This window comes from Moorena sp. SIO4E2, from assembly GCF_010671945.1.
GTDB classification, from domain to species: Bacteria; Cyanobacteriota; Cyanobacteriia; order Cyanobacteriales; family Coleofasciculaceae; genus Moorena; species Moorena producens.
This window is the reverse complement of record NZ_JAAHIE010000002.1, coordinates 1-50,173: the sequence shown is the minus strand read 5'-3', so window position 1 is coordinate 50,173 and position 50,173 is coordinate 1. Positions and strand designations below refer to the sequence as shown.

The following is a 50,173-nucleotide window of genomic DNA, read 5'->3' as shown; positions in this document are numbered from 1 at the left end:
GCATGTCCCAACAAATCTTGCACTTGCCGTAACTCAGCACCAGAACGCAGAGCTAAGGTACCTGCCGTATGTCTCAAGCTATGGGCTGATATAGTTCTTCCTGGTGTTTGCTTAAGGTTAGTTTGCTCTAAATAGCTATCTACAACTAGCCGAATCCCCCGCCGGGAAATCCGCTTGCCACCCGCCCTGTTTCCAACAGCTATAAATAAAGGACTGGATGGTTTGACCACTTCCCCATTTTCTGCCCTTGCTTCGAGATAAGCCATTAGCAAGTCAGCAAGATCTGGTGTTAATGGCACTATTCTAATATTACGCTTCCCTTCGACCCGAATTCCCAGATTACCCCCCTGCTTAACTACATCAGAGACATTTGCTCGATGTAACTCAATGCTACGGGGACCTTCCAATATCATGATTGCCAGCAGAAGTTTATCCCGCTTTGCCTTAAGGCTACCATCATTCACTATCGCTCCTAACAACTTCTCAACTTCAGGCTTTTCCAAATAGGTAATCCTTGCCGCCGGGTCCAGCTTTTCCCGTGGCGGTTTCACCCCAAGAGCTGGATTGATCGTAATCAGTCCTTTTTCCACAGCAGCTTGATAAAAACGCTTGACAACTGATAACTTTAGTGATACCGTTGCTGGCTTAAATTTTTTAGTTTCTACCATCCAGCGGCGGTAACGCTTAATGTCGTCTTTAGTAACTGCGGCTGGATGAAGATTTATGCGATCGCACCAGTTCACAAATTGCTGAACCTGGCGGCGGTAGGTATTAACAGTATCAGCCGCAGCATCTCCTGCTGCCACATCGATATCCAGGAAATCAGCAAAAGCCTCCAGTAGGTTTGCTGTAGTAATGGTCAGGTGGTCAGCTTGAGGGGTGATGTGGTTTGGGGTATGAGTATCCACGGTGCCATTAATGTGAAGTTGCTCGCGCATTTAGTACTATTATAGCCTATTTAATACTGATAAGCACTGTTACCGGAATTATTTAACCAATTAAAGGCAATTCATCAATCGCTTTTTAGTCGCGGTTGTGCAAAGAAATGCCCAAGATCACAAAAAGGACAACAAGCATGCTCGATCGCGCAACGTGACCTATGGTCAATCATGCTGTGTTGTCCGTGAAAGGTTGAAGGTTTAAGGTTATCCAGTTGTTCGCCTTTGGCCCTGGGTTTAGGGTAGGTGATCTGGTTGTTCTTGCCCAGGTTTCCGGTTAAAAGGGCGCTTATACCAAGCTCGATCGCTTCTCCAGAAAATCCAGTAGAATACGCTGATGAGCAGGACCAAGGGGTCGCACTTGACCAGCCTTGGCAGAATAAGACTCCCCCTGGCGAATCTGCTCAGGAGTCAACAACCCCATATCCCAGCCTTCCCCTAAGACCAATTGTGAGACTTCCACGGTCAGGGGTACTGCAAAAACATGACGTAACACATGGGGTTCAGGATAATGGCCAAACAAAGATGCTGAGGGTAGTGCATAGCTAATTTCTTCCAGCAATTCCCGCCTGAGAGCTTCGATTGGGGTTTCTCCGGGTTCTATGTGCCCCCCAAATAAACCCCACAAACCGGGGTAAAGAATACCAGGAATATTGTCCCGTAGCTGCATCAGAAACTGACCTTGCCGATAGAGAATAGCGATCGCTACTTGAACTTGCTTACTGCTCATCTGTGGGTCTTGGAAGTAAGGGGGACTTGGGTTGATAGACTTGCCGTTGTAGCTGCTCAAGCTCTTGAATAAAGAATTCACCCAAATCTTGTCCAGCAATGGGAATGCTTTGAAATTGAGCCTTACCGTGGATCAAGACTTGATCACCGATATTGGGCAAAGTTCCCTGAGAGACTACCCAAATGGTACTAGTTGCATCTTTGAGTTCATAAGCATTCGCATCTAAAAGTGGTGCTTGATTAGTAACTTTACCCCGAAGGTAGACTGTATCGATAGTATTCTGATTTTGTGGTATTTCACCGATTTTTGTGACCTTTACACCAGGGTAGCTAATATTAAGCTGATGAATGCCATTATGGGCTAAGGGACTACAGCCAACAGTCCCGGCTCCTACAAGTAAAACCCAAAACGGTAAAAGAGTTGACCAATACTTAGTTGGCATATTGAAATCCTATGATGTTTTCAGTTGTCAGTTGCCAATGAACTCTGTTTGGAGGAGTGAAAAAGGAAGTAGGTTGAAACTTGAATGTTCGTTCCCCAGCCTAAGGTAAGTCGCTCCATGCATCTACAATGTTCTAACCCAAGTAGGCAGCATCTGTACACCCGTCTACACTGTTTAACCCAATTGACCAATGACGAACATACTCGATGGTAAGACCATAGCTAAAAAAATTCAGACCCAGCTGCAAGAACAGACACAGAAGCTGATGTTGAAACATGGACGACCTCCTGGATTAGCAGTGTTGATGGTAGGTGACAACCCTGCTAGCGCTGCCTATGTTCGTAATAAGGAACGTGCCTGTGCTAAGGTGGGCATTGCTTCATTTGGTCGTCATTTTCCCAGTAACACCTCCCAAACAGAACTCGAGGAAACCATTAACTCGCTCAATCAAGATCAGCGTGTAGATGGAATTCTGCTCCAGCTGCCCTTACCCGACCACCTAGATGCTGTTTCATTACTGCACCAAATCCATCCGGATAAAGATGCTGATGGATTACACCCTGTTAATCTAGGTCGTCTGCTGCGGGGAGACCCTGGTTTACGTAGCTGTACACCAGCAGGGATAATGCGCCTGTTGCAAGAGTACCAGATTAATTTGTCTGGTCAAAAGACAGTAGTGGTAGGACGTAGTATTTTAGTAGGTAAACCCCTAGCACTGATGCTACTAGAAGCCAACGCTACAGTAACAATTGCTCATTCGCGCACCCAAGATCTGGGGGAGCTGACACGTCGCGCTGATATTTTGGTAGCAGCTGTGGGACGACCTCAACTGATTACCAGTGACATGGTAAAACCAGGTGCTGTCGTAATTGATGTTGGTATCAATCGCGTTAGTGATCAACAAGAAAAATCTCGTCTTCTGGGAGATGTCCACTTTGACTCTGTTCAGGAAATAGCCCGATATATTACCCCTGTCCCTGGTGGCGTCGGACCGATGACAGTGGCTATGCTACTAAATAATACGATCCTTAGTTATACAAAGAGGTATTCTTGAACAGTTTTGCTCTCGTGAAGATTGACAACAATCAATCAAACCGTTGTTTATGATTAAAATAATTTCATGTCACAGCAGGCCTGGTCAACAAAAGAACTAATTAAGAAGACTGAAAGCTATAAAATATAAAACTATTATAAATCTGTGTTGTAAGTTTTACGAACATATTAAATGTTGGGTTTGAGAGGGTTAGACTCTAGTTTAGCGCTACTGATAAATTTCATAAATTTCAAAACTCGACAATCCTAATTAGCATCAGTAAAGAGTTTTGTTCATCAAACGAGAAGTAGGAGAATTAGACAAGGTAGTTTCAAGAAGACCCCCAGCCCCGTAAAATTGTTAGAGGAATCAGATAATCAAGGAATCAAGGCATGGTAGCGACGGAGGGGCGACCTACCCCCAAGAGGGAATCCCCAAGTTTAGACTTACTAACTTACTTAAAAGAGCGAAAGGCTCTAATTGAGTCAGCTTTAGACCAGGCTCTGCCCCGAATGGAGCCGGACAAAATTTACGAGGCAATGCGCTATTCTCTGTTGGCTGGAGGTAAACGCTTGCGCCCGATTCTGTGCCTAGCTACCTGTGAGCTGATGGGTGGCACGGTGGAGATGGCAATGCCAACCTCCTGCGCTCTGGAAATGATCCATACCATGTCATTGATTCATGATGACCTACCAGCAATGGACAATGACGATTACCGTCGGGGTAAACTAACTAACCACAAAGTATTTGGTGAGGACATTGCCATCCTCGCAGGTGATGGTTTATTAGCTTATGCATTTGAATATGCGGCGGCTCAAACTAAAAATGTACCAGCTCCCCAAGTTTTGCAGGTAGTTGCTTGGTTGGCTAAAGCAGTCGGAGCATCGGGATTGGTTGGGGGTCAAGTGCTTGATCTCGAATCAGAAGGTAAGTCGGATATTAAAGAAGAAACCCTCTCCTTTATCCATACTCATAAAACTGGTGCTTTGCTAGAAGCCTGTGTAGTTTGTGGTGGAATATTGGCAGGGGCAACGGCAGCTAACTTACAAAGGCTATCCAAATATGCCCAAAATATTGGTTTAGCATTTCAAATTGTCGATGACATCCTAGATATAACTGCTACCCAGGAGGAACTAGGTAAAACAGCAGGTAAGGATATTAAAGCACAAAAGGCTACTTATCCTAGCCTATGGGGGCTAGAGGCATCAAAAGCCAAAGCCCAGGAGCTGGTGAATGAGGCAAAAGCTCAAATTGAATCCTTTGGGGAAAAGGCTCAACCCCTGATTGCGATCGCTGACTTTATTGTGAATCGCACTCATTAAGGTACTTGGTATTGGGGTAAGGCCAACGAAAGTTAAAGGATGAAGTCTTTAATCCTAGCCTACAGGAACACCAAAAACAAATATACTTCATCCTTAATTATACCCTAGAAGGGACGCTATCGGGGGAACATACTTCATAACTTCATACTTGATCCTTCATCCTTAATCGTTTCCCCAATGCTGAGTTACCGATGACCAATGACCAATTTAAAGTAAATAATTATGCAGGACTTTAGCGACATCCTAAACAACCAGGTGTTGCTGGTTGCGCTCATCGCTTGTCTGGTGGCTCAACTATTTAAATTTTTGGTTGATCTAACCAAAAATCGCAAACTTAATCTTCGGATACTGGTGACTGCTGGTGGAATGCCTAGTTCTCACTCAGCATTCGTCACTGCCTTAGCATTTGGTGTAGGACAAACGGTGGGATGGGCTTCTCCAGAATTTGCGATCGCTTTAGTGTTTGCCATCATAGTCATGTATGATGCTGCTGGTGTCAGGCAAGCTGCCGGTAAGCAAGCTCGAATTCTCAACCAAATTATCGATCAGTTTTTTAGCGAAGACAAAGAGTTGAAAGAAGACCGCCTTAAGGAATTATTAGGTCATACACCCTTTCAGGTGCTTGTTGGTTTGGTGTTAGGTATCGCTATTTCTTGTATAGCAGCAACGGCTTATTAATCATGTTAATTAGTAATTTTAATTAGTAATTTGCCATTAACTAGTTCAAGCGGAACTAGTTAAAAGCGAACCACCTTACGTTTTAGTAGGGTAACTCGGCGACTATCAACAACCATTGCCCAAAACCCCCCTGCGCTCAGTCGCCTTAAGATTGAGTTAGCTTGGGTTTCACTAGTTGTGTGTACTGTCAGTAAGTAAGGTCGCTGAGCATAAGAAACCAAGCCAACATTGACGCCCAGTAGTTGCTCTAGTCGGGATGCCACTTCTGGTTGATTGAAGTAGTCCACCAGAACTGCATAACCATCACCCAATCCCTGAGGAGTATAACCTTGTATAGTAGCAGTCTGTATAGTATTAGGCTGGCTTGACGGTGGAGATTGAACTACAAAAGCTGAGTATCCAACTACCTGATCCAGATAGCGTGCCCAATCTTTAGCATCGTTAATCCCTCTGAAACCCCCAACGCGAGTTACTATGTCTTCCAAATATTGACAAAAATTAGTTTTTGCAGTGTTGGGTAAAATTCGTTGAATTTGTTCGTGATTTTTCCTAGTTCGGCTAAGCACTAACAAAATGTACTCACCGTTTTGTGGTGGTTGGCATTGAGGAGTTATTGGTTGAGCATAAACCGAATCAAAGACACCAGCTAAAGCAGCCAGTGCTATCGATAAAATTTGTAAAATAAACTGTATTGTTTCCCTGGTCATAGATGATTAGAAAGTAGACCCATAGCCACTGTCTTGGAAGCAAAAAACTAACCATCAAACTGATGCCAGAGACGCTAGAGGGTCAGGTATACTATCTGATGGTGCCTGAAATTCACCAGTTTTGACAAATTCTAGGCGCAGCTTTAACCAGGTGATGAACTTAGGATTAGTAGAAATTATCGCCGTTGCTGGTTGCGGACATTCCTGCTTGACCTGGGACATTTGGGAACTTTCCAAGAATGCTGGCTGGTTGACTAACCAAAAGTCTATTTCTTTTTCCTGTTCATGGTAGTGCCTGGTACGTTCCCGAAGTACTTCCTCCAATGGTTCTTCTTCAAGGAATTGTTGACTGGCTAAAACGTAGTAGTAAGTTTGCATAGTTTCAGTTACTGAGGAAAGCTCAAAATTTACCTTGCATCGCTTGTTTCATTTCTCTGACCGCCCGTTCTATACCCACCAGAGATGCCCGAGCAATGATGCTATGACCAATATTGAGTTCTTCCATACCTTCGATACAAGCAACCGGGTAAACATTCCAGTAGGTAAGACCATGACCAGCATTGACTCGTAAGCCAGCAGCAATCGCTTGTTGGCATCCGGAGGCCAAAACTTTTAATTCTTTAGCCTGACTGACTTCATCAGTAGCTTCTGCATAACTCCCCGTGTGGAGCTCAATAAATTTAGCTTTTGTTTTAGCAGAAGCATCGATTTGGGCGGGATCAGCGTCTATAAATAAGCTAACGGGAATGCCAGTGTTCTGTAACTGGGCTACAACCTCAGTAAGGCGAGGCATTTGCCCTGCTACATCTAGCCCTCCCTCGGTAGTCACTTCTTCTCGTTTTTCTGGTACGAGGGTAACGTAATCGGGTTTGACATCTAGAGCGATCGCTACCATTTCATCGGTAGGTGCCATTTCCAAATTCAGATGAGTTCGCACCGTTTGTCTTAACAGAGCAATGTCCCTATTTTGAATGTGACGTCGATCCTCTCTTAGATGTGCGGTGATGCCATCCGCACCAGCAAGCTCTGCCAACACCGCTGCTGCCACTGGGTCAGGTTCTACAGTGCGCCGTGCCTGACGAATTGTGGCAATATGGTCGATATTTACGCCCAGTGTTAGCACGAATGTTTTTCTCCTGGATTTGACATCCTAGCCACGACCATAGCGCAGCTTGGTCTTGAATTCCAAGGCTTTAAAACCTTAGCTTTGAGCAACATAGCCTTTTCTAGTTTAACAGGGGGAGGGAACATCTAGAGAGATTATCTATCAAGTGTCTACAAGACAGTACCCCGTGAATTAGAAAGCCCCTCGCGAGGGGCGTGCGCAGCGAAAGGTAGTTCACCTGAAATTCTTAATCCTGGGATTAGATGTTTCTAGGTTGCAGTTGGTCTGAGGATGGTAATTTGACATTCCAGGCCAGTCCTAAGCGCTGAAGCAGCAGGATGAAGAACCAACCCAGGTCAAGTTGCCACCAATAATGTCCAAATCTTGCTGAGTTGGGAAAAGCATGGTGATTATTGTGCCACCCTTCACCAAGGGTCAAGATGGCGACGATAGGATTGTTCTTGCTCATATCAGAGGTAGTAAACAGCTCGTTTCCCCACAGGTGGCAAACTGAGTTGACACAAAAGGTGATTTGACGAACCAGAAAAATCCGAAATGCTCCGCCCCAGATTAAACCACCTAAGACTCCTGAGACAGAACCAGTCAAGACTCCACCCAGGAAACCAGGAATTAACAGGGACAGCAATACCCAAAAGACGTAGAGGTTGTCTATTCTTCGGATCAGCTTGTCCTTGATTAGGTCAGGAGCATACTTATAGGGAGGCTGCCAATCCACATTCACAATCCAAGCAATATGGGAATGCCAAAACCCTTGGATAAATCCCCAAAATCCTCCCTGGTGAAGATGGGGTGAGTGAGTGTCTCCGTCTTGGTCAGAGTAAATATGATGGCAGCGATGATGGTGAACCCAGCTAGTGACTGGTCCTTGAGCTGCCATACATCCAGCAATGGCTAAGAATGCCCTTATAAAGGGTCCAGTATGAAAGGCACGATGGCTAAAAAGCCTGTGATACCCGACGGTAATCCCGATGAAATTCAGGATGTACATCCCGAGAAAAAGACCAATATCGAGAGGCTGGACGTTCAGTTTCTCAAGGAACATAACTACTATCGCAGCGATTACTCCCACAGGGGACATGGCGATAACGATAGTAACTACAGTTTTCTGAAGTGTGCTGACTTGTGGGGCAGTAGATGAAGAGATTGACACTTGTGTTGTTTCGATAAGATACTAATACACCAAAACTAAGCATATCCGATTGCTTGTCAGTCTGGCTCTGTTTGGACTCTAGCTCCGTGCTTAGCACGAAGGCTATCAACTGGGATTTTTGGATTTTGGATGGTTGTATTTTCGGCTAAATCCTCCAATTCCAGGGATTTAAGTTACATTTGGGCTAATCCTGACGGTATTGGTCATGGGTGACCTATTGCAGCTAGCTAGGCATTGGTGTTGATTTCAATCAATTTATTCCTTGAGGATAAACCTGACTTAATTTGGATACGAGACTTTGGTACTTTAAACCTTTGAGCCAGCAACTCAATTAACTCCTGATTGGCCTTGCCATCTACAGGTGGTGACTTCAAATGCACCTTGAGTGTCCCATCGTCTGAGTCTTCTATCTTTTGATGTTTAGAATTGGGTTTAACTTGAACTCGCCTCTTCATCAATGAAAGTTTCGTCAAAATCTTCTGGCTTCTGGGTATCGGAAGTTTTAATGTAGTCACCGTTTACCAGAGTAGCATACTGATCCGGATCGGCTCTGGTAAGTGTAAAGACTTCTGTTGCGATCGCAACATAACCCTAATTCGAGCCAAACCATTGGAGTCAAACGACTGCGCCAATCGCGGTAAATTTCTTGACTCATCTTGCCCCTAAAAACTTGAGGTTCTTCAGTACCTACTATGCTAAATTTATAGTTTACCCCCCCGAAAAGCTTACTGTGTAAGGGTTATGAGGCTATTTAACCATAAATTTTTCCCATATAGCTGCCTCTTCCTCCTGCTCCGAAGTCCCTGCTCCGAACGCGCCCCGCGTGGCCTACGGCCTCAGTCCCTTTGGCAAAGTGTTAATTTAGCATAACAAGTACGGAAGAGCCAAACTTGACGCTTCATTTTTTATATTACAAATGTCATATAAAAGTAACTCAAGCAACTCATTTAGCAATCTGGTTTGGGTTTAGCTTGTTCTGTAACGGGTAGCTCAATGGGAGAGCGCCAATTTTGCCCGAAAGGGCCGAAGAATTGAGGGTTATCGTCTTCTAAACGAACCCCACCCTTGATTCACCGGAGGTTGCGGGTTCAAATCCCGCTCCGCTACACCAACAAATAAATGGGGCAGGTAGCTCAATGGTAGAGCGGATGGCAAGATCCTTACATCTTTGATTCACCCCTTGCCTGTAAAGGCTGAAGAATTGAGGGTTATCGACCATCCTTTTCTCATTCATAAGCTGTCGGGCATTTAAACGACATTGTCTTGATCCCAAGCGCGAGTGATGGAAACCCGCGTGGGGCCGACTGCATCGCTTTATTAAATCAAAAAAAAACCTGAAACTCTTTTCCGTATCTTGATGCAAAGCGCGAGTGGGACAAATCCCCCCATGAAGGCGCAGCCGTCGCTTCAGCATAGCTGCCAAAGGCCTAACAGCTTACTACATCAAAGTAGATTCAAACTCCTACTAGAAAAATGATAGGAGTAGAATAGAGGACAGCAGTAAAAACGGGGTTGTGGAGGGAAGAACGTTGGATGAGCTGAGAACTGCGTTAGAGTTAGCAACCGTTGAAGAATTACAACAAGTGACAGACATTCTATTCTGTCGTAGGTTTAATCCTTTAGATTACCTTCAGCTCCCTGACCCAATCGATATCCAAAGCCAAAACCGTGAAGCTTGGTTGGATTCCCTGGAAGACCGATTTCGCTTCTTGGCAGCAGATGGGGTAACAGTACTCAAGGGACGCACGAGTGAAGTAACCTACCGACAAGCCCTGATTCAAGTTTGTCGTTACCTCAAAATTCCTTATTCTCAACGTCTGACTACAACTGACTTGGAAGCAGAAATATTTCTTCACCTAATGGAGAAAACCTGGAAACGCTTACCAACCCAAGAGCAGCAATCCCTAACAGTACAGGTACAGAAATGCTTAGCTAAGTCAAAACTCCCTGAACCCTTACCTGTACAAATCCAGCACAATCCTATCGACTTTTTACTCAAAGGTGGTAGCGCCCTAGCATTGACCTCGATTCTAAAGCCAATAATACTGCAACAGGTGGCACGCCAGTTTGCCCTGCATTTCGCTCGCTATCAGGTGGCTAAACAAGCCCTAGTGAAGGGGGGTTTGGCAGCAGCAGCTCAGTTTCAGAACTACTTGACAGTACAAACAGCACGACAGGGAATGGCACTCAGTGCTGCTCGTTATGGGGTTACTCGGAGTGTTTTTGCCTGCCTAGGTCCGATCATGTGGAGCTATTTCTTCGTTGACTTAGGCTGGAGAGCGATCGCAACCAACTACGGTCGGATTATTCCAACAATCTTAACCTTAGCACAAATTCGCCTGACTCGTGCTGAGTGCTGGGAACCAGTTTAGATTGATAGTAGTGGTTAGTGGTTAATTGGTTCTTGGGAAAGAATAGACATCCAAACAATCACCTACAAATAGGTTGGAAGTGCGCTAAGCTGGGAACTCTTATCTTTCCCCTATTTCCAGCTTTAGGCGCAGTGGGGTTAGTTCTAGCTGTGGGAGATACTTGGCGGCAAAAGTACACCAGTATAATCTCAAAACCCCTAAACTGGGGATTGGCTATTTTGAGTATCTGGCTGCTCATTACTGCTAGCTTAGCATTTAACCCCACAGAAGCGTTCCTAGGTTTAGGGAATTTTATCCCCTTCTTCGCCGTTTTCGCTGGTTTGTCTACCCTAATCAAAACCCCAGCACAGCTGAGGCAATTAGCCTGGATTCTAGTTATTCCTTCCCTAGCAGTAACTATAATGGGTTTTGCTCAGATGGTTTTGGGTTGGACTAGCCCAAAACTATTATCACTAGTCTTTGGTTCAACCTTGGTAGCTAACGGGAATCCTCCAGGTCGGATGGATTCAGTGTTTTTGTATGCCAATATCCTAGCCGCTTATCTACAAATACCATTAATTTTAGGGATAGGGCTGTGGATTGAGAGGTTTCAAGCTAGGCGTTGGAGCTGGCATCGATTCGATTATCCGCTGTTGTTCTTGAGTGTGGTGGTGATCGGTAATGCGATCGCACTAGTTTTGACCAACTCCCGCAATGCTTGGATAATCGCTGTTTTGGCTTGCCTTGCCTTTGCCCTTTACTTAGGTTGGTACTGGCTGGTCACAGCAGTTACTGCTGCTGTTGGTAGTGTTCTGTGGGCATCATTTGGTCCAATGCTAGGGCGTCAATGGCTGCGTAGTATTGTCCCAGCATACTTTTGGATGCGATTGTCTGACCAGTTGTATCCCGACCGGCCCATCGCTACCTTGAGGACAACCCAGTGGCAATTTACTTGGTCAATGATTCAGGAACGTCCCTGGTTGGGTTGGGGGTTACGCAATTTCACTCCTCTTTACCAGTCACAAATGGAAGTCTGGCTTGGTCATCCCCATAATCTACCTCTAATGTTGACTGCTGAAACTGGCATCCCAGGCACACTGATGTTGAGTGGATTAGTTGGCTGGATTATGGTTGAAGGTATCCAACTATTAAGGGTTTGGTCAACCGTTGCGACCCCTACCACTAGACAAGATTGGCATCAAGACAACTTAATTCTGTTCAGTTATCTGGTGGCTTTTGGCAGCTGTACTCTATTCAATCTGCTGGATGTAACTCTGTTTGATTTTCGGGTTAATACCTTGGGATGGCTGTTGTTGTCAGCAATTCGTGGCGTGGCATGTCACATTTAACCTACCTGAGTTCTATATAAGGGAATTGGCTAAACCTTAGTTGAAAAGGAGTCGTCTAAGCACGAGTCAGGATAACCGCTCCCATGCTCCTTAGAATACACGAAGTTAACCTTGGTTTACCGGAATTGTCGGGTTTTGTGTGAGGATTAAAAGCTCAGCATCCTTCCAGATGTCACAATAATCGAAAGCGTTGTCTAACCAGTTAGGATAAAACTGCGGTGGCAAAAGATCGGGTCAGACAAAACATTAGGAATCCCCAAAGCTCAAACCCCACGAGCTATTACGAAATACTGGGATTGCACCCTAGTGCATCACCCATAGCTATCCGACGTGCCTATCGGCAACTCAGTAAGCGCTATCATCCTGATACAACCGACTTACCCACTGAAAGTGCCACGATTAAATTCCAAAAGCTGAACGAAGCCTATGCTACCCTGAGTAATCCAGAGCGACGAGCAATGTATGACCAAAAAATTGGTTATTCCCGCCTCAATGTTATTCAGCCACCCCCTAGTTTATTCCTAGGCCGGGGAACCCGGCCTAGGAGGCGCGCACCTAAAGCGAATTTAATTACGGGTCAAGCTCACCGGGGACGAGTTTAACTCAACTGTGACGATTACATGATGCAAGTTGTGCCACCGACCCACAGCTTCTCCTCTAACCAGCAGTGATGATTGAACGGGTGTGTAGGTCGGTTGTCGTAAAAAACTCCAATCTCTTGATCAAAAGCACTCTGATGCCGGGAACACTAATCCTAGCGAGATTACTGTTTTAACAGTTGCTCTAGTCAAGACCAGTATTCACAAGTTGTGCAACTAGCATAATGGATGCAGAAAGCGCGATTTTTGCCCCAAGAGTAAATTCCATCAAGTCCCGTCTCTCAGGTACATTTGAACCAACCTTTAGCCAGGAACATCAGGGTTCACTCATGCCTTACCCGACAGAGTTAGCTCAGATCGGGCAACAAATTGCTAAGACTATACTAAATACCTCAGAAACGCAAACTCTGTTGGCCATGCTGGCCAAGGCTATAGGAGAGAGTTTTCAGGTGGATAGCTGTTTAATTGGGGGGCTGGCTAACCCTAGCACTACACCCCAACTAGCCTGGTGGCGTGCTGATCAACACCTCGACCCAGAACACCGATACTACAAAAATCCAGTGCAACTGCTGGAACTCTTAACCACAGAGGATGACTTAGGCAGTGACTCAGTACTGGCAATTTCAGATTGGCAAAAATCCGATGCTTGGTCTAACTTAGATTTGGGTGAAGAAGTGCTATCTGCCAGGGCAATACTGAAGACCTCCACAAAGTTTCAGTCTGTAGTCAACGGGGTAATTGTTTTAGGAAAAGCCCAGCCTTACCAATGGACAAAGACAGAGCAAGAACAGTTAATTGTTGTATCCCAATGGGTATCAGTAGCAATTTCTCAAGTTCAGCTAACCCACCAAGTGAAGGCGGCTACTCGAGACCAAACTCTGCTCAACCAATTGAGTCAAGTGATGCATAGCTCTCTCAATCTCCTGGAGATTTTCCAGATAGCTACCACGGCTGTTGCTGAAGCACTTCAGGTGTCACGGGCACTACTGCTACTCTTAGATGAAACGAATCCCCTTGGTTGCACTGTACCAGGACAGCATTCACCAAAACATGATCTGACAGTCGTTTGTGAATGGTTACAGGAAACCTCTACTACTGATCTATTTTCAAAAGGCGACGCACTGTTAAATAAATCCTTCCCAGTTTCTGAGTGTTCTTGGTACCAACAGGCTCTCAAGCAAGCCCCTGAACCGATAGTCATTACCCATAGACCAGATCACCCGATTGGTAAAGCTGACCACCAGAGCATCTCACTCCTAGATCAGGTCCTATTGCCAGGGTTACTGATCTGTCCTCTGGTTGGGGCAGATAATCATGGCTTGCTATCCGTTAAGGTTTTGGGGTTCTTGGTCTTGCAAAATAGTCAACCTCGCCCTTGGCTAGAAAATCAAATCAACTTGGTCAAGTGGGTCAGTACACAAGTTAGTAGCACTATTATCCAAAATCAGACTCTCCAGCAAGTACAATCCCTTGTTGAAGAACGCACGGCTCAGTTACAACATAGTCTGAAAGTTCAGGCAGAGTTATACGAAAGAACTCGCCAGCAAATGGGTCAGTTAAAAGAATTAAATCGGCTCAAAGACGAATTTCTCAGTAGCATGAATCATGAGTTGCGGACACCTTTGACTGCCATGAGTCTAGCGATTCGGATGTTACGTCAACCCAAACTTGATCTTGAGCGTCGTGCCAAATATCTAGAAATCCTTGAGCAACAGTGTAATCAAGAAATTGAGCTAATTAACGACCTGTTGAGTCTACAGCAGCTGGAATCTGACCAGTCCCAACTGCAGCTGCAAAGAATTGACCTGATGCCGATGATTAAGCACTTGGCTAAATCCTTTGAGTACAAATGGGCGCAGAAAGGCTTAACCTTAACAATCAATAGTTCACTACCATCGCTCTTGATCAACACCGACGCTGAGAGCCTTAACCGTATCTTGCTGGAACTTTTAACCAATGCTGGCAAGTATTCTCACCCAAATACTACAGTGGTGATCGAGGTAACTGAGCAAATCCAGCAATCGGTGAAGCAGATTGTGATGAGTTTGAGCAATATTGGTCAGGGCATCTCTCCAGAAGACCTCAGACATATTTTTGATAAATTCCATCGCGGTCAGGGGATGACCCAAAGAGCAGTTCAGGGTACTGGTTTGGGTCTAGCGCTAGTAAAATGCTTAGTGCAGCATCTCAATGGCACAGTAGATGTCTCCACTGGCCCGTCTGACACTCCTCGCACCTCTCGGGTATCTTTCACAATTACTCTGCCCCAGGTTCAATCTTTTATGTAAAACTTAGTCATTAGTAAGTAAGAAGGCAAAACTAATCACTAATGACTAATAGCTCGGAAGACTAACTGGGAAGAATAGGTATTAAAGTGGATATGATCTGATTTATACTCCCGGATTGAATAGGAGTAACTATGAATAGCTGAGTATGCTCACAACTGATGCGCCCAAGCCACCACGTTGGCAACAACCTAACTATTCTCCCCTGGCTCGCCAGATCGATATTTTTACTGCGGCAGCGCAGTTTATGGTTTATTTATGGTGGGACAAGGTATCGGCTAATAATTCCCCCAAGCAAAGAAATCGTCGAGCCCAGTGGTTAGTTAGAAAGCTCTTAGACTTAGGTCCAACGTTCATCAAGATTGGGCAGGCACTATCCACACGCCCTGATTTACTTAGCTTAGAATATGTGAATGCCTTGGCGCAATTACAAGATCGGATCCCAGAATTTAGTGTAACCGATGCTATAACTCTAATTGAATCAGAACTGGGTCACGACATTCATGGTTTGTATCGGGATTTTGAGCATTTTCCTCTAGCCGCTGCGAGTTTGGGACAAGTTCATAAAGCCCGATTGCACACCGGGGAAGATGTAGTCGTTAAGGTTCAGCGTCCTGGCTTAGAAAAGCTATTTAACCTAGATTTTGAGATTATCCATCGATTGATTCGTTTTGTCAATCGATTTGTTCCGGGAACCAGAAAATATGATTTGGATTCCATCACCCATGAGTTTTTTAACCTGCTCTATCAAGAAATTGACTACATCCATGAAGGGAAGAATGCTGAGAGTTTTCGTCAAAATTTCAGCAATTATGCTCGTATTAGTGTCCCGAAAGTCTACTGGCGATATACAACTAAAAAAGTTTTGACTATGGAGTATATGCCGGGGATTAAAATTGATGACCGTCAGAGCCTGGAATCCCTAGGCATAAATCCTAAAGAAATTATTCAGCTGGGAATTTGTTGCTACCTCAAGCAGTTATTACAAGATGGCTTTTTTCAGTCTGACCCTCATCCTGGAAATATGGCAGTCTCTGCAGAGGGCAGTCTGATTTTCTATGACTTTGGCACAATGCTGGAGGTCAAGTCCATGACTAAAGACCAAATGCTCCAGACTTTTTTTGCTGTACTGCGTAAGGACACTGATCAGGTCGTTAATAGTTTAACTTACATGGGGTTAATTGAACCCATGTCAGATCTCAAGCCAGTCAAGCGATTAGTTGCTTTCCTACTGGAAAAATTTACCGAAAAGCCCATAGAATTACAAGCTTTTGAGGAAATCAGTAGCGAACTTTACTTAATGTTTGAGCAGCAACCTTTTCGCCTACCAGCACAACTGACATTTATATTAAAGTCACTAACAACTCTTGATGGGATCGCTCGTTCCCTAGATCCCCAGTATAATTTGTTAGCTGCTACAGAGCCTTTTGTTAAAAGCCTGGCTGTTTTTCAAGGGCGGGGGAATATAGTGGGGGAACTAGCTAAACAAGCTAGGGATTTTGTGAAATATAACTTACGTAAGGCTAGCGCTACCGAACTAGCAATTCGACGCTTAGAAGAGCGGCTCGAGCTGGGAGAGTTACAATTGCGGGTGCGTTCTGTAGAAAGCGATCGCACTCTCAAGCAGATCACCCTTGCTCTAAAAAGCCTAATTTATGCTTGTTTAACTGGATTTACTCTGGTAGCCGGTACTATTTTCCTATCAGGTCCTTATAGTGGATGGGCGATAGCCGCCTTTGCCTTTTCCGCATTCTGGTTTTTGATTTTGCTGCGTTCTCTGATTAACTTAGCCATTAGAGAAAGACTGGATAGGTTAGCCCAAAGGTAGGCAATCATATCTTAAATCGCCTACCTTTAATTCTTGTATGTAAGCATTCAGCCGTCAGCCGTCAGTGCTCAGCCGTCAGCGGTCAGCCGTCAGCAGACTTAACTCAGATTAAACCAATGCTTACCTCTTTTATTAAAAAGCTGTTCGCGTAGCGTGCGCGTAGCGCTTAAGCTGATAGCTGATAGCTGAGTGCTTACTCTTGTATTTTTTTCTTGCTTATATACCCCCAAGGGAATTCGAATCCCTGTCGCCTCCGTGAAAGGGAGGTGTCCTAGGCCTCTAGACGATGGGGGCTTATTGATTTCACTTTTATAATAATAGTGGATATTTTGGTTTGTGTCAAGTGTTTGATCAGGAAATTTTTTTCCACTCCCCTTACTTGATACTATTTCGCAACTGTTCTAGGCGCTGCTGAGCCTTGGCATCCAAGGAATTGACTAAAAAACGACCACGAGAGGATTTCTGTGGTCGGTATTTGCGGCGGGTTCGACGAGCTGTGAATTCAACATCGCTGAGCAACTGCTGGCAAGACATGCATTGAGCACCATACCCGACAACAGTCAATTGCTGTGCCCGATCTGAGGTAGCGACGATCAGACGTTTAGTTGGTTGAACAAGGTTGGTTCTATAGGAGGCGCAAAATTTTTCGATGTAAGTGTCTGCTGTCTCCCCGAAATCGGTGTAGTAAACGGATAAATTATTAGTTATCACCTCACGACTGTTAGGGGTATTGAGTGAGTGAGCATCAAAGACAATCTCAGTGTCATAGCCAACAAAGGCACTGTAATTGGCTAGGGTCTCAATTAACTCTTGGCGAGAACTCAGCAGACCATCACGATCACGGGTATTTTTCAGGAAAGACCAAGAGCCAATGACGTTATAGCCATCAACTAGTAAAATAGCCAGCGGTGAAGAACAAGACATTTTCCATGGGATTATACTATTTACAGTCCCTATGGACTGCTCATATTGGCCAGAATAAATTTAACATTTCTTTATATTAGTATAAATTGCACTTGAGAAAAAGGCAAAAGGATTGAGCAAAAATAACACTCAACCTTTAACTATTAAAACATATCATATTACAATAACAACAATAAGTGTTATAAATAACACTTATTGTTGTTAACAGTTAGCCGATTACAAATCCTACCACTTTCCGGAAACTTCCCGAGAATCAGTGATTAGGACTTACCAGTCTTTGCTTCAGGCGTTCCGGTTGACCTTGGTCAATGACCCGACCCTGGTCTAACAAAAATGCTCCATCACAATAATCCAACTCATCCAAACGGTGCGTAACCCAAATGGCTGTCAATCCTCTACTTTTGACTAAATTTCGCACTTGTGATACTAAATCCATCTGGGTATCTGGATCGAGTAGGGCAGTGGGTTCATCTAACAATAAAATCTCGCACTGTCTTGCGATCGCACCAGCGATCGCAATTCGCTGCTTCTGACCACCGCTGAGGGCATAGATCGGGCGTCGTTCTAGGTCTAGTAAATTGACCGCAGCTAGAGCTTCTTTTACCCGGGCTTGAACTTGAGCTAGGTCGAGCTTTTCTGCTACCAGTCCAAAGGCTACATCGGCACCTACGGTAGGCATCACTAGCTGATGATCAGGATTCTGGAAAACAAAACCTGCTGAACCCGCTAGGTAAATTTCACCGGATTGGGGGGACAATAAACCAGCCAGTAATCTAAGTAAGGTTGATTTACCACTGCCATTGGTTCCTAAGAGCATCCAAAACTCCCCCTTAGGGACTTCCAGGGAGCAAGATTGCAAAACTGTCCCCCCTTTAGGCCAGTTGAAGCCAACCTCTCTTACTTGAATTGCTGGTTGAGTCATTATATATCTTGCTGTTCCATGAATTTATTCAGCCATGGCAAAGAAGCCGGGAGTACGTCCTGAGCCTGTGGCTCCAGATTTTTGAGAAATCATTGCTGCACTGATCTGATCGCTGAGAACGCCAATTTTCTTCTCTGGCTGGTGATCGCAGCTGAGTTCTAACAACTGAGGATGCCCAGAGCGCATGGCTGTCAAAATTTCCTGGTAGGTCGCTTGCGCCTCTTCTTCTGACTTACGTTGCACAGACAGTGGCATGGGTGTATTCCTTAGAATCAAGTCAATGGTGAACATGGAGTATCAAGCCGTAGCGCGTTCTATAAATGTACTTCTTTTTCTTATCTTAGACCCCAGCCCAAACCGGGGTAAGAGCGGTATCTTGGGTGCAGTTATTACCTAATTTTTTTTTAAGGGGGTAGCAAAATTAAGAATTATGACATATTATGATAGTTATATTAGACGAACTTTACTTTTCTTTACTTAGACGCCCTTTAGTAAGGTAGCAAAGTTGGCAAGAAAGTAAATCGGCTTACCGTACTTATATATATCTGGAGATCCTTGCTATGACAGTAGCAGTAGGACGCGCCCCCAGCACCAGAGGATGGTTTGACATCCTCGACGACTGGCTCAAGCGCGACCGCTTTGTATTCGTTGGCTGGTCAGGCATTCTGTTGTTCCCCTGTGCCTACATGGCTTTGGGGGGCTGGCTAACTGGTACCACCTTTGTTACTTCTTGGTACACCCACGGCTTAGCCTCTTCCTACCTCGAAGGCTGCAACTTCCTGACCGTAGCAGTATCCTCTCCTCCCAACAGCCTGGGACACTCCCTGCTGCTGTTGTGGGGACCAGAAGCTCAAGGAGACTTGACCCGCTGGTTCCAACTAGGAGGGTTGTGGAGCTTCGTGGCATTCCACGGAGCGTTTGGTCTAATTGGCTTCATGCTGCGGCAATTTGAAATTGCTCGTCTAGTAGGCATTAGACCCTACAACGCGATCGCATTCAGTGCGCCGATTGCAGTATTTGTCAGCGTGTTCCTGATGTACCCGTTGGGACAGTCCAGCTGGTTCTTTGCACCTAGCTTCGGAGTAGCGGGTATTTTCCGTTTCATCCTGTTCCTGCAAGGCTTCCACAACTGGACACTGAATCCCTTCCATATGATGGGCGTAGCTGGAGTACTCGGTGGTGCTCTGCTGTGTGCCATTCATGGGGCAACGGTAGAAAATACCCTGTTCCAGGATGGGGACAAAGCCAACACCTTCCGGGCGTTCAACCCGACCCAAGCGGAAGAGACCTACTCAATGGTCACCGCCAACCGCTTCTGGTCTCAAATCTTCGGAATTGCTTTCTCTAACAAGCGCTGGTTACACTTCTTCATGTTGTTTGTGCCAGTAACTGGCTTGTGGATGAGTGCAGTGGGAATTGTAGGTTTAGCATTGAACCTACGAGCCTATGACTTCGTGTCCCAGGAAATCCGGGCAGCAGAAGATCCAGAGTTTGAAACCTTCTACACTAAGAACATTTTGCTGAACGAGGGTCTGCGGGCTTGGATGGCTCCAGCAGACCAACCTCACCAAAACTTTGAGTTCCCTGAGGAAGTACTGCCTCGCGGTAACGCTCTGTAAGACTCCAAGGCTGATCCCGAATTAAGGTTAGCGCTTGGATTTGCTCAAAGCCCCACCTGGAGGTGGGGCTTTGAGCAGTTCTAGAAACAGAAAACTGGAACGTTCTGAGCAATCTTCGCTGAACTTATAATTATGCTAGTTTCCAGAGGTTGCCATTTGAGGGATACTCTGTTATTGTAAGAAAAGGTAATAATCCTGGAAAGGTACAAAAAACCGCTTAGGGATTAAAGGAGGTGATGCCCATGGAAGATAGTAGTAAACTCATGGGTCATCTGGTTGGAGTTAGCCGGCTGTGCGCCGGGGCTGTTCTCTAGGAGTTAGCTGGATTCTCTACGGAGAATCTATATGACTGCTTAGGCAGGGCTACCTAAGAGTTCCTCTCGGCAGCCTGGTTTCAATCAGAAGACCCGCTAGACCGCTCTCACACCAGGTGTTATGGATTAACCAAAACACTAGCCGTGAGAGCGGATAGTCTTTTTTTGGGATTGTTGAAGGAGTGGATCTAACCATCATGGCTCAACTACTCAGCGATGCAGAAATTCAAGCCAAGGCGAGTCAGCTAGAAGACTGGAGTGTGGAAGGGAAAACCCTGCGTAGTAAAAAGACATTCAAGGGTTTTGTAGAAGCGATCGCTTTTGTGAATAAACTTGTTGAACCATCTGAAGTTGCAGGACACCATCCTGACCTAGAGATTTCTTACAATAAGGTAACGATTACTCTAACCACTCATGATAGTGGTGGCTTAACCTCAAAAGATTTTGACCTAGCGCAAGTTATTTCAGAGCTGGGTTAATATCCTTTCAATAACTCTAAATAAGTGACAATTGCTTTAGCAATAGACCCGCAGCTAGCGCAGAAGTTCATTCACAGGCATTGGCAAAAAAGTTTGTATAGCACTTTGTCGATAAAGGCTATAGTATAAGAATTGTTCCTCTAATAAATTGTTCCTGTAATAGGTTAATAGGTTTCATCGCAATAGCGCTGATTCTTATCTAAACCGCGAGAATCCCCGTACTTTACCGTATAGAGTAAGTGTAGGGATGGAGCGCGGGGCAAGGGTCGGAACAGAGCTTTCCAATGCGATGTACTAGGGATAGTAGGGAAAAACAAATTAAGAGCTAACCGCCACCTACGCGCCTGAACCTTGACAACCAACGAATATGGGGTGACCTTCAGAAAAAACTTGATAGTTTGAGTTATCTGTGGATGGGTAAAATTCCATAGGTGCGCTTTCCGTCGGCGAATTAAATTCGCCACGGGTCGCACCTGCAGTACAAAGAAAATAGAACTTTTTTGTATTGTTCCGGCGCGGAGGGGCATCCCGTGTCGTTAATAAAGCTTACCGAGTAACCTAAGCAGTAGCTGGTGTTGGTAAGAAGCCCGTGCTGTCGCGTGCTTGTCAGCGTCGGGAGTATGTCACCATCCTCCGTGATTGATCCGGGGGAGAGTTCAATAATTGTAAAGGTGTGAGGATTAAGAGAAGATGTCTAAACTACTGTTGAAGTCCCTACTGATAAGTCCTGCTGTAGTGGGTGCTGCTCTCGCCTTTGGTACCAATGAGGTACAGGCAGCCAACAAGGCCAACTCCTTAACAGTTGAGAATCAAGTTACTACGGAAGCTGCCCCACTTCAAGCTGTCCCAGTAAAGACAATGGCGATCGCGGCGGCCCCCACTGCTCCAGAAGTAAAGGATACCCCAGTTTTTTCCAGGTCGATGGGCTCCACCTTGGGTGAGGGAACATCATTAACTTTAAAGGCCGATACCCTAGTTCCTAAGGTAGACGTACCGGAGGCAGAAACAAAAATAGCCCAAGCCGTCCCCTCAGCCTCAGATAACAGCCAGCTGTTAAATCAAATTCAACGCTACGGTAAAGAAGGCAGTAACAGCCAAGATCAGGTAACTAGTGTTTCCCAACTGCGGGATGTTTCTCCTGGAGACTGGGCTTATGAAGCTCTGCGTAGTCTGGTAGAGCGCTACGGTTGTATCGCTGGTTACCCAAACCGCACCTTCCGTGGCAACCGTGCTACCACCCGTTACGAATTTGCGGCTGGCTTGAACGCTTGTTTGAACCAGATTGAGCGTTTAATTGCTGCTAGTACTGCTGACTTTATTACCCGTGAAGACTTAGAAACGCTGCAACGGCTGATTCAAGAGTTTGAGGCAGAACTGGCTACCCTCGGAGCACGGGTCGATAACCTCGAAGGTCGAGTCGCATTCCTAGAGGATCACCAATTCTCCACTACTACGAAACTGGAAGGGGAAGTCATATTCGCCCTGACCAATAACTTTGGTGATTTTGGGGAAGATGACAATAACCAAGTTGTCTTTGGTGACAGGGTTCGTTTAGTTCTCGACACCAGCTTCACTGGTCAAGACAGTTTAGTAACTCGTCTGAGTGCTGGTAACCTGAATGCCTTCACAGCGGGGGGTGAGATTACCCCAGAACTCACCCAGACCTTTAACACTGAGATTGATGGTACTGGTGACGGGAACGATATAGGAGTTGACTGGTTAGCCTATTACGGTGACATTCCTATTGGTCCGTTTGGTCAAGTATCAACTTACATTGCTGCCTTTGGTGGTCGGCATGATGATTACGTTCCTACACTCAATCCCTATTTCCAAGACTTCGATGGTGGTAGTGGCTCTCTATCCACATTTTCTCAACAAAACCCCATCTATCGGATTGGTGGTGGTGCTGGTTTAGGGGTTAGCTTCCAACTCGGTTTACTAGAGAGCGTGATTGGACCAAGTACTGTCACACTGGGTTACCTAGCTGGCAATGCGTCAGATCCTGATGAAGGTTCAGGTCTGTTCAATGGTGATTATTCTGCCTTGGGTCAGTTGAACTTCAACGTCAACGACCGCATTGGTGTGGGCTTTACTTACGTCCATGGTTTCCATAAAGAGAACAGTGCCATATTCAGCAAAGGCGCTGGAGAAGATGGTATAGTAGGTACTCGTGCTGCCAACTTAAATCAAGAAGCACTTCTTGCTAGTCGTATAGCTGATTCAGCTGACAAGGTAACCAACTCCTACGGAGCAGAATTAGCGTTTCGCCTCACCGACAAGATTTCCTTTAGTGGATTTTTCAACTACACCGATGTGATTGTGATTGGTGAAGGAGATGGTGAAATTTGGAGTTACGGCGGTGGTTTAGCCTTCCCCGATTTTGGGAAAGAAGGTAGTGTGTTAGGTTTCTTTGGTGGTGCAGTCCCCTATTCGGATTTGAATGAGATTGATACCCCCATTCACATAGAAGGCTTCTACAAGTATCAGCTATCCGATAATATCTCTATCACTCCTGGTGTGATCTGGGTGATTAATCCAGAGCAGAGTGACGGTAATGATGATGCTGTGATTGGTACCATCAGAACCACATTCACCTTCTAAAGACCCTGGCTAATTGCCCAAGGACTATTGAGAATTAGTTAGGTTTCCCTGCCCCTAGGCGGGGATTTTTGTTTGAAGGGGTGGGAGTGTCAAAAAATACTAGGATGGATGATGGATAACAACTAATAACTCAGAATTTCCAACAGTTATGCGAATTGCTCCAAATATTACCGAACTGGTTGGTCGGACACCTCTAGTACAATTAAACCGTATTCCTCAAGCAGAAGGCTGTGTCGCTAGAATTGTAGCCAAGCTAGAGGGCATGAATCCATCTTCGTCTGTTAAAGACCGGATTGGTGTTAGCATGATCAACACAGCGGAGCAGAATGAGTGGATTACCCCCGGCAAAACTATTTTGGTGGAACCGACCTCGGGAAACACAGGTATTGCTCTAGCAATGGCAGCGGCAGCCAAGGGTTACCAACTGATCCTAACCATGCCAGAGACAATGAGCATCGAGCGACGGGCTATGTTGCGAGCTTATGGTGCTCAGTTGGAACTGACACCAGGTACTGAAGGCATGGGTGGCTGTATTAGGCGAGCTCAGGAAATTGTAGAAAACACATCCAATGCCTATATGCTGCAACAGTTTCGTAATCCAGCTAACCCCAAAATTCACTATTGTACCACCGCTGAAGAAATTTGGGACGATACGGAAGGACAGGTGGATTTCCTGGTGGCTGGAGTTGGTACGGGTGGTACAATTACTGGTGTTGCTGAAGCGATCAAAAAACGCAAGCCCAGTTTTAAAGCGATCGCAGTTGAACCAGCTGGTAGTTCTGTACTTTCTGGAGGGTCTCCAGGACCTCACAAAATTCAGGGTATCGGTGCGGGTTTTATTCCAGAAGTACTCAAGGTTGAACTTCTTGACGAGGTGATTACAGTTACGGATGATGATGCGATCGCATACGGTCGTCGTTTAGCCCGTGAAGAAGGAATTCTTTCCGGCATTTCCACTGGAGCCATACTATCAGCGGCTATTGAAGTTGGCAAACGTCCAGAAAATGAGGGATGCCTGATTGTCATGATTCAACCGAGTTTTGGGGAACGGTACCTAAGCACCCCCCTCTTCCAAGAGCCAACCGCCACCACTGATTAGTGTTATGGGGCAAGGCGCTTCGGTTCAGTAGTTATCCTAAAACCTCTGGAAATCGATGGAAATATAAGGATTGAGCTTAGTTGCTACCTCAATTATACTATCGCTGCCGGTTTCAGTAGGTTTAGTGTAGCCCATGTCAGACTCGAATCACTACCAAACTTTGGATGTTCATCCCCACGCTACGACCCTAGAAATTAAACAAGCCTACCGACGGCTAGCCAAGCGCTTTCATCCAGATAGCAACAGCCCCACCGCTGATCCGGAAAAAATTATCCAAGTTAATGCTGCCTATGAGGTACTCAGTAACCCTGAGCGACGGCGTTCCTATGACCAAAAGAGGAATTACTTTCAGGATTCATTAGAGCCTCAGAATCGACAACAGCGAACAGCTCATGCCCAAAGACATTACCAGCATCATCGGCAAAAGGGAAAAAAGACTGATGCCCAGCTAGGGGAATGGTTGCAGCAAATTTATCAACCTGTAAACCACCGGATTAGTCATATCCTTGAGCCTCTAGAGGCTCAACTTGATGAACTCTCCGCTGACCCGTTTGATGATGAACTCATGGCAGAGTTTGAAGCTTATCTGGAAGAGTGTGGTGATCATCTCCATCAAGCTCAGAGACTGTTTCAGTCTCAACCTAATCCTGCCACCGTTGCCAGTGCTGCTGCTAACCTCTACTACTGTCTTAATCAGTTAGGAGATGGGATAGAAGAATTAAAGCTGTTTACCCTTAACTACGACGACTACCACCTACACACAGGTCAAGAACTGTTCAGAATAGCTTCCCATCTGCTCTGGGAAGCTAAAGACACAGTTAAAGATTTTTGCTAATGGGTAACCAATATTATTTTTTTAGCTTACCAACGACCACTAATCCAAATTAGTTTATCCTGAAAATAAGTCTAGTTTACCTAACTTGACATGGAATGCGTCATTAAGCGCCGTGCTGAGTTTTCAGCCAGCCACCGATACTGGTTACCAGAACTGAGTGAAGCTGAGAACCTTCAGCGGTTTGGTTTGGGGAGCAGATTTCCTGGACACGGACACAACTACGTTCTGTTCGTTTCCCTGACCGCTCAGTTGGATAAGTATGGCATGGTGAAAAACTTGTCTAAAGTCAAAACGGTGATCCAACGAGAGGTCACCAGCCAACTTGACTACGCTTATCTCAATGAGGTTTGGTCAGAATTTCAGCAAACCTTACCTACTACCGAAAACATAGCACGAGTAATTTGGCAACGCTTGGTTACCTATCTACCACTACTGAAGATTCAGCTATTTGAACATCCAAAACTCTGGGCTGACTATCAAGGAAACGGTATGGAAGTATATCTGACTATCAGTAACCACTTTAGCGCTGCTCACCGACTAGCTCATCCTGACCTCAGTGACGAGGAAAACTACCAGATTTACGGTAAGTGTGCTCGTCCCAACGGACATGGACATAACTATCACATAGAAGTGACAGTTAAGGGTGAAATGGATCCGCGCACTGGCATGATTGTTGATCTAGGCTCCTTGCAGCAAGTCATGGATGAGTATGTCCTGGAAGCTTTTGACCATACTTTCCTCAATAAAGACATTCCATACTTTGCCCGGGTTGTTCCTACTGCCGAAAATATTGCTATCTATATTTGTCAGTTATTGCAACAACCAATTCAAGAATTGGATGTCCAACTTCATAAGGTGAAATTGAGTGAAAGTCCCAATAACTCCTGCGAAGTCTACTGCACACCAGAGACTACCAAGTCAGCAGTAACATCATCTAGAGAAACTCTGCTGGAAAGAACTAATTAATAAAATCTTGCGAAGTTTCACCGAAAGCCTCGGGAAAATCTGGTAAGCACCGATCGCCGAATTAATTACCTACTCGCAATCTCTGTAACCCTTATATTGTAAGGATTTGAGTTTTACAAAATGTGAATGAATTTTGTGCACCTGCTTAGTATTAAATAGCTGATGAACAAAACACAGCTAACATAGCTTGCAAGCTTAACCGTCCGCTCACAAAAAGATTCGGAAAATAACAGAAGTAAGCTTCAAAGCATTGAAGCATCAGACAATCAATCTAGGTTGTTCTGTAGTAAATGTCAATTCGCGCTTGGTCAATTCGCGCTTGGGGCAAAAGCGCTGTCAGGCTTTTTCGACAGCTTTGAGAGATGCGTCCTCATCAATTGGTAAATTGATGTGCTATACACGGCTTACCGTTATGGGGCGGAAATACCGGGTTAAATGTATCTGAGCTTGATGTAGTTCAATAAAAAAGTTTAGCACAGTCCCTACCTACAATCTTTGATGGGCAGTGGCGTGCTTTCATCGCTGGCAAGCGTAGCATGCGCTACGCCCATTAGCCCTAGGCTGAATGCTGACCTAGGGATTTTTATTTGCTGAGATTAAATCATCCATAAGTTAGATTTAGTATAGCATTTGTTATGATATTGGTAAAGTTGCGGTAACCACCATTAATGCGGTTATCATGGTAGTCAAGTACCCGCACTCGTACTGTTAGGTTGAGCTGCGCTAAATCTGAAAACCGTCATATTCTCGTTAATGCCCTGTGGTATCTCACTCAAAGGATGAGATCCGACCTTGAGCAATTCAAAACAAGGGAATATATGGCAAAGGATTTTACTCGATTGCGCAAACTTAGAAAACTACAAAACTCTTGATGATCCTTAAGAGGCAATAGGAATGGAGAGCCGGTTGCCGTGTGATGACAGCGAATATAGGGAGCGTCTAGTAGAGGCAGCACGCCAAACTTTCGTTCCTACATTACCTGACAACATTCCAGATAATGTTCATGACCTTGCGTCAAACCATCGCACCGGTGAAGCTGCTCAACTTTTAGAGAAAGGGATTGAGCAGCACCAGCGATGTCAATTATCCGCAGCAAGACAGTCGTTTCAAGAAGCACTAGCAATGTATGCGCAATTGGCAAATAGACGGGGTCAAGGAAAAGCTCTGAGTGGTATGGCCCTGACTGCTTATTCCTTGGACAACTTTCAACAAGCCATAAAATATAGTAACAAAAGTCTTGCGATCGCAAAAGACATCAAAGACCAGCGTCTTGAGGGCCAGGTTTTGGGAATTTTGGGAAATGCCTACCGTCACCAAGGAAATCACCTCAAAGCCATTGACTATGGTCAAAAAAGCCTAACTATTATGCGGCAACTCCAAGACCGACTGGGAGAGGTGACTGCCTTGAACAATCTAGGATTGGCCCATAAGGCACTAGGGGATTTGCCCCGAGCAATAGCTTGCCAGCAACAGAGCCTCTATGTTGCCCAGAGTCTTGGGTTACCGCAGCTGGAAGAGCGAATTCTGAGAAATCTTAGTAACTCCTGCTACTCCATCGGTGATTATGCTCAAGCTATTGACTATTACGAGCAGCGTTTTGCGATCGCACAGCAGATGGGTGATCTTCCCCTAGAAGGACAAATTCTGGGCAAGTTGGGTAATGCTTGCTTGGCACTAGGAGATTATATTCAAGGGATTTACTATATTCAGCAGCAATTGCTCAAAGCTCAACAAATAGGTAATCGCCGTCTAGAACAACAAGCTTTAGGTCGCTTGGGAAAGGCTTATGATGCTTTAGACAATTATGGCCAAGCGGTTGAATATTATGAACAACGTTTGAGTATTGCCCAAGCCATCGGTGACCGGAAGGCAGCAAAAAAAGCCATAGCTAGTCTGAAAGCCGCTTATTACTCTCAAGGAAACTACACTAAAGCTATGGAGTACCATCAGAAAAATTTAGCACTCACTAATCCATAAGAGAAATGGTACTTCTGGTCGGGATAAGGCTCGTACTTATTAGCCATTACCAAAACACCGACACTGATCTCTATCAAAATAGCGATAAAATAGGGTTCACTTATTTATTGTCGTCTATATACTTGCGCTGGCTCGGAGGGGCGACCCAAAGTAGACAATAGCCGCTAGTGGCTTTTTTTCCCCCAAAGTTTAACCGGATTCCTGCCTCTATGGCATCCTTTTGACACTCTAAGTTATCCAAATAGCCCGCATTCCATTTGGTTATATTTCTGGCTAATTTGCCCTCTTTACTGATTGCCCAATTTAAGGTAGCTGCTTCGTCTAGGGTTAGTTGTCTAGAACCATTGGGGTCTAATTTTGGTTGACTTAACTCAGATAGCCCCCAACCCGCTCCTAGTCCACAAACCAATGACAAAACCACAGCTCCACAAATGGCTGTAATGTTTGTAAAAGGAGATGCCTTAACAATCGGAAAATCCATTGACCCTTTGGGTGGATAGGAACAGGGCTGTCTTTCTGACTTGGATTCTATGGTTACTTTTGATTGCTCTATGGCAGACGCGTTCGCCTTTGGCGCGCTCTGAAGAGCGATCGCTTTAGCAATTTCTTGGCGCTGAATATCCACGGTGGATTGCCCCACGACATCAATCATCTGCTGGATATCCTTTTCCCAACTTCGGAATAACTGCTCTAAGGATTTAGGAGTATCTGCTAACATTGTTTCCAAACTGGACGTTGCTACCAAAAATAGGAATAGCGGGTCATTAGCGTCCAATTCTGTCGCAACAACTAAATCTAAAATTTTTGCCTTAAAGCTATCGGAACGTCCTTCTAACAGCTTTTCCAATAGAGAGTAATCCGTCTTATCCCTCTCGTCAATTAAATCTGACAGACTTTCAGGTTGCTTGATGTGGGAGAGGTTTTCTTGAGAAAGATTACTTCCTACCATTTCCCTAATTCCTTGTTTGCTTACTTCTTTATAAATAGCCATAAAATTCGATAATAACAAGATTTGTAAATATTTGTTACATAGAGACGTTAAAATCCTGAAACGATAAAAATTCTCTGAAAAAAGGAACGTTACTATAAGGGGTTATATGTACATAATCAATCCGTTGCTCTGCTTAGAGAGTACTACCAAGAAAGAGAAACAGTCAAAAACTTGAACAGGTTAAATCAGTAAGCATTCAGCAGTTAGCTAACGCGCTACGCTCAGGCTGACTGCACCTCAAGTAGCGTGGCCTACGGCCAATAGCTGTTGGCGTAGCCTGCGCGTAGCGCATATGCTTACTTAAATCAAGGGATTTAGAAGAAGGAATTTATGGCTATGACCCACCTAATTGCTCAAACTCATCACACTGATCCTCAGATAATTGATGATGATTTTTTGGATTATCCCCACGTAGATCATATCTGTCTTCAATTAGAGGAAGTCACCCTAGGAGCTTATAGCCTTGATAACCAAATTGTTTTTAGCTTACGGCAAATGTCTATACCGATTAGACAGTCTCCAAGACAAGCTCAACAATTTCTTGAAGAAAATGGCTATCAAAAATTATGGGTTACTACTCCTTCCCAGAGAAACTTGACTGTTTATCCTCTCAACAGCTTACTGGCTTATTGGAAATATTTAGTTTCAGACAATCTCATCCCCCCCTACCTGGATAAAAATCAAACAGTTTCCTTAAAGCAACTCATTGAACAATTAGAGAAAGACCCAAATCAATTAATCCAACCAAGGGTAAACTTAATTAACCAAGATTCAGATTTGCTAAAAGCAACCCCGACTAGGATTACAATTGGTCAATCCCAATTAGAAATATTAAAGACAGAGGATGATCAGGAGTTTCGGGTTAGTTTATCCGCTGCCATGGATGCCATAGGCTCATCGGTTGCTTTACTGGTGGGAATTATTAACTCAAGGAGAAAACTAAAAAAATTGAAAGCCAAAGGTTTTTCGGGTAAGATACTATACTGTTATACAGAAACTCAAGGGATAATGAAAACTATGAGTTTAGGAGATTGTCTTCATATTTGGGAATACTTTGCCCTGAAAGGCAATACTAAAGCTGTCTATCTCCTATCGTCTTGCAGCAAACTGGGGATAAATTCTCTGCTGGAATTTAAGTCTTAATCAGCAGTTATAGCAAGGAAAGTATAGTTTAGGACATAGTATTTTGTTTTCAAGGTAACAGGGTTCCCCCCTAACCCCCCTTAGTAAGGGGGGAAGGGAACAGGGAACAAAATATGTCTTAACCTTTACTTCGACTGCTATATTTAAACCTAATCAAGGTATAAAATTCCTTGATTAAACTGGTTGGTAATCGGTAAGGCTTAAGTGTTAATGGGTAATGGTACGAGAGTAATCACAATTACCCATTACCCATTACCCATTACTCATTACATCGGATTAGATATCAGATTAAGTCCGGTTGAATACCCATAATAAAGAAGATTGATGGGGAGATAGTGTGCTGTAAAAATTGGTATTAAGGATAATTATCGGGACATGATATCACTTAAGACCCAACATTTAATCGTTCTCCCCACAAGGTAGTTATTTCCCTAGCAAAAATTGATTTATCTGGTGAAGAGGAAGGCTTACAAACCCCTTCTGCTCGATTTTCCATTGCTAAAACTCTCTCGGTATCCTGAGAATACAAGGGAGTCATTGCTTCTCGCTGCTCTAATAGATTTTCCAATTCAATTTTAAAAGGAGTTCTCTGACCTTGATGGAACACTCGCTGCACTGCTGATTCTACAATGGCACGAATTTCTGCTCCAGTACATTTTCGTGTCGCACTCAATAATCGACGCCATTGTTTTTCTGTTAATGGTCCATTTCCCTCCCGATAACGAGGATCAAATCGGCTAGCATGGAGTTTAAAAATCTCAAACCGCTCAATCTCTTTGGGAAAACCGACATAAAACAGTTTGTCAAATCTGCCAGCACGAGTTAATTCTGGAGGCAAAGCATCTAATCGGTTGAGAGTTCCAATCACAAATGTGGGAGTTGTTTTCTCTTGCAACCAGGTTAATAGAATTCCTAGAATTTGTTTGGTGTTATTTGTTTGGGAATCAAAAAACTTGTCCAATTCATCGAGAAACAAAACACAAGGACTCGCGGCCTCAACTCGACGCAAGAGTCGTTTTAAATGGGTTGGACTACTACCAATTACTAAATCCACTCCCATGCTAATTAAAGGAAATCCTAAGGTTTGAGCACAGACTTTGGCAGCAAAGGTTTTTCCTGTTCCTGGAGGACCAATCAATAGCCATCCCTTGGGCAATGGAATCCCATAAGCTCTGGCTTGATCAGAAAAATCTTGTTTCACCCATTCCAAGGCTTGTTTCAGTTTATCTAATCCCCCAAATTCCCCAACATCAGGTTTGAGGAACTCTAAACCAAATCCTTTGAGTCTGTGAATTTTGTAATTGATTAATTGCTTGGCTAGCTCTGATTGAGATTGGGCTTTGTTGACTGCTATATGAAATTGCTTGCGTTCGCCTTTGGCGCGCTCTTCAGAGCGATCGCTTAACAGGCAAGACACTATGGGGGCGTATTTATTTTTTTTCGCCGCCAGTTTGACTGCCATCCGAATTTCTTCCGGAGTCAATCCCCCGATAGACCGAGCTAGTCTGTCGTCTAGAGGTGTTTCTTGGTCAGCCAAACCATATTCTACTAAATGAGTTTTTAATAATGCCGTGACTTCCTTGGGTTCTGGGAAAGGAAATTCGGCAGCAGGAATAATTGAGTTTAAAATTCGAGGTAACTCATTCTCCCCCGTATCCAAAAGAATTAGAAACTTATCGCTTGAGAGACCAAAGTTGTAGAGAACATTAGACAATGAGGTTCTGATGGTTATGGTTTGCCCACTGTCAGCACTATCGAGTAAAGACGGTAAATCTTCTAAGATAAATAGAGCTTTACCAGAATAGGCTTGACAAAAATTCAACACTTCAACAACCTGTGCAAATGGCTCACGCTCTTCTAGGACATTAACCATTGAACTTTCTAAGGTATCATAATTTCCATCCCATTCAATTTTCTGAAATCCACGACTAGCTAAATTCCAGAGGTAAACCAGGAATACTCCATGGTGAGTAAGACTCTGACAAATCCACCTGAGTACATTGTGTCTTTCAATCAAGGGAATTCCTATAGATACTGCTCCATAGCATTCTAATAATGTCCCAACTTCGGGTATATTCATTTTCAAGCAAACGTTATTGATTCAAAATGAAATTATAGCAATCCTAAATAATTTGTGAACAATACTTCCATTTAAACTAGTCTTTGCTAAGAAAGTAATGAGTCCTGAGTAAGGTAAGCATTCAGCAGTCAGCAGTCAGCAGTCAGCCTTTGGGTGATAGCTAATAGCTAATACATTATAGCTGATGCATTATAGCTTATAAATTATAGCTAATACATTATAGCTTATACCTGTTCGCGTAGCGTGGCCATTGGCGTAGCGTGGCCTACGGCCAACTTGGCCTTGGCTGATGGCTGATAGCTGATAGCTGAATCCTTACTGAGTAAGACCTGTGACTGTTCACGAATTATAGAGGATTGCTATATCAGGTTGTTTATTGTTGAGGGTTAACAGTTAACAAAAAGCCTTACAAAGATAGCTCCTTTGATTTCTGTTTGAGATTAATCGGTTCCGAGAAAGGTGTTTTAGCTGGCGGTTGAAAAGCCTGTCCATTGCTTGAAGCTAGTGCTGTTAAACTGGAGTGAGCAAAGGGGTTAGGAGCACCTAGGCTTTGAGATTTTAGAGACTGCACTGATGATCGAGAGGGCTGAACTAGTCGTTGTGGCGCTTGGCTCATTAAAGGTTTTAAGGCTTGCTCAAAGTAGGATAAATCCCGTTGTGTCATCTGGGACATAAATTGTCCTTTCTGCTGTGAAAAGATGGTTCCTCGTCTGTCCTTAGCCGCAATTGTGATATCGCCATTGGGAGTTGCTCTCCAGTTATAGTTGAGTTTACCTTCAACCTGGACAGTATTTCCTTGTGATTGGGCATACTCGACCAATGTATCTGCAACTGCCTTGACACGGCTAAAGTAGTCAGCCTCAGAAGCTCCTAATTGCCGAAACTTTCCCTCAGGTTTCTGTCCCCAATCTAACTGCTTTTTTACCTGTGAAATTTCTTGATATTGCTGTTCATTGAGTTTGGGTTCTCCCTGTACAGTGACCCCCATAGCACCAGCGCGAAACTTTATCAATTCCTTACCTTTTTTGTCCCTCATTGCATAGGAATTATCCTCGCGATGAATCGTATACTCTGCTGATTCATAGGTATCTTGTCCTGGTGATGCTTGAGAATTGATTAAGCGTACTAAGGTAGCAGCAGCTTCTTTTTGACGGGATGTTTCATGGTAATTAGACACAGCATTTTTGAATTTTTCCACTTTTTCTGAAATCGGTGAAACAACCTTTTCCCACCAACTCGGCTGCTTGGATTGAAGCATTCGGGCTTCAATCAATTCAGATAGAAACTCCGATTGCATAGCTTCTTGTTTTTGTTTTTGAGCACTACGAAGCATACGCATCTCATTAACCTGGCACTGCAAAAACTGCTTTAGTGGTGTATTCTCTAAAGCCTGCACTGAGCGTCGTACTGAATATAATCCACCTCTGGTTTCAGTATTAGCTTTTACGGGTTGGACTTTTGGTTTTAAAGATTGGTTTTGTGGTTGAATTGGACTAGATATCTTTTGTTTTTGCCCCTGTAGCTGTTGTTCATCAAAAGCGTTAACCTTTACCACACCTTCATCATTAGTTTGTAAAATAACGATTCCATCCAATTCTACTTTTTTATTGGTGACTCCAATCATCTCTCCTACAGATGACTCTTTGGCTAAAGTCAACTGACCAATGATGTCTGAGTTCAAGTCATTGACCAACTTATCTCCATCTTTACCATAGACTACTTTATCCTCATCGGTAATTTTAATTTCAGGCTCTTGATTACTATTGTATACCTGACCATTGAGTTGTTGAGCCTGTCGATTTTGTTCTTGCTTTTGCTGCTGCTTTTGCTTAAATGCTGCCAGTCCACTTGACCATTTGGAAATGACACCTTGGTATTGTCCTTGTAAAGATGATACATAGGACTCACTGACTATTGTTACTTTTGCCATGGTTTTAAACTCCTAATGCTCCCAACCCTAAGGCTCCAAAAATTGCTGCTCGGTGCTGCAAGTTCTGAGTGCGATCAAGCAAAATATTTTTTCCTCGATAAAACACGCAAAGCTGTCCATCAAAATACCAAGCATTGTAGTCACTGACCTGATCCTTGTGCCTAGGCATTTCATAGGGTATGCCTTTGGACACCACTACGCCAGCTAATAATCCATATTGATCAAAAATCTCAATCACATTAGGAAAATAGTCGATGGGTAATGAGGGTAGATCGGATACGTTATTTGTTGCCTTATCTAAATCATCTACAGGATTTATTTTATAGTTAGAAAACATGGCTTCCTCCAATTACACAATTTTAAAGTTATCAGATGGCAACTTACCCTTCACCGAACGCCAAAGGCGAACAACCTGCAACCTGCAACCTTCAACCTGCAACCTGTAGGGTGCATCTCATTGTCTTGATGCAATAGCGAGTGGGGGAAACCACGGCAAAGCGCGAGTGGTTTGAAGTTACCGTAAGACAGTTGAGCCTTAATCAATGGAGGCGCGCTTTCCTATGGCGAATTAAATTACGGGGTCGCGCCTCAAGTTTTAACCCTTTTTTGCATAACCTACCAACCATAAAGGCTCAACGTAATCAGGTTTCGTCTCCGGGGGAACCCCCAAGACCGCGCTGCCTCCCCTGTTCCGAAGCTGCATCGCTTTTACTGTTTGACCCGGTGGGTGGAATGGGCATCTTGCCCGTTACAATCGAACGGGCTGTCCCAACCCGGGCGTTGAGGCGGAAAATGAGGGCGAGCCCGTCTTATCACGCACCCTACGCAACCTTCAACCTGCAACCTGCAACCTGCAACCTGCAACCTGAAACCTGTAACCTGTAACCTGTAACCTGTAACTTCTATGAAAGTAACTCATTAAAAACTTCCTTCCAGAAGGTCTGGTGAGACATCTTGATCAGATAGACGTGGAGGCCAATGAGAAGTTGCCGTGGATGACATAGATCCAGATTTTGGGATTAGTGCTGGGGTAGGAGAAAATGATGCTGGTGCTTGTCTAGCTCCATCTGTTGGCAATGGAAATAATTGCTCTACTAATGCCATTCTCTCCTTAAGTTGACGCACCCTTTGCTGATTAGAAACTCGGTGAGATGCTCTCTTGACTTTAATTAAATGCTCTCGAATACTCTCCCATAAATTTTCTGACCACTCCTGCTCTTTAAGATCAGATTCAGGAATTTGAATTTGTTCTAACAAAGGCACATAGCTTTCTTTGGCTCTTTGATAAGCGGGATTGATGATCACTGCTTTACCAGTAGGTAATTTAATAAACTGAGCGGGCTCTAAAAGTGGTCGCTTGTTTTTTTGATCGGATTTAGAGTGAGAACTGCCCCCTGTACCACTACTCTTGGATTTGGATTTGAAATGAATTTGAAACTCTCCTAATAGGTCAGAGAAGGTTTTAGCGGAGTCTGGATCTTGGGGATTAAAGATGAACTTTGTAGCTGTACCTCCTAGAATAGCTCTGGTCAGCTCTTTGCCATACCTGTTTTCTAATTGTCCTAAGTTTTGATAGCCTAGAATACCACAAAACCCATCTTCTCGGTTTTCATTTAACCAGTTTACCAGCTGGGGTAAGTACAAACTTGGTAGCTCATCTAGGGAAACAACTAGAGGGTCTGTTCGAGGTTTAATTCGGGATACATTTCGGTTAATTACCATATGGAGGATTGTTGCTAATAGTGGTCCGACAATATCCCGGTTATTTCGATCTAACCCAAAGACGATGAGTTGTTTTCCTTCTAAATCTAAAGGTAAGGTGGTTTTTCCGCAAAATGCTCCCATAAAGTCTTTTTTCAAGAATTTTTGGAAGGTTCTCTGAGCAATTCCGATAATACCGGCTACGGTTTTTTCACTTTCTTTGATGCTAATGATTTGGGATAGGGGGCGAGTGGTCCAGACATTTAATTTCTCCTGGGAAGCAAATTCCAATCGGCTAACTAGGTCAGGCAAACTTAAAATTGCCTGTGCTGTCATTATATCACAATATCGCTGATTTTCTACTAAGGTACCAACTGCCTTTGTTAACAAAAAGATTCCTTCGACTAAACTATCACCCGCATCTTCAAAGAACTTATCACCACTGGCTTTTCCGCCAGTTAAATCTGTATTTCGGTTAATGACTTGGGCGATTTGACCGGCTGCGATCGCATCTTCTTCATCTTTGAGTAAATCCAAGGGATTACAGACATCTGACTCGGGAAAACCAGGGGCAAAAATATGTACGTTATAACCTCTTTTTAAAGCATAACCCACAGCTCGTTTTGCTTGCGCTGGATATTTGAAGTCATATATAATTGTAGGAAATCCTTGGTCAAGGGATGAACGAATTAGAGGGTCACAGACTGAAAAGGATTTGCCTGAACCACTGGCTCCAATGGCGGCAATTCCTCGTTGGGCATCGGGAAGATATAAGGACTCGGCAGCAGGCTTAAACCAATTGAAAGCTTCAGGTTTCAGTTGCTTTTTCAATTTCCCCTGCTTTATCCATTCTTGCTCCTGACGCTTCTGAATGTCTTCGGGAGTGCCGACGTAGAGAGCAACGGAGTTTCTGGAAAGATTAGCCATCTGTGCCTGAGCTTTTTTACGAGCAGCTTTTTTCTCCTTTTTCCCTCCCCAATAACCTGTAGCTAATTGACCTTTCTTGCCATCCGGTATTATCGCTAGCAAACCCAAAGCTATCAAACAGCTGGTGATGGTGATTCCCTGATTAGTTTGGGAAAAATCTATAAGATTTTCTTTGGTAAGTTGCTGATAAATTAATCCCGGAGGTAGACTAACAACATGATTTGGAGTCTGTTTCATTTTTTTTAAAATTGAAAATTGAAAAAGGACAATAAACACAGGACTTATGCAATCAATCTCTCGGTAGGGTGCGTTATTAACTAATTATACTAATTTTGCGTAAGTCCTGTAACAATTAACAATTTTCAAATTAATGACTAAAGTAAGCCTAAAAAGATTGGATCTTTCTCCTGGTAGGATAGAAATGGTACAGGACCAATGAAATAGGGTGTACAACCTAAATCCACAAAAGTGTTACGGATACAATAGCGGAAAAACAAGGCTGTACCAGCAGAGCCTTCTGTTTCTGATGTATCCCAAACTACTACCTTAAAGGCATCGCCAAAGGGGTGTCTACCAGTGGGTTCCATCCCATCATTTATTTGTCCTAAAAAACCGGAACCTCCCTGAACTTCTTGATATTTACCACTAATCCACTGCTTACCTTTGATACTTGGTTGACCAGCTAATTCGATATGAGCACATTCACTGTCACAGGGAACTTTAAATCCTTCTTGATCACTACCGGAAATGGTATTATAGCGTTGAGATTCAGCTATGCCAAAGGCAATATCCAAAATACCAATGGCGCTTCCTTGTGCTTGAATCGGATTGGGAAATTGGGAAAATGGTACTTGGGATAAGCCAGGAACTTGAGCGATATTGGTATTCTGCCAATCCTTAAATGCAGCCAAGGGAGCAACATCAATACCAGGTAGGGAATCTAAGGTATAACCTGATAGGTCAAGGGTGTCAAAGGAAAGGTCTCTGAGGTGGGGTGAGAATGCTAAAAAGTCTCCTAAGGTTTCTGTTGGGTCAAAGCTACTGGCCAAATTGATCGATAGTAAACCAAAGACTGGTTGCAGCTGTTCTATAGTATATCTCTCCAAATCAGGGATGGCGTCTACTAAGCTACCTAAGGTTTGGGAGCTCATTAACCCAAAATCTGCTAAGGAAAGATTTCCTAAGTCGAATCCGGTTAGGGACATAATGTTATTCAAGCTAAAATTTTGTAGCTCAAATATCTGCTGAAAGTCTCCTAATTTCATATATTGGTCTGGTGTTTGACCAGCTAACCATATCCTTGATGGGTCATAACCTACGGCTTTAATCACGTCTGAGGAGGCTTGAAAAGAACCCCCTTGAGAAATACCGGGAAAACTTCCGAAGGTGACTTGATTCCAATTTGGTAGTTTAGTTCCCTCCCAAGCGGTGGTTGGCAGATAGTCTTTCAGAGGATAACTTGCAGCATTTAATGCTACCTTGGGTTTTACGTTTGGTTTTACGTGTGGTTTTACTTGTGCTTCTACCTTGGGTTCAATTTTCGTTTCTTTTACTGGTAGTTTACTGTTTTGAACAGGAGTAAGAGTTGCGACCGCTGTTGGCATTCTTAATCCAGAGGCAATAAGAATACCAGAAAGTAAAAAGCAAAGACCTAAGCCAGTGACGAACCAATATAGTAAAATAAACCCTTTTCGCCTATGCTTATCCATTTGCAACCAAGGTTTATTTTTATTGGATTTTCTCTGATGCTTACTGCTCATTATTTTTCTCCTGGATTACGACTTCTTTAGTTAGGACTTCAATGGTGTTTTTCTGTTCATTCATTTGTGAAATGGCTGTTGGAACAGTTGGACGACGACCCATTTTTTGCAATTTATCTGCCAATTCCAAAGAAATACCGGCTTGAGTGGCGGCATTTGAAATAGTCTGACCGTCTTTGATAAAAACTACGAAATTATCTAACTTTCTATGAAGTTCTGAACCCTTGACTAAAAGTCCTTGTAAGGTTGCTCGAAAGATCCCCCGCTCTATGGCATCGACGACTATAAAGTCTACGGAAGGAGTAGGCTTATTAAACTCAATGACTACTTCGCTAGGTCGGTCAGCTGGAGTCACTTTAAATAAGTAAATTTGCCTACCCTCAACAGAACGAGTAACTACTGTCAAAAGTGTGCTATTTGTCTTTGGTATACCAGGAATATCAAGTTGTTCAATCCGGCGCAAATGAATTACAGTTGCCTGATTATACTCACAGTTTTTTTTAGCAACTAAGTTATCTAAGCAACCATCGACATCAACAGCAACGAATGAGGGATTATCAATCCAGAGTTTTTCAATAACTTCCCCAGTAGAAATGAAACTGATATTTACTCCATATCCTGGAGCCAATGCTACTGGAATTGGGCTATTTTGAGGCACTGAAGATTGCCCAGAAGAGGTTAGACTTACCCGTTTGACTGCTATAGCTGAATTACCAGGATCTGCCCAAGCTGGCTTAGCTAGAAAAAGGGATAAAGCAAATAGTAAAAAAATCTGAGTTTTGGCTGGGGTAATTTTTAACTCTTGACCTAATTTGATTTCCAAGGCTGAAAAAAAATTAGTCATGGCTACTTACAAGCTCCTAAAATGAAAAATTCAAACGTCAAAATGTATAGCAATGGCAGTATAGTTTAGGACATACTATTGTGTTTTAAAGGGAACAGCGGATCCCCCCTAACCCCCCGCGCGGAAGGGGGGAACAGCGGATCTGGGAACAGGGAACAGAAATATGTCTTAACTTTTACTTCGATTGCTATAAGTATTGTCTTGATCCAGTCCCTCAGCTATCAGCTAAGTCCGTCTTCTGAATTCAGGGTTATGAATTCAGAAGACAGGCTACTACAGCTCAAAGGGTGTGTTGACAAAAACTTGTACGGAACTCCCGGCACCCATATACCACAATTTGGGCAAATTTTGTAGTCGGCGTGTTGCTGAAGCATTACGCTCTACAATGTCCTGAGCAAGAGGTTTAAACCCTCCCTCAAGCACTGCTCCCCATAGGTTGCGGTCTCGACTAGTGAAGGTGCTAGACTGGCTTGAGCCAAAACCACTGGAGGTGATAATTTGACTCCGTTCAGGTTGATTGAGTACTTCTCCGACTTTGGCAGCAGAACCAAACAAGAAGGCGATCATGTCATTTCTGGCGATATCATCAGAACCCCGATCCCAGACATTCGCCACCATGGGATTACCCTTATCTCCTCTGAGACTAATCACTCCTGGGGGTAACTGATATTCTTGGTCATCGATGATTAATGCGATCGCATCACTATTGACTAGTCCACTATCATCAACCATGTCACAGAGAAAGACAATTTTGGTACCAGCTTTGAGCAAAACTTGGTTATCTTGATCCACTAGAGGCTCACTCAGACGCACCACAAATCGTTCATCCAAATTTGGTTGTTGAGAATTTCGAGATAGGTTCGACTTTGTCCAAACAATTGGTGTAATTAATTCTCCAGCTGCTTCTTGACCAAAGGAAAATAGCTTCCGTCTGATCGGTCTCCCAGCTAAAATACTGGCTTCTTCTGAGATAGCAACTTGATCAGCAAAGATAACGGGAGATCCATTAAGGGGTTGGGGAGGATTGGGAGAGTTGGAAACTCTCTGTACAGCTGGAATTGAGTATGTACTAGCAATAGTAGAGCGTCCCCTGATCCCATTGTTTCGTTGGGCTACTGCTTGTGTTTGTGGGCTTGGTTCCATCATCGCCACATTTTCCTGTGGCGCTTCTGGAGTATTCACCGAACTCAAACCATAACTTCCCAGTTGGCTCAAAGCCAGCCATTGCTCCATGGGATCTATCTTTGGTGCTGGGGCTGGAGGAGGTGGAGGAGGTGTTGGTGCTTTTGCCACAGGGGGTGGTGTTGGTGCTCTCCGCACTGGTGCTGTCCGCACTGGACGGGGTGGGGGAGCTTGACGAATTACTACTGGTTGCTGCACTGGACGCGGTGGTGGGGGAGCTTGACGAATTACCACCGGTTGCCGTACTGGACGGGGTGCTGGACGGGTTGATGCTCTTACCACAGGAGGGGGTGGTGCTGAACGCACTGCTGGCCTAGGACGAGGTGGTGGAGCTGTTTTCGGTGATGGGGGTTCTTCTGACTTGGCAAGCTCTATGGTTGTTTTTGGTCTTTTTTTCTCTTGAATGGCTTGGATCTGTTTTTGTTGCTTGGCTAGGGCTAATTCAGTCTTCAGTCGTCCGATTTCAGAATCGGTCGCGTTTTCCGCTTCGTTATCAACACTGGTGGGAATCGGAGTAACTTTTTCGACCAATTTCTTCTTAGAAGACAAGGAGGTCATCCCTGTAAAAACTAATCCGGCGACTACAGCAATTGACCCAGTTACTGCACCAACCGAAGCACCTTTTGCCCAACCAGATTTGGCGAATTCCGCTTGGGTAACATTTAAGTCTGGATCTAAATCAGCGGTACCATCAGTCGATGCTATTACCCCCTGACTGCTAGGATTTTTTTCTTGGTCATAACTAGTATCAAATTGTAACAACTCCGCTAATGATTCTTCTGTCCATGTCGGGGCGGTATTCTCTGCACCACTGTTCTGCTGAATCAGAGTTTTTTTACTCATTTCTTCTTCAGATTTATGTTCGATGCTTTGGACATCAAAGTCTTTGAGATCTGATAGCTTCATAATTTCTCCCAGTTGCTGTAGTTATTCCAGTTGCTGTAGTCATTAGTCGCACAACACTGATGTATAAACAGGGACGGATGCACGGATTATTGGACTCTTGGAATCAGGACTATTCGACTCAGGATTCAGGTTTATTTCGAGTCTAAATCCTTGATACTGACCACCTCCAAACCTTTCTCTCTAGCCTTAGCAATAATTGGAGGTAGACTATCGTCTGCCATACCTGGTGAATACTTAGGAGGCTCCACTGCCCGTACATGCACCTGTTTGTTGAAGGGAATATAGGTAGGCAAATTATTGGTAGTATCTAGAACGGTTAACGTGCCAACCAAATCGATTGTCCATTCCCCTTCTTTTATTTTAATAGGTTCTCTGACAAATTGGGGGACAAAAGCAAATTGTGTTTTGCCCTTAAATACGTTGGATGGCGTTAAGTCTACTAACTTTAATAGAAACGGATCACGAAAATCATCGGCTAAGGCAAAGCTAGCTTTCCAGGCTTGAGTAGATATTTTACCTCGACGCCTACCTTTGCCATGAATTTCTACTCCTGGATCAGAGTCTAAGTTAGAAAAGGGAACGCCATCTTTTCCAGGTAATCGCCCTGTCCAAGTAAACAGGTCACTCATGGTTTTAATTGTAAATGCTTTAATTACCTCTGCTGTCCGTTCTTTATTCCCAATGGCTTCTACGGCAGTGGTTTCACCAGTCTTCAATTGCACTAAGGAAGGAGCTGGCTTATTAGCTAGCCTTGCTTGAGCGCCATACAACAGGGCTAGGAAAAACAGAATTAAGGTATTGTAAGCAAAGTTGCTGATTAAGATAATTCCCAGACTATCCGTCACATTGAAACTGGATAACCAAGTACTCTTCTTACCTCTTTGGAGAAATTTAAGCTTATTCTGAGGAGAACTATTCGTGCTGTCCATTTATTTCAAGCCTCCTAATACAAAAGCACTGAAGGAGTTTAAGCTATTAAAAATAGCTAGACCTCCTCCAGCGGCTAATACTAACGCTAGGATGGGGGCAATCAATCCAGCTACAAAAGCAAAAACTAATGGGTTATAACTCTCAGCATTAACAATTAAGGTGGCGACTAAACCAACAATAATGTTGTAGCATATTTTAACTAAACCGATGGAGAAAAAGCTAATTAACCAAGCGTAAATCGCCTTAGCTCCCACAGGTAATAATGTGGCCCCAACCGCTAATGGACCTAATAGTCCGGTTAGCAACATGGAAACTTCTGCTACCCACTGAAATGCCATCCCAATCGACATTAACCAACCCGTTACTGCGGTTTGTAAAGCAAAGCCAACTCGTTCAGTAACATTGAGAGGGTTAAGCAATGAACCAATTTGAGAGAGAAATGCCTGAGATGATGGGTTTAACGTTCTAGAAAACTCCTGTGCTTGTTGCTCTGCATTTGTTAAACAATCCACCTGTTGTTGAACATCGACGATAGCATCACATTGAGAAACCAAGGAATCAATAACCGCCTTCGCCCCAATATTTTCTGTCACAATTTGGTATGATTCTTGCAAAGAAATTCTGGCAGATGCGTTTTGCAGTAGTGAATTAGACGTATTGTTGATTACACTTCTGAGTCCTTGGGTGCCATTGGCTAACATTGCTCCATCATTGGCTAACAAAACCGCGACTAATAAGGGCCAGATGATCTCAGACCACATAATTGGCTCATCGTATTCTATTAAGGCTTTTGCCCATTGAGTCATGAATAGAACTAAGCTTCCCACGGCAAAAAACACCCCCAGTTTAGTGATCACAGCATACAACCCACCTCCGAGGACTTCACTCCACAGCTCATCCATGGCTTGTGCGATCGCAATTTGTCCGGTACGACCATTCTGGATAATTTGGGAGGCTCCATTACTAAATTGAGCGATTAAGTTGGGGGTGACTATCATTTAATGACTACCTCTTGACGTGATTAGTGATGGGATGAGCAGAGTGGGGAGAGTGGGGAGAGTGGGGAGAGTGGGTAGATGAGGAATTCACAGAGATCGGCAGACGGAGGAAATCCGGAAGATAAGGACAAGTAGACATGGCGATCGCTACACATGGGGATAAACAAATAAGGTAGGAATAGGGACAAGCAGGTAAGCCAGACCAAGGAGACATAGGAGAAATAGTTTTGAGTGGGAAGTATTGAGTGCGGAGTAATGAGTGGGGAGTATTGAGTGCTAAGTGCTAAGTGTTAAGTGCGGAGGGTGCGTGAGTTCAGAATTGATAATAATTGAAGAATTCTGCATCCAGATAACTGTTGACGGTCAACGGTTAAGGATTAACAATTAACGATCAACGTAAGCATTCAGCCGTCAGGTATCAGCTATCAGCTATTGCTCCTAGGCCACGCTACTTGAGGTGCTAGCAAGCGCTTTAACTGCACGGGGTCGGATGAGTAAAACGAGCAGGGATTTTCAACCAGCCGTACCAGCCCGTAAGCTTGGTTTACTACCTCCTGTTGATTAGCTGACGGCTGACAGCTGATAGCTGAATTCTTACCAGTCAACGGCCAACAGTCAACACCCTAGCTAACTAAAACAAGCCACTTAATGAGGTAATTCTCAAAGTTTCCATACCAGCGCCCAGTTTTTGGTATTGATCTGCCTGAGTTTGTCCATCCAAAGCACGAGAGATATTGCTCTGGAGCATGTTAGAAATTTCCTGTCGTTGCGCTTCCTCAACGGTAGCGGCTTGCAAGGAGCCGAGTATGGCGGCTTGACGAGCATTCTGAAGAGCGACTTCTTTGATCACATTCTGGGTAACTGTCTGATTTTGAGCTGTTTGTGCTGATTGCTCTACCTCTGAAACGGTATTCTGCATTTGCTTTAGCTCCCGGATTGACTGCTCCTGTCCTTCTTGACTCAGAACACGAGAGGCTGAGGCTCTAGCAACTTGCCTTTCTACTTCATTAGCAAGTTTGTCTCCTTCATAAATTGGGTAATCGCTTGTTTGGAGACTTTCCTCAATTGACGCTCTGACGTCTTCCACATCGGGGATACCTAAAACTCCCATGGAATCTTCCAATGCTGATTTCAAATCGTTGTCTATGGTTTCTGGTAGATTGGTAAACTCATCTAAGAAATTTGTAAAGTAAGACTTAACCTTCTGAAATTCCTCAACAAACGAGTCAACAAAACTATCGACAATTCCACCAGAAGCATAGGCTGGTTTAGGAACTGTTGTAATTAGGGTACTAATAATTAACAACTGTATCCAAGTTTTGGTCACATTTTTAGCCATGATTGAACTCCTAGATTGAATAGTTACGAAAAAATGCTGAAGGCTGAAAACTGAAAAATGAAAGCTAAACCATATAGCACTACCCATTGAGATTAGGACATTCCTAAACTCCGAAACGTAAGTAATCGCTTACTTTTGAATTCTGACTTATAACTTCTTACTTGCCCGTAGCGCTATAAAAGCGTATCCCTGACTTACCTAGATTATATCCTATTTTTATGGCTTAATTATGAAGTCGAACTTTTGCTCTCGGATCGGGTAACTTTGAATTCACAACTTGGACTTCTGAATTACGCATTTCTGCCATTTTTTTACTAGCATAATGCATAGCCATAATTTTATCCTGGGGATGTAAGCGCATTGCTGTCTGACGAATTGCTGATTCTTCAGGATTATTAGCAACAGCTGTTAACAGTGCTGAACCGGGATAAAATCGACAGTAGGTGTAAATCCCATTGTCATCGAGTAACCATTGAGAATACATTCCTTCTTGTTTAGGAAAAAATCCTTCTGTGGCATTTTTGTTAATAATCTCTGAAGGATATTTCAAAATATTAACAAAGCTATCCACTGCTGTTGGTTGAATCCTCCCTACTAAGCGTGTTGTTATATTCTGAAAAATTTTCGCTGCACTGGGAGACTTGGAAATGGTATCTGGATCTTGAGCGGATAAAATTACCCGAATTCCTGCTTTAGCTCCATTAGCACACAATCTGCCAATTAATTCAGCAATGGAATTATACTGGAACAGAATCGGACTTTCATCGATGAAAAATATACTCACCGGCGAGGCTAAAGAACGTCTTAAGGCTGCTGAGTAAATCCCTAAGGAGAGTAGTGCAGCATCTTCGTCACTACTAATATTCCGTAAGGCAAAGACTAATAACTGAGCATCACTTCTAAAGGTAGAAGGACGACTAATCGCTTGTCCTACTCGGCTATTGATCCAATACCTCAGTCGCAATTTGACTTGATCCAAGCCTTGAAGGATATCCCCAGATACAGAGGTAACTCGCAATCTCTCTAAGGAACAAAAATCAATAAAATCCGCAAGGGTAGGCATTAATTGCCATTCTTGAGAGTCTAAGCCATTGATATTTGCTGCTACATAACGGTCATGGATTTGATCATCATCAAAAAAGGCTTTGATTGCTAAGCTTAACATGGCTCTGATGTTATCCGTATAAGTCCGGTCATGAAACGTCGTGGAGCCAAGAACCATTAGCATTAGTGCTTCGACTAAGAATTCTTTGTATTCTGTAAGTCTCTCTTGTTGTAGTTTACCATCTAATCCCTTTAAATTGGGCAACTCGAAAAGATTAACTGCCTCTCGACCAATATCAAAATAAGCTCCTTTATCCCCGAGAAAAGCGGTGTAGTCACTAAAGGTAGAACTGCCATCGGGTTTTGGATAATCCATAGCTGAGATGGGTATACCATGAGCCAAGGCTTGGGTAATAATTCCTGATGCCAACACAGATTTTCCACTGCGGGTGGTTCCGAAAATACCTAGGTTTTTATGCTGTTTGAATAAGTCAATAAAAACTGGCGTACCCCCTTCAGCAGAGATTAATTCAAATCCCGTTCTATCCACTGTCCGGGTTTTGACTACTGGCATTAAGCCTGGTGCAATATGGCTTAAATAGGTATGCGATCGCTTAAACGGACGCATTAATAGTCTGCTCCAGGAAATTGGTAAGGTTTCTAGCCATATTTTCCAAGGATACTCGCTCTCCCTTACCATCCAAGCTGGTGGCGGAAAATAAGATTTTAAAGTATAACACGCCTGATCTAAATCTTGTGGAGAATCGCGATGAACTAAGAAAACAACCGAGACATTAAATGGCACGGCTCCTTCATAGATAGCCGCCTGAGCCTCGACATTTTTCTGAATATTTAATTGTGCTTTAACATTAATCGTATTTTTCTCCTCTGCATATTTTGAGGAGACATTTGCCTGTTTCGTCAGCGAATGCATTTTGCTGGTTACTGTCTTAATGTTCGCTTTGGAAATCTCACAAAAACAATCGGTGTCATAGACCTCATCTTTTGCCATGACTTGCCAGAGATAGCGCATTTGGGATTCTTTATTCCTCCACCCCTCAGGCTTGTCTAAAAAGAGCATGACTGCGGTATACTGGTCTTTGAGATTAATCCAACGTCGATCAGCAAATGGAATAGCGGTATAGTCTTCCATTAACAGAGAAACCGGGTGGATTTCTGAGTAAACCTCTTCGGTAACTCCAGCTTCAGTTAAGGAAAGCAACTGGGGAACTGAACGAGGTGGTGTATCATTAAATCGCTGCCACACATAATTCCAACACTCTTGAGCAGAAAGAGGGCGAATCGATAGACCCATTTGATTGCTCAACAGCCTTTCCCAAAATTGATAGCCATTATTAAAGGCAATCTCTATCACTCTCTCGATCTGCTGTTTTTCATACTCATCCAGCTTGCCAATAAATCCGTTCCACCACTTGGTAGCTGTCATCAAAAATTCTTCGATTTTATCAGATGCTCCCTCTCGACCTGATTCTACGGTATAGGTAGCAAATAAATACAATGTCTTGGGCTTTCTAATCCCCCCTTTTGTCAAGTCTTGAATTCGCTTCTTTTCTCCCATGATTAGGTACTTTAACTCGTTAGAGTCTGTACCCTTAATCAACTGACTCAACGTGTTTTGTCTATCAGTGTCATCAGTGAAAGACTTTAGGTGAATCGTGAGGGTTTCCTGCTCTGGGAAATCTTTTAACCCAGCTTCGATGGCATCAAAAACCGGGTCAATTAACTCCTGCCGTAAGGTGGTGTGAATGCCTCGACATTCAAAACCAAACACAAATTTATAGGAAGCTTCTCCTTTTCTGAGAATGTATGCCCCAACATCAGACCCATCAAGTCTGACTTCTAGGAAACTAGCTAACTTACAGTCATCCTCGAACGGCTTTAAGGTTTTCTTTTTACCATTTCCTACATCAACCCGCTTCTTTCCCATCTTTTGTTTAGCTTGATCGTGAGCTTGAGTTGTTGTCATACTTTTTAGCCTTTGCCCTTTGCTTTTTCCCGTTTAATCTCTAAAAGCCTTTGGTATCTACCCATTCCTCTTGTCCATTGAGGTACAGGTATAAACTTAGAAAGAAATTTCCAATGGCTAGAGGAAGTTAGCACCCACCAAGTAGACATACCCCAAACTCCGAAACAAGATGTCCATACCCAACTAGCTCCTAGTACTCCCTTGACGATGTAATAGGCAATTGCCCAAATTATTGCCCAGGGGATAAACTGATCGGCTGGAATAGGACCAATTTTCGGTTTTTCATCAAGAGTTCGGTTAACACGACGGAATTGTTGCTGTGAATTATTTGCCATAGGTCAAGCTATTTTGGATCAGACTTGCCAACTATCAGTGATTGAAACAACTTTCAATCTCAATAAAACCCTGACTACTCATCCCTTCAGCTAGATAAAACTCAACAGGCAAATTAGATATAGCGTAGTTTATGCTCCTGTGCCAGTGATGTAGCCTGCTAAAAGATCACCCAATGTAACTACAATCAAAATGATGATTGGAGTACGGGCTAGGGTTTTCCAGTCATCATCTTGTTGGGCAGCATTGACTACTTTGACCAATGAAATGCCCAAATAAATTAGGAATAGTGCTCGTAAAACGTTAAACACCAGGGACACCAAATCGGCGTCTACTTCAGGAATAGCACTAGTTAGCCAATCTTCTGCGACTTGGAAAAACTGGGCATGGGCTGGCGCAGCGGTAAAGTCCAACATAAACCACAGAAAGGTGAATAGGAAAAGACAGGCTCCTAAACCATATTTCCTGACTAGCCGTTGAATTTGATTCCCAGAATTACTAGGTTGGACTCCAATCCACCTCACTCCCACAACTAGACACATCAAAAATGATACACCCATCAAAGGAGTGACGGAGGTACTGATATAGAGATCCAATGCCATGGCGATCGCAGCCATGACCATTAAATAGCCCAAGGGCACTTGCTTCAACTGAGCAAACAACTGAGCAAGCAACTTAGCAAACATAGTTTCTTTACTTTTCCAACGCTGTTGTTGACGAGGTGACATCGCAACAGAGGACTTGTTCACCATGGTGGATTTTTCTTTCCGTAATTTTTCTGACTCTTCTTGTGATACAGAAAATTTTTAAATCGCAAAAGCGATCCCAGAGGAATAGTTCAATTTATTTTCATTAATAAATGTTATTGAGTTAAGGAGCATTTTGAATAAGCTAAATGATTGTAATTGTTTCACCTCAAGCATTACAATTACTTAACCTCTCAATATCATTGGCACAGCTCGTCAACAGTCTCAAAATGTTACTCGTCCAAAAGGAATAGATAAATAAACTAAATTTTAAGAAAACTCTGAGAAAAGAAAAAAAACTTAACAAAAAAAACGCTGAAACTCAACCTATAGGTAGAGGCGTTAGTGCTTAGTAGTTAATCAGCTATTTTGCTGAAAAGTAAACCTAAGCAATTAAAGTGTAACAATTAAACTTAAGATATTAATGGATCAAGTATTTATATTTGAGTTGTGAACATAGGATTGAAGTAAAAGGGAGCAGGGAGCAGGGACTGAGGCCGTGGGCCACGCGGGGCGCGTTCGGAGCAGTAGGAAAGAGCTTGGAGGATTTTTTGGTGTTATTAAAAACCGCTGCATTGCTATTATCTATTCCAAAGTTCCTTCTTCTGACTTCCCTACTCCCTCGGTGCGCTTGACCCGTAATTAAATTCGCCACGGGTCGCACCGCTCCCTACTCCCTACTCCCTCGGTGCGCTTGACCCGTAATTAAATTCGCCACGGGTCGCACCGCTCCCTACTCCCTACTCCCTACTCCCTAAAACCTAGAACTTTGTAACTTACCCAATTAAGAACTGCTGTATCTCATTTTTGCTGTTTGACACGGTGGTGCGTTACGGGCAGCAACATAACCCTGACTACGAGGCGAAAAATGAAGCCCCCCCTGAAGCACCACTAGCAAAATTTTCAAAAATGAGATGCACCCATTGAAAACGGGAGCATCCCATTTTGGAAAAAAGAGACAATTTATTCGCGATTTATAATCGCGAATAATATCCCGACTTAGATATCTTTAAGCTCGGAGTCGAAAGAAATATCTAATAAGCTATTTTTAAGAGAAT

Annotated in this window: 44 protein-coding genes, 2 tRNA genes and 1 pseudogene; 17 read left to right on the top strand and 30 right to left on the bottom strand. The window is 43.7% G+C overall.

The genetic code is table 11. The annotated features are described in order from the left end of the window. From F6K37_RS00845 to F6K37_RS00835, 3 genes are all read right to left on the bottom strand, one after another. Positions 1-938, bottom strand: a 938-nt coding sequence (locus F6K37_RS00845; RefSeq protein ID WP_287247552.1) for a tyrosine-type recombinase/integrase, incomplete at its 3' end; no start/stop codon positions are given. Positions 939-1,227: 289 nt separating this feature from the next. Next, a complete protein-coding gene (locus F6K37_RS00840; RefSeq protein ID WP_008179972.1) occupies positions 1,228-1,668 on the bottom strand; it encodes an NUDIX hydrolase in 441 nt (146 codons plus the stop codon). After that, positions 1,658-2,110, bottom strand: a complete 453-nt coding sequence (locus tag F6K37_RS00835) for a hypothetical protein (protein ID WP_008179970.1) — start codon at positions 2,108-2,110, stop codon at positions 1,658-1,660. Before F6K37_RS00835 ends, F6K37_RS00840 begins: the two co-directional genes overlap by 11 nt. Before the next feature lie 190 nt (positions 2,111-2,300). Here F6K37_RS00835 and folD point away from each other — a divergent pair, with 190 nt between their 5' ends. The 3 genes from folD to F6K37_RS00820 all read left to right on the top strand — a co-directional run bounded on the left by folD (position 2,301) and on the right by F6K37_RS00820 (position 5,143). Further along, on the top strand, positions 2,301-3,164 hold the full coding sequence (folD, locus tag F6K37_RS00830; RefSeq protein ID WP_008179967.1) for a bifunctional methylenetetrahydrofolate dehydrogenase/methenyltetrahydrofolate cyclohydrolase FolD: 864 nt from the start codon (positions 2,301-2,303) through the stop codon (positions 3,162-3,164). A gap of 371 nt (positions 3,165-3,535) precedes the next feature. Continuing rightward, complete coding sequence (gene crtE, locus F6K37_RS00825) at positions 3,536-4,465, top strand: geranylgeranyl diphosphate synthase CrtE (protein ID WP_008179964.1); 930 nt, start codon at positions 3,536-3,538, stop codon at positions 4,463-4,465. A gap of 222 nt (positions 4,466-4,687) precedes the next feature. After that, complete coding sequence (locus F6K37_RS00820) at positions 4,688-5,143, top strand: divergent PAP2 family protein (RefSeq protein WP_008179962.1); 456 nt, start codon at positions 4,688-4,690, stop codon at positions 5,141-5,143. Between the two features lie 59 nt (positions 5,144-5,202). Here the strand turns inward: F6K37_RS00820 and F6K37_RS00815 are convergent, their stop codons facing one another. The 5 genes from F6K37_RS00815 to F6K37_RS00795 form a co-directional block, all read right to left on the bottom strand. Further along, on the bottom strand, positions 5,203-5,850 hold the full coding sequence (locus F6K37_RS00815; protein WP_008179960.1) for a hypothetical protein: 648 nt from the start codon (positions 5,848-5,850) through the stop codon (positions 5,203-5,205). A 54-nt stretch (positions 5,851-5,904) separates the two neighbouring features. Further along, positions 5,905-6,228, bottom strand: a complete 324-nt coding sequence (locus F6K37_RS00810; RefSeq protein WP_008179959.1) for an MgPME-cyclase complex family protein — start codon at positions 6,226-6,228, stop codon at positions 5,905-5,907. Positions 6,229-6,250: 22 nt separating this feature from the next. Then, positions 6,251-6,973 (bottom strand): pyridoxine 5'-phosphate synthase, encoded by a 723-nt coding sequence (locus F6K37_RS00805; RefSeq protein WP_008179955.1) that lies wholly within the window; start codon positions 6,971-6,973, stop codon positions 6,251-6,253. A gap of 241 nt (positions 6,974-7,214) precedes the next feature. Then, complete coding sequence (locus F6K37_RS00800) at positions 7,215-8,126, bottom strand: acyl-CoA desaturase (protein ID WP_131827221.1); 912 nt, start codon at positions 8,124-8,126, stop codon at positions 7,215-7,217. Positions 8,127-8,353: 227 nt separating this feature from the next. After that, positions 8,354-8,581 (bottom strand): DUF167 domain-containing protein, encoded by a 228-nt coding sequence (locus tag F6K37_RS00795; RefSeq protein ID WP_008179952.1) that lies wholly within the window; start codon positions 8,579-8,581, stop codon positions 8,354-8,356. 523 nt (positions 8,582-9,104) lie between these two features. Between F6K37_RS00795 and F6K37_RS00790 the strand changes: the two genes are divergently transcribed. The 6 genes and pseudogenes from F6K37_RS00790 (at position 9,105) to F6K37_RS00765 (ending at position 16,538) form a co-directional block, all read left to right on the top strand. Then, a tRNA-OTHER gene (locus F6K37_RS00790) sits at positions 9,105-9,237 on the top strand. A 418-nt stretch (positions 9,238-9,655) separates the two neighbouring features. After that, positions 9,656-10,498 (top strand): YaaW family protein, encoded by an 843-nt coding sequence (locus F6K37_RS00785; protein WP_008179951.1) that lies wholly within the window; start codon positions 9,656-9,658, stop codon positions 10,496-10,498. A 131-nt stretch (positions 10,499-10,629) separates the two neighbouring features. After that, on the top strand, positions 10,630-11,826 hold the full coding sequence (locus tag F6K37_RS00780) for an O-antigen ligase family protein (protein ID WP_229414315.1): 1,197 nt from the start codon (positions 10,630-10,632) through the stop codon (positions 11,824-11,826). 218 nt (positions 11,827-12,044) lie between these two features. Beyond that, positions 12,045-12,344 (top strand): annotated as a pseudogene (locus F6K37_RS00775) (J domain-containing protein); the annotation flags it as partial. 305 nt (positions 12,345-12,649) lie between these two features. Next, a complete protein-coding gene (locus F6K37_RS00770) occupies positions 12,650-14,713 on the top strand; it encodes a GAF domain-containing sensor histidine kinase (protein WP_008188387.1) in 2,064 nt (687 codons plus the stop codon). 145 nt (positions 14,714-14,858) lie between these two features. Then, positions 14,859-16,538, top strand: a complete 1,680-nt coding sequence (locus F6K37_RS00765) for an ABC1 kinase family protein (protein WP_287247537.1) — start codon at positions 14,859-14,861, stop codon at positions 16,536-16,538. A 98-nt stretch (positions 16,539-16,636) separates the two neighbouring features. On the opposite strand, the gene F6K37_RS00760 is transcribed toward F6K37_RS00765, so the two are convergent. The 5 genes from F6K37_RS00760 to F6K37_RS00740 form a co-directional block, all read right to left on the bottom strand. Continuing rightward, a complete protein-coding gene (locus F6K37_RS00760; RefSeq protein WP_287247535.1) occupies positions 16,637-16,768 on the bottom strand; it encodes a hypothetical protein in 132 nt (43 codons plus the stop codon). Beyond that, a tRNA-Glu gene (locus tag F6K37_RS00755) sits at positions 16,760-16,832 on the bottom strand. Before F6K37_RS00755 ends, F6K37_RS00760 begins: the two co-directional genes overlap by 9 nt. A gap of 81 nt (positions 16,833-16,913) precedes the next feature. Beyond that, complete coding sequence (locus tag F6K37_RS00750) at positions 16,914-17,462, bottom strand: NYN domain-containing protein (RefSeq protein WP_008188389.1); 549 nt, start codon at positions 17,460-17,462, stop codon at positions 16,914-16,916. 253 nt (positions 17,463-17,715) lie between these two features. Continuing rightward, a complete protein-coding gene (locus F6K37_RS00745) occupies positions 17,716-18,384 on the bottom strand; it encodes an energy-coupling factor ABC transporter ATP-binding protein (protein ID WP_008177882.1) in 669 nt (222 codons plus the stop codon). A 24-nt stretch (positions 18,385-18,408) separates the two neighbouring features. Continuing rightward, positions 18,409-18,675 (bottom strand): UPF0367 protein family, encoded by a 267-nt coding sequence (locus tag F6K37_RS00740; RefSeq protein WP_008177880.1) that lies wholly within the window; start codon positions 18,673-18,675, stop codon positions 18,409-18,411. A gap of 269 nt (positions 18,676-18,944) precedes the next feature. On the opposite strand from F6K37_RS00740, the gene psbD reads away from it, so the two are divergent. Next, positions 18,945-20,003 (top strand): photosystem II D2 protein (photosystem q(a) protein), encoded by a 1,059-nt coding sequence (gene psbD / locus F6K37_RS00735; protein WP_008183309.1) that lies wholly within the window; start codon positions 18,945-18,947, stop codon positions 20,001-20,003. A 511-nt stretch (positions 20,004-20,514) separates the two neighbouring features. Next, on the top strand, positions 20,515-20,796 hold the full coding sequence (locus F6K37_RS00730; RefSeq protein WP_009149074.1) for a 4a-hydroxytetrahydrobiopterin dehydratase: 282 nt from the start codon (positions 20,515-20,517) through the stop codon (positions 20,794-20,796). Between the two features lie 164 nt (positions 20,797-20,960). Here F6K37_RS00730 and F6K37_RS00725 read toward each other — a convergent pair whose 3' ends face one another. Further along, a complete protein-coding gene (locus F6K37_RS00725; RefSeq protein WP_131826892.1) occupies positions 20,961-21,260 on the bottom strand; it encodes a hypothetical protein in 300 nt (99 codons plus the stop codon). Between the two features lie 226 nt (positions 21,261-21,486). Here F6K37_RS00725 and F6K37_RS00720 point away from each other — a divergent pair, with 226 nt between their 5' ends. The 5 genes from F6K37_RS00720 to F6K37_RS00700 all read left to right on the top strand — a co-directional run bounded on the left by F6K37_RS00720 (position 21,487) and on the right by F6K37_RS00700 (position 28,274). Beyond that, the gene (locus tag F6K37_RS00720) at positions 21,487-23,397 is read left to right on the top strand and encodes an iron uptake porin (RefSeq protein WP_009149075.1); all 1,911 of its coding nucleotides are present in this window, start codon (positions 21,487-21,489) and stop codon (positions 23,395-23,397) included. A 148-nt stretch (positions 23,398-23,545) separates the two neighbouring features. Continuing rightward, the gene (gene cysK / locus F6K37_RS00715) at positions 23,546-24,496 is read left to right on the top strand and encodes a cysteine synthase A (RefSeq protein ID WP_287247525.1); all 951 of its coding nucleotides are present in this window, start codon (positions 23,546-23,548) and stop codon (positions 24,494-24,496) included. 133 nt (positions 24,497-24,629) lie between these two features. Then, entirely contained in the window at positions 24,630-25,331 is a 702-nt protein-coding gene (locus tag F6K37_RS00710; protein WP_009149080.1) for a J domain-containing protein, read from the top strand. A gap of 90 nt (positions 25,332-25,421) precedes the next feature. Further along, a complete protein-coding gene (locus F6K37_RS00705; RefSeq protein ID WP_009149082.1) occupies positions 25,422-26,297 on the top strand; it encodes a 6-carboxytetrahydropterin synthase in 876 nt (291 codons plus the stop codon). A gap of 894 nt (positions 26,298-27,191) precedes the next feature. Continuing rightward, positions 27,192-28,274, top strand: a complete 1,083-nt coding sequence (locus F6K37_RS00700; protein ID WP_009149084.1) for a tetratricopeptide repeat protein — start codon at positions 27,192-27,194, stop codon at positions 28,272-28,274. 100 nt (positions 28,275-28,374) lie between these two features. On the opposite strand, the gene F6K37_RS00695 is transcribed toward F6K37_RS00700, so the two are convergent. Beyond that, on the bottom strand, positions 28,375-29,265 hold the full coding sequence (locus F6K37_RS00695) for a DUF6753 family protein (protein WP_009149086.1): 891 nt from the start codon (positions 29,263-29,265) through the stop codon (positions 28,375-28,377). A 336-nt stretch (positions 29,266-29,601) separates the two neighbouring features. On the opposite strand from F6K37_RS00695, the gene F6K37_RS00690 reads away from it, so the two are divergent. Further along, entirely contained in the window at positions 29,602-30,408 is an 807-nt protein-coding gene (locus F6K37_RS00690; RefSeq protein ID WP_287247520.1) for a hypothetical protein, read from the top strand. Between the two features lie 385 nt (positions 30,409-30,793). Here F6K37_RS00690 and F6K37_RS00685 read toward each other — a convergent pair whose 3' ends face one another. The 15 genes from F6K37_RS00685 to F6K37_RS00615 form a co-directional block, all read right to left on the bottom strand. Continuing rightward, a complete protein-coding gene (locus tag F6K37_RS00685) occupies positions 30,794-32,488 on the bottom strand; it encodes an ATP-binding protein (protein ID WP_009149089.1) in 1,695 nt (564 codons plus the stop codon). Between the two features lie 406 nt (positions 32,489-32,894). Beyond that, positions 32,895-34,418, bottom strand: a complete 1,524-nt coding sequence (locus F6K37_RS00680) for a hypothetical protein (RefSeq protein WP_009149091.1) — start codon at positions 34,416-34,418, stop codon at positions 32,895-32,897. Between the two features lie 4 nt (positions 34,419-34,422). Continuing rightward, a complete protein-coding gene (locus F6K37_RS00675) occupies positions 34,423-34,755 on the bottom strand; it encodes a hypothetical protein (RefSeq protein ID WP_287247518.1) in 333 nt (110 codons plus the stop codon). A 581-nt stretch (positions 34,756-35,336) separates the two neighbouring features. Next, entirely contained in the window at positions 35,337-37,283 is a 1,947-nt protein-coding gene (locus tag F6K37_RS00670) for a type IV secretory system conjugative DNA transfer family protein (RefSeq protein WP_131826891.1), read from the bottom strand. Between the two features lie 137 nt (positions 37,284-37,420). Continuing rightward, positions 37,421-38,806: a hypothetical protein gene (locus tag F6K37_RS00665; RefSeq protein ID WP_009149095.1), complete on the bottom strand. Its 1,386-nt coding sequence runs from the start codon at positions 38,804-38,806 to the stop codon at positions 37,421-37,423. Continuing rightward, complete coding sequence (locus tag F6K37_RS00660; protein WP_009149096.1) at positions 38,796-39,650, bottom strand: hypothetical protein; 855 nt, start codon at positions 39,648-39,650, stop codon at positions 38,796-38,798. The genes F6K37_RS00665 and F6K37_RS00660 overlap by 11 nt, the downstream gene beginning before the upstream one ends. Positions 39,651-39,923: 273 nt before the next feature. Continuing rightward, the gene (locus F6K37_RS00655) at positions 39,924-41,738 is read right to left on the bottom strand and encodes a TrbI/VirB10 family protein (RefSeq protein ID WP_287247515.1); all 1,815 of its coding nucleotides are present in this window, start codon (positions 41,736-41,738) and stop codon (positions 39,924-39,926) included. Positions 41,739-41,869: 131 nt separating this feature from the next. Then, positions 41,870-42,667 (bottom strand): hypothetical protein, encoded by a 798-nt coding sequence (locus F6K37_RS00650; RefSeq protein ID WP_009149098.1) that lies wholly within the window; start codon positions 42,665-42,667, stop codon positions 41,870-41,872. Further along, the gene (locus F6K37_RS00645; RefSeq protein ID WP_009149099.1) at positions 42,668-43,666 is read right to left on the bottom strand and encodes a hypothetical protein; all 999 of its coding nucleotides are present in this window, start codon (positions 43,664-43,666) and stop codon (positions 42,668-42,670) included. A gap of 7 nt (positions 43,667-43,673) precedes the next feature. After that, positions 43,674-43,880, bottom strand: a complete 207-nt coding sequence (locus F6K37_RS00640; protein ID WP_131826890.1) for a hypothetical protein — start codon at positions 43,878-43,880, stop codon at positions 43,674-43,676. 417 nt (positions 43,881-44,297) lie between these two features. Continuing rightward, entirely contained in the window at positions 44,298-45,005 is a 708-nt protein-coding gene (locus F6K37_RS00635) for a hypothetical protein (RefSeq protein ID WP_009149100.1), read from the bottom strand. Between the two features lie 223 nt (positions 45,006-45,228). Then, positions 45,229-48,036: a putative type IV secretion/conjugal transfer ATPase gene (locus tag F6K37_RS00630; RefSeq protein WP_009149102.1), complete on the bottom strand. Its 2,808-nt coding sequence runs from the start codon at positions 48,034-48,036 to the stop codon at positions 45,229-45,231. A 5-nt stretch (positions 48,037-48,041) separates the two neighbouring features. Then, positions 48,042-48,371: a hypothetical protein gene (locus tag F6K37_RS00625; protein ID WP_009149104.1), complete on the bottom strand. Its 330-nt coding sequence runs from the start codon at positions 48,369-48,371 to the stop codon at positions 48,042-48,044. A gap of 129 nt (positions 48,372-48,500) precedes the next feature. After that, the gene (locus tag F6K37_RS00620) at positions 48,501-49,121 is read right to left on the bottom strand and encodes a hypothetical protein (RefSeq protein WP_052308473.1); all 621 of its coding nucleotides are present in this window, start codon (positions 49,119-49,121) and stop codon (positions 48,501-48,503) included. Between the two features lie 415 nt (positions 49,122-49,536). Next, on the bottom strand, positions 49,537-49,770 hold the full coding sequence (locus F6K37_RS00615) for a hypothetical protein (protein WP_131826889.1): 234 nt from the start codon (positions 49,768-49,770) through the stop codon (positions 49,537-49,539). Positions 49,771-50,173 lie beyond the last annotated feature (403 nt).

Excerpts from the sequence above, each read along its gene's own strand:
- F6K37_RS00810 (WP_008179959.1), bottom strand. The coding sequence starts at position 6,228 with ATGCAAACTTACTACTACGTTTTAGCCAGTCAACAATTCCTTGAAGAA.
- F6K37_RS00680 (WP_009149091.1), bottom strand. The coding sequence starts at position 34,418 with ATGGCAAAAGTAACAATAGTCAGTGAGTCCTATGTATCATCTTTACAA.
- psbD (WP_008183309.1), top strand. The coding sequence starts at position 18,945 with ATGACAGTAGCAGTAGGACGCGCCCCCAGCACCAGAGGATGGTTTGAC.
- F6K37_RS00650 (WP_009149098.1), bottom strand. The coding sequence starts at position 42,667 with ATGGACAGCACGAATAGTTCTCCTCAGAATAAGCTTAAATTTCTCCAA.
- F6K37_RS00660 (WP_009149096.1), bottom strand. The coding sequence starts at position 39,650 with ATGACTAATTTTTTTTCAGCCTTGGAAATCAAATTAGGTCAAGAGTTA.
- folD (WP_008179967.1), top strand. The coding sequence starts at position 2,301 with ATGACGAACATACTCGATGGTAAGACCATAGCTAAAAAAATTCAGACC.
- F6K37_RS00640 (WP_131826890.1), bottom strand. The coding sequence starts at position 43,880 with ATGTCTCCTTGGTCTGGCTTACCTGCTTGTCCCTATTCCTACCTTATT.
- F6K37_RS00840 (WP_008179972.1), bottom strand. The coding sequence starts at position 1,668 with ATGAGCAGTAAGCAAGTTCAAGTAGCGATCGCTATTCTCTATCGGCAA.
- F6K37_RS00630 (WP_009149102.1), bottom strand. The coding sequence starts at position 48,036 with ATGACAACAACTCAAGCTCACGATCAAGCTAAACAAAAGATGGGAAAG.
- F6K37_RS00815 (WP_008179960.1), bottom strand. The coding sequence starts at position 5,850 with ATGACCAGGGAAACAATACAGTTTATTTTACAAATTTTATCGATAGCA.
- F6K37_RS00730 (WP_009149074.1), top strand. The coding sequence starts at position 20,515 with ATGGCTCAACTACTCAGCGATGCAGAAATTCAAGCCAAGGCGAGTCAG.
- F6K37_RS00740 (WP_008177880.1), bottom strand. The coding sequence starts at position 18,675 with ATGTTCACCATTGACTTGATTCTAAGGAATACACCCATGCCACTGTCT.
- F6K37_RS00695 (WP_009149086.1), bottom strand. The coding sequence starts at position 29,265 with ATGGCTATTTATAAAGAAGTAAGCAAACAAGGAATTAGGGAAATGGTA.
- F6K37_RS00635 (WP_009149100.1), bottom strand. The coding sequence starts at position 45,005 with ATGGCTAAAAATGTGACCAAAACTTGGATACAGTTGTTAATTATTAGT.
- F6K37_RS00670 (WP_131826891.1), bottom strand. The coding sequence starts at position 37,283 with ATGAAACAGACTCCAAATCATGTTGTTAGTCTACCTCCGGGATTAATT.
- F6K37_RS00685 (WP_009149089.1), bottom strand. The coding sequence starts at position 32,488 with ATGAATATACCCGAAGTTGGGACATTATTAGAATGCTATGGAGCAGTA.
- crtE (WP_008179964.1), top strand. The coding sequence starts at position 3,536 with ATGGTAGCGACGGAGGGGCGACCTACCCCCAAGAGGGAATCCCCAAGT.
- F6K37_RS00795 (WP_008179952.1), bottom strand. The coding sequence starts at position 8,581 with ATGAAGAGGCGAGTTCAAGTTAAACCCAATTCTAAACATCAAAAGATA.
- F6K37_RS00665 (WP_009149095.1), bottom strand. The coding sequence starts at position 38,806 with ATGAGCAGTAAGCATCAGAGAAAATCCAATAAAAATAAACCTTGGTTG.
- F6K37_RS00720 (WP_009149075.1), top strand. The coding sequence starts at position 21,487 with ATGTCTAAACTACTGTTGAAGTCCCTACTGATAAGTCCTGCTGTAGTG.
- F6K37_RS00745 (WP_008177882.1), bottom strand. The coding sequence starts at position 18,384 with ATGACTCAACCAGCAATTCAAGTAAGAGAGGTTGGCTTCAACTGGCCT.
- F6K37_RS00675 (WP_287247518.1), bottom strand. The coding sequence starts at position 34,755 with ATGTTTTCTAACTATAAAATAAATCCTGTAGATGATTTAGATAAGGCA.
- F6K37_RS00645 (WP_009149099.1), bottom strand. The coding sequence starts at position 43,666 with ATGATAGTCACCCCCAACTTAATCGCTCAATTTAGTAATGGAGCCTCC.
- cysK (WP_287247525.1), top strand. The coding sequence starts at position 23,546 with ATGCGAATTGCTCCAAATATTACCGAACTGGTTGGTCGGACACCTCTA.
- F6K37_RS00710 (WP_009149080.1), top strand. The coding sequence starts at position 24,630 with ATGTCAGACTCGAATCACTACCAAACTTTGGATGTTCATCCCCACGCT.
- F6K37_RS00750 (WP_008188389.1), bottom strand. The coding sequence starts at position 17,462 with ATGTCTTGTTCTTCACCGCTGGCTATTTTACTAGTTGATGGCTATAAC.
- F6K37_RS00765 (WP_287247537.1), top strand. The coding sequence starts at position 14,859 with ATGCTCACAACTGATGCGCCCAAGCCACCACGTTGGCAACAACCTAAC.
- F6K37_RS00770 (WP_008188387.1), top strand. The coding sequence starts at position 12,650 with ATGGATGCAGAAAGCGCGATTTTTGCCCCAAGAGTAAATTCCATCAAG.
- F6K37_RS00690 (WP_287247520.1), top strand. The coding sequence starts at position 29,602 with ATGACCCACCTAATTGCTCAAACTCATCACACTGATCCTCAGATAATT.
- F6K37_RS00620 (WP_052308473.1), bottom strand. The coding sequence starts at position 49,121 with ATGGTGAACAAGTCCTCTGTTGCGATGTCACCTCGTCAACAACAGCGT.
- F6K37_RS00835 (WP_008179970.1), bottom strand. The coding sequence starts at position 2,110 with ATGCCAACTAAGTATTGGTCAACTCTTTTACCGTTTTGGGTTTTACTT.
- F6K37_RS00820 (WP_008179962.1), top strand. The coding sequence starts at position 4,688 with ATGCAGGACTTTAGCGACATCCTAAACAACCAGGTGTTGCTGGTTGCG.
- F6K37_RS00625 (WP_009149104.1), bottom strand. The coding sequence starts at position 48,371 with ATGGCAAATAATTCACAGCAACAATTCCGTCGTGTTAACCGAACTCTT.
- F6K37_RS00655 (WP_287247515.1), bottom strand. The coding sequence starts at position 41,738 with ATGAAGCTATCAGATCTCAAAGACTTTGATGTCCAAAGCATCGAACAT.
- F6K37_RS00705 (WP_009149082.1), top strand. The coding sequence starts at position 25,422 with ATGGAATGCGTCATTAAGCGCCGTGCTGAGTTTTCAGCCAGCCACCGA.
- F6K37_RS00700 (WP_009149084.1), top strand. The coding sequence starts at position 27,192 with ATGGAGAGCCGGTTGCCGTGTGATGACAGCGAATATAGGGAGCGTCTA.